This is a genomic window from Herbiconiux solani NBRC 106740 (genome assembly GCF_001571005.1).
GTDB classification, from domain to species: Bacteria; Actinomycetota; Actinomycetes; order Actinomycetales; family Microbacteriaceae; genus Herbiconiux; species Herbiconiux solani.
Genome location: NZ_BCST01000002.1, coordinates 505,550 through 552,074, shown reverse-complemented (window position 1 = coordinate 552,074; position 46,525 = coordinate 505,550). Strand labels below are relative to the sequence as shown.

The following is a 46,525-nucleotide window of genomic DNA, read 5'->3' as shown; positions in this document are numbered from 1 at the left end:
CCGCCCGCCCCTGCTCCACCAGCGCCCGCCCCGGCGCCGGCGGCGAGCTCGAGCTGCCAGACCGCCAGCCCGGCGACCACCGCGAGCACGGCCACCGCCGCGCCGGCGACGACGGTTCCGGCGGTGCGGGGGCGGCCTGAGCGCTCGGCGGCATCCGCTCGCACCCCCGCCACCCCCGAGGCCACGAGCACCGCGACCGTGCCCACGCCGAGCGCCGCGACCGTGATGAGGATGGCGGGCGTCACGAGCACTTCCGGCGCGAGGGCCGCCGGGCCGCCGCGCAGGAGCCACGCGATGCCGAGCCCGAGCGCGGATCCGACGACCCCGGCCGGAACCGTCACGAGCACGCCCTCGACCGCGCTCCACCGGGCGAACTGGGCGGGAGCCGCTCCACGCGCCGAGAGCAGGGCGTCGGCGGAGCGGCGTCGGCCGGCGAGCAGCCCCGCAAGGCGACTGAGCCCGATGAGCGCGAGAACCCCGACGAGCACGGTCGGCACGAGGGCGAGCGACTGGGCCGAGGTCATGCCGGTGCGGGCGCGGGTGGCGGTGGCGGAGAGGTCGCCCGTGACGGTGAGGCCCGCGGAGGTCGTGTCGCCCCGGAGGGCGATCGCGCCGGCGATCCCGGTGCGGTCGGCGGCTCCCGGTAGCGCCTCGACCTCGCTCGCCGTCAGCCCGCCCGCCTGCCCGCCGGCGGCGGGCACGGTCACCGTCCACCGCGTGGTGGCCGAGACGGGGAGGGCGAGCAGGTCTGACTCCGAGACCACGAACGGCCCGGCCGCCCCGGCCTGCGAGCCCGACGCCGGCCCGGGCTCGCCAAGCCAGACGGGGTCGAGGGGGTCGGCGGCCCGCCACGTGCCGACGACCGTGAAGGATGCTCCGCCCGACCCGAGCGCGACCGGCGAACCGACCGCGAGCCCGAGAGCCGCGGCGGCGTCCGCCTGCACGACGACCGAGCCAGCGCCACCCGAGCCACCCGAGCCGGCGCCGCCCGCGCTGCCGTCGAGCCAGCTGCCGCTCACGAGAACGGCGTGGCTCGCGATCGTCTCGTCGGCCAGCAGCACGGCGCTCGTGGGGGACGAGGGAGAACCAGAACCAGAACCAGAACCAGAACCAGACTCCGACGCCGGGAGGGCGAGCGGCGTCGGCTGCGTCTCGACCGTGCGGGTGACGGCGACCGGGATGCCGGCGAAGCGATCTGCGAGGGCCGCGCGCACCGAGCCGTCGAGACCCGGCGCATCCGGAGCAGGCGCACTCACCCGCACGGCCCCCGCCGGGCCGGCCGCCGAAGCCACCACCGCACCAGCCGCCTCGACCGTGGCGGAGGCGACGACCGCCGTCATCCCGCTCAGCACCGCGCACGCGAGAAGCACCACGGCGGCGATCGTGACCAGCAGGCCGGCGTCGGCTCGCGAGCGCGCCGCCCGGAGTCCGCCGGGGCGGCCGCTGATTCGCATTGGACCATTATCAGCGCACGCCGACAGCTGTCGTGTTCACCCCGGGCGGGGCTATGACCGCCCTGATCAGTGGCTCGGCGAATCGTATGCGGACCCTGAGAACGCTCTACGAGGGCACGGGCGAGAGCGAGCCTGACAACGAGGGACCTGGCTGCCCGGATCCCGCTGATCTAGAGCGCCGACGACCCCTCCTGCTCGGCGCGCCACCCCTCCTCCTTCTTCACGAACTCGTTGTCGGCGAAGTCCGTGAAGTCGCTGGCATCCGTGATGCGCCGCACCTCGAGCTTCTGCCCGGGGGTGAGGGGAGCGCGTACGGCCCACGCGAGCGCGTCCTGCTTGGATTCCGCCTCGATGATCCAGTAGCCGTTGAAGAGCTCGCGCACCTCGCCGTACGGGCCGTCGGTCACGACCGGGTCGCCGTCGGTGAACTCGACCACCTGGCCGTCGCCGGCATCCGTCAGCCCGTCACCGCCCCGCAGCACACCGGCCGTGATCATCGACTCGTTGAAGGCGCCCATCGCGTTGATGACCTGCTCGAAATCGAGGCCTTCGACGGCTCGGAGCGACTCGGCGGTGTTGCGCATGATGAGCATGTATCTCATGAGTGTCTCCTGATCGACGGGGGCTGTCGTCTCCCACTATGGCTTACGAGCGCCCGTGCGCCCCAGCACCCCTGCGCCCGTGCGTCCCAGCACCACGAGTCCGCCACCGACTCCGGTGACGACGACCACCATGCCGAGCGCGCCGATGAGCACGAGCAGCAGCATCAGCTCGGTCGCGCTCAGCCCCACGGATGCCGCGGGCGACTCCACGAGCACCACCGAGCCGGCGGCCGCGCTCGCCGACGAGGCGCGGGTCGCACCCGCATCCGCCGTCGCCTCGGCGGGCGCGACCGCCGGCACGGGCGGACGCACCCCCTTGACCTTCAGGGGAACCCGAGTCGGCGGCCGCACGACGGCCGGCACCTTGGCCGGAGCGGCCTCCGGACCGGTCGCCACCGGGGCCGCCGGCACGACGAACGAGGCCGCGTCGTAGCCGACCACGAACGGCTGCGCGGGCTTCGCCCCATCCGCCTGCCCGCCGCTGGAGTACCAGTACGATGCCTGACCGGTGGCGGCCTGGAAGTCGATGAAGCTCTGCGGGAACGACCCCCAGTCGGCCCCGGTGCGCACCTGCGCGGTGCCGCCGCCGGTCTCGACGGCGACGCCGCGATAGTCGGGCGTGACCGTGAACCCCTCGGGGCCGACCTGCACACCGCTGAAGGTGGCGAGCGTGACGGTGCGCTCGGGGATGGCCTGCCACTTCGACAGGTCGTCCATGTCGGTGCCGAAGCCGCCGGCGGTGGCGGTGAGGATGCCGGTGCCGCCTTTCACGGTGAGTACCGGGTCGCTCAGGTACCAGAACGCCATGCCGCCGTAGTAGGCCACGGTGACGTCGCCGTCCCAGCGGATCACCGCGGAGCCGGCGGCCTGTTCGACCTGTCCGGTTCCGCCGGTCATCACGAACTGGCTGCCGCCGTAGGGGGTCGCGGTGCCGGCGCTGAGGGGCGCGCCGGTGCGGTCGAGGCACTTCGTCGACCAGTCGGCGGGCACGTAGCGGCCTGCAGCATCCGGCTTCTGGATGCTCACGGTGTCGGCGGTCGCCGCGTAATCGCCCGGCTCGAAGACGCGTGAGTGGCCCGGATCGGGGGTCTTGCCCGCCGAGAGGAAGTTGCAGCCACCGAAGTAGGCGCCGTTGTTCGCCTCGTCGTTCAGGCCCCAGCGCAGCACGGCGTTCTCGAGCGGGGTGACGCCGGCGGTCGAGGGCACGATCTGGATGCGGACGGCGATGGATGCTCCGCCCGCGGGGGCCGGGTCGCCCTCGAGTTCGGCGTCGGTCACGAAGAGCAGCCAGTGCGTGCCAACGGGGAGACCGCGGGTGGGGAAGGAGTGGGGTTGGGGGGTGGTGGGGGTGCCGTCGGTGCCGATGCCGGTGACGCTGGCCGCGAAGGTGCCGTCGCCGTACCACCAGGCCTCGCCGCTCTGCGCGGTCGTCCAGGGGAGGGTGACCGACGCATCCGAGCCCTGCTCGACGGTGACGACCGACGGGGCCTCGGCCAGGGTGCCGGCCGCGACCGCGGCGGCGAGTGCGGCCCGGTCGGTGAAGGCCGGCCTGCGGCTGCCGGGATCCGAGGCCGCGGGCGTCGTGACGGAGGCCCCGAAGTCGGAGAGCTCGCCGACCCCGTTCGCGTTGATCGCAGCCACCCGCACCGAGTAGCGCGCGCCAGGGGTGAGCCCAGCGAACCGTGCCGTGGGGGCGGTATCGCCGGTCGCATCGGCGGGGATGGTCTGCACGAGACCGACGCCGGCCTGGTGCAGCTCGACGCGGTAGCCCGTGATCGGGGCGCCGCCCGTGTAGCGGCCGGTGGTGGGCGTGCCGGTCCAGGTGAGCACCCGGGCGGAGGTCGCGACCGGAGCCGGCGGGACGTTCGCCCACTCGGTGAGCGGTGCGCGGGATCCGAGCGTCTGGGCCGCGTAGGCCTCCGACCAGGCCGGAACGGCGCTCGCCGCCGAGCTCGCGCGGAACCGCTTCACCCCGTCGACCTCGTCGTAGGCCACGACGGCGGCGAGGTACCGGCTCGATCCCTCGAGGCCGGTGAGGGTGGCGGTGGTGGTGTCGCCGACGTCGAAGGATGCGGTGACGAACGCCGCCGCCGTCGCCGCGAGCTGGTCGTGGCGTCGCTCGAGCACGCGCACGACGTACCCCGCGGGTGCGGGGTCGCTCGCGACGGCTGTGTCAGTGCCCAAGACTGCGCCCGGCGCGGGGGCCGGGCCGTTGGAGGGTGCTGCGGGCCAGGTCGCCGTGAAGCCATCGGCGGTGGGGGAGGACAGGGCGGGGGTGCCGGCGCGCGACGACGAGCGGATGCCCGCACTCGCCTCGGGCAGCGCGAGCGGATCGCTGACGAGGGCGTCGGGGAGAGCGCCCGCGCCGTCGAGCGGCGTCACCCGAGCGGTGACTGTGGCCGAGCCGAAGGCGACGCCCTCGACGCGATGCCGGGTGGCGTTCGCGCCGACTTCGACACGGGCGACCAGGGTGTTCGAGTTCGTAACGCTACGGCCGGCGAACAGCTCGACCCGGTAGCCGAGCGGGGCGGTTCCGTCGCGCGGAGCCCACGCCACCTCGATGCCGAAGTCGATCCCCGCGGGGTCGCCCGCCAGCAGCACCTGCCCGGCGGCGGGAGCGAGTCCCGCCTCCCAGGTCGACGCGGGAAGGGGCGTGGGCGCGATCGGCCCGACGCTGCCGGTGGGGGTGCCGGTAGCCGTGCCGGCGTCGGCGGAGGTGGCAGCGGATGCTGATGCCGCCGACCCAGCCACGTCTTCCGCTCCCGCTCCGGACGCCGACGTGCCGGAGGCAGCGCCGGTTCCGCTCGCAGGCTCACTCGAAACGGATGCGGGCGTCCCGCCCGGGTCGCCCGCGGCGACGCCCGGTGCGGCGGCGGTGGGCGAACCCATGCCACCCGTCTGAGCAGAAACGGAATCGCTTCCGGACGCATCGACGACATCGTCCTTACCGGAAGCGGGCCCAGAACCATCGTCCTCGGCCGGCGCAGGCGAGGGTGTCGCGCCGCTGGCGGCCGCACCCGGATCTGCCGGAGGGACGCCGGTGTCGGAGGTCAGCAAGCCCGCGTCGGGCAGGGTGCTGTCCGCATATGCCGCAGAAGGCATGAGCACTCCACCGCCCACCAGAGCGACGACCAGCGCACCGCTCGCGAGCGCAGTCCCCATCCGAGCTCTCATGTCAGGCCTGGCTCTCAGTGCCGGCGGGACCGGCATCGCCGGCCGGGGCTGCACCCGCCGGGGCGGCGCCCGCCGGCGCGAGGACGCGCCTGCGCGAGCTCAGCACCGCCCAGACCAGGAAGCCGATCGCCGCGATCGCCAGCAGTCCGACGCCGCCGACCGCACCGAGCAGGATGGGCACGAGGTTGCCGTCGGTGGGAGCCGCCGCCGGGGCGGCGATGATCGTCGTCGAGACCGGAGCCGGCGCGGCATCCGCCACCTGGGCATCCGCCGCCTCGGCGGCGGCCTGCGCGTCGGCGTCGGCCTGCGCCTGAGCGGCGGCGGCGGCAGCGGCGGCGGCAGCGGCTCCGGCATCCCCCGCCCCACCGGCAGTCCCGGCACCCGCGGCAGCGCCCGCGCCGCCCGCACCCGAGTACAGATCCTTGAACGTGATCGGCGTGAACGTCTCATTACTCGGGCTCACCACGCCGTGCGCCCCGATCGTGATGATCCCGCACTGCACCGACAGGCAGTCGACCGTGGTCACGTCGCCGTTGCGGCCGTACGACTCGAAGCTCGAGCCCGGGATGCGCATGGTCGCCGACCAGGATCCGTCGGCCGACATCTCCCCGCCGTTCGCCGCGGACTCGGTCGACGATCCGGGAAAGCTCACGAACAGCTGGTACCCGACCGGGTTGGTCTCGTCGTCGTAGACGTAGCGGTAGGTGGATCCGGTGGCGCCGCCCTGACTGGGCGCCCAGGCCCCGCCGTCGACCCAGCCGAAGAACACGTACAGCCCGCCGAACCCGCTCGGCACCGACTGGAACCCGCTGCCCGACACCGCCACCTCGGTCAGGTAGCTCGGGTCGGCCACCCCGACGAGCTCGGGCTGACCCACGACCGAGACGCTCACGCGGCCGGCCGCCTCCGCCGCCGGAGCCGGCGCCGCGGCGACCGATCCGACGACGGCCGCGCCCAGCACGCCGAGCGCCAGCAGCGCGCGCACCCCCGAGCGGCGGGCCGGCCGGGAGGTCATCGAGGCGGGGCGGTTCATGGTGTCTCCTTCGAGGATTCCCCCGGCTCCGCGACGCGCGCGGCGGAGGGCTGTCGGATGGGCAGGATGATGGCGGTCCCGGTGACCGGATGCCGCATGACCTCGACCGGCAGGTCGTAGACGCGGCTCAGCAGCTCGCCTGTGAGCACCGCATCCGGTGCCCCGTCGGCGACGACGCGGCCGTCGTGGATGAGCACGATCCGGTCGGCGTAGGCGGCGGCGAGCGAGAGGTCGTGCAGCACCACGACCACGCAGTCGCCGGCCCGGGCGCGGTTGCGGGCGATGCGCAGCACGTCCTCCTGATGGCGGAGGTCGAGCGCGGCGGTGGGTTCGTCGAGCAGCAGGATGCCGGTCTCCTGCGCCAGGATGCGCGCGAGCGACGCGCGCGCCCGCTCGCCGCCCGAGAGCGAGGGCAGAGGCCGCGACTGGAAGCGGGTGGTCTCGGTGAGCGCGAGCGACTCGTCGACGACCCGGTCGTCGTCGGCGTCGCGGGGTGTGCCCTGCCAGGGCGCCCGCCCCATCTCGACGACCTCGCGCACGCTGAACGGGAAGAACACGCCGTTCTGCTGCAGCAGCACGGCTCGGCGGCGGCCCAGTTCCTTCAGGCTCCAAGCGCCGAGGGGCCGTCCGGCGATTTCGACCTCGCCGCCCGTGGTCGCCTGGTCGCCGGTCACGACCGCGAGCAGCGTCGACTTGCCGGCGCCGTTCGGCCCGATCAGGGCGACGACTTCGCCGGGGGCCGCGTCGAAGGACACGTCCTCGAGGATGCTCGCACCGCCGATCTCGACGCTCGCACCCCGCACGCGCAGCGCCGGCGCGGTCACCGAGGCGACGCCGGCCGACGCCGCATCCGTCGTCTCAGCCGAAGCAGCACCAGGTGAGGCAGCACCCGCTGCGTACCGAGCGCCCGTCATCCCCAGCCCCCCGCCTTCTTGCGCGTGCGCCGCAGCAGCCAGAAGAAGAACGGGCCGCCGATCAGTGAGGTGAGCATCCCGATCGGCAGGTCGGCCATCGGCACGGCCGTGCGCGCGACGAGATCGGCCGAAACGAGCAGCACCGAACCGCCGAGGGTCGAGGCGATCAGCAGGGGAAGGTGCTTCGGGCCGATGATCATGCGCATCAGGTGCGGGATGACCAGACCCACGAACGCGATGATGCCGCAGAACGCGACGGCCGCGCCGGTCAGCAGGGCGACGAGCACGATCGACGCGATCCGCAGCAGCTCGACGTTGACCCCGAGGTGCCGGGCCGCCTTCTCGCCGAGCGAGAGCAGGTCGAACCGCCGCGAGAGCGCGAATGCGACGACCAGGCCCACGACGACGACGGGGAGCACGACCAACACGTCCTGCCAGCGGGAGCCGTTGAGGCTGCCGAGCTGCCAGAACACGATCGCCTCGCGCGACTGCGTGTCGGCCAGGAACATGAACAGCGCCAGCCCGGCCCCCGCGAACGCGTTGACCGCGATGCCGGTGAGCACGAGCGTCACGACCTCGGTGCGTCCGTTCGCGCGGGAGACGAAGTAGACCAGCAGGGTCGCGACGAGCCCGGCCAGGAAGGCGGCGGCCGCGATGGTCCAGTCGCCGAGGAAGTTAAGTCCGAACACGATGCACGCCGAGGCCCCGAGCGCGGCGCCCGAGCTCACGCCCACGACCCCCGGTTCGGCGAGCGGGTTGCCGAAGATCGCCTGCATGATCATGCCCGCGGCGGCCAGTGCGGCGCCGACCAAAATGGCCATGGCGACGCGGGGGAAGCGGATGGTCCAGAGTGCGCTGTCACCGTTCGGGTGCGAGGGCAGCGGCCAGATCGTGATGCCGACCCGGTGCAGGATCGAGCCGAGCACCTCGTCGGGCGCGATCGCGAGCTGCCCGGTGCCGGCTGCGACCAGCGAGACGCCCACAAGCAGCACCGCGAGCACGGCGAAGAGCACGACCTTGCGACCCGGCCCGGATCTCTTCGGCAGTGGATCGACCGCCGCCTCGAGACCGGCGGCAGCGGACGACGACGTCGACGCCACCCCCGCTGCCGGTGCCGATTCCGGTCCTCGCGCCGAGGCCCGCCCCGGTCTCGTCGCCGTCACCCGACGGCGCCCGAGGCGTCGGGGGCGTAGATCGCCCGCGCCAGGGCATCGAGCACGGGAGCCGTGCGCGGGCCGAAGCTCATGATCTCGTAGTCGCTCATGTCGACGATGCGCCGGTTCTGGCCGGCCGGGGTCTCGGCGACCGCCGGGATCCGCTCGAGCAGCCCGTCGACCCCGCCGACCGACTCGAGCCCGTTCGTCATCATCAGCAGGATGTCGGGCTGCGCCTTCACGAGCGCCTCCGCGGTCATCGGCCGCATGCCTTTCCAGCCGATCTCGCCGGCGACATCGATGCCGCCGAGCGCGCGGATCAGGGTGTCGGCTCCCGACTCCTCTCCGAAGATGTAGTACACGCCCGCGTTGCCGCGCACGTAGAGGAAGAGGATGCGCGGGCGATCGGCGGGATCAGCCGGCGTCACCGCGGCGATCGCGGCGACCTCGGCCTGGATCTCGCCGTTCACCCGATCGGTGAGCGCCTGGCCTTCGGCGGGCAGCCCGAGCGCGGAGCCGACCAGGCCGACGATCTCGCCGACGTTGTCGAGGTTGCGCTGGGGGGTCGTGACGACGACCGGGATGCCGGCCTCGCGCATCTGAAGCACGACATCCCACGGCCCGATCGAGGAGTCGGTGATGATGACGCTGGGGTTCAGCTCGAGGATGGCCTCGGCGTTGAGCTCGTGCCCGTTCTGGGTGACGAGCGGCAATTCCTCGGCGCCGGCGAAGCTGGTGGAGGTGTCGCGGCCGACGACGTTGCCGCCGAGACCCAGGCCGTAGACGGTGGCGGCGAGCGATCCGTAGATGTCGAGGGCCAGGATGCGGCTGACGTCGGTCACGGTGACCTCGGTGCCCTGGTTGTCGGTGACGGTCGCCGGCAGCGTGGGCTTCACGGCGTCGGCTATCGGCGCGATCCCGGTGTCCTCCAGGCAGGCCGTGGTCGCACCCGAGTACGACGACGGGTCCGGCGTCAGGGGCAGGTCGGCCAGGGCGACGTCGCTCGAGGCGCACTGGGCGGCGGGGGTGCCGGCGGCGGAACTCGTGCAGGCGCCGAGGCCGGCGGTCACAGCGAGGGCGATCCCGAGGGCGAGCGCGGCGCGGAGGCGGGAGATGGCTGACGAGGTCATGGATCCGAACTGGGCGAGGGCGGTCACGGGCCGTGTCCGGCCGCGCGAGAACGCCTCGATCCTAGTTAGGTAAGGCTAACCTAGTCAATTCTCCGGGAGGGGATGCGGGCCCTCCGCGGCCCTGCTACTGGCCGGTCGGGGCGGTCCCGTCGGTGCTGCCGGCACCGGTTCCGTCGGTGGTGCCGGTTCCGTCAGTGGGAGCCGTGCCGGTTCCGTCCGTCGTGCCGGTCCCGTCGGTCGGAACGGTTCCGTCGGTCGGAGCCGTGCCCGTCCCGTCGTCCGTCGCGCCCGATCCGTCGTCGCCCGTGTCCGCTCCGCCGGAGGCCGCCGTGAACACGTCCGTGATGAACGTCGACAGCGCATCCGCATCGTCGAGCGCGCCGGTGTAGGCCGTGCCGTCGACCACGAGCAGCGGGACGGTCGCGAGAGCCGTGACGTCCGAGTTCGGGATCGACGCCTTCGCACGGTCGGTCGCATCCGTCACCCAGTCCGAGAAGTCGTTGCCGCGGATGCACGACGACACCGCGTCGTTCTTGACCCCCGCGGTCTCGACCAGCCCGACCAGGTCGTCGTTGCTCAGCCCGCCGTCGGGCAGGGTCTTCTGGGCCGTGACCAGGGAGTTGTGCACCGCGAGCACCGCATCCGGCACCGTGTTCGCCACGCAGGCCACGGTGTTCGCCGCGCGGGCGGCGTAGCTGTCGGCGCCCTCGAGCGCCACCGGGTGCAGCTCGAGGCTGGCGTACCCGGCCGAGACGTACGACTGCAGCGAGGCGCCGTTCGTGGTCTCGAAGGTGGCGACGTCGGGGCTGGAGTAGTCGACGTACTCCGTCATCCTGAGCACCGTCGAGGTGTCGAGGTCGTTCGCGACCGGCTGCGCGTCGGGCTGGATCGCGGCCGTCTTGGTCGCCGTCACGTTCGTGCCGTCGCCGGTGAAGAGGATGCCGTCCGAGAGCATGTTGAGCGGGCCCACGAAGGTGGCGCGGATGCTGTTGAACACCACCAGCCCGACGATCGCGACCACGGCGACCGCGGCCACGACGAGGCTCGAGACGAGGATGACGCGGTTGCGCTTCCGGCGCTTCCGGTCCTCTTCGCGCTTGATCCGGTTCAGCTCCCGGTTGAGCGCCTGGCGGTCCTTCTTCGAGAGGCCGTCGTAGATGCTCTTGTCCGAGGTGGCGGGGCTCATACCGGGGATGCTCCTGTCGTGCGGGCGGATCGATCGGGCGATCGATCGAGCGCGATGCTAGCCAGTGCAGCTATGCGCGAGCTAAGAGTAGCGAGCGGGCCCGCTCAGGCGAGCGCGGCGGCCGGCAGGGCCTCGAGGTCGGCGCGCATCCGGATGAGGTCGCGGGCGTGCGCGTCGAGCCGCCGGTCCTCGTCCGAGACCAGCGGCAGCGCCCGCACGGGCAGGGCCCGCACCGCCTCGCTGCGCCCGTCGACGCTGCGCCCGTCGACGCCCCGATCGACGAAGATGCTCATGCACTGCGTGGTCAGCTCGAGCTCGTCCGGCCGGCGCGGCGACCCCGATCGCACGTGCACCGCGATGTGCATGCTGCGGGTGCCCGTGTGGATGAGCCGCGCATCCACCTCGACGATGTTCCCGATGCGGATGGGGCGGTAGAAGTGGATGCCGCCCGAGTACACCGCCACGGCCGCCTCACCGGACCAGCTGGCGGCGCAGGCGAAGGCGGTCTCGTCGATCCAGCGCAGCACCGTGCCGCCGTGCGCGTTGCCGCCGTAGTTCGCGTCGGCGGGCGCGGCGAGGAAGCGGAAGACGGTGCGCGGGGTGGTGCCCTCGGCCGAGTAGACCTGCTGCTGCATGGCGTCGCGGATGGCGCGTCTGGGGGCGAGGCGTTCCTCGGCGCGCTCGTGCAGCATCCGGTCGGTGTCGCTCGTCGGGGCCCACGGCGGGACCGCCACCGGTGTTCCCTCGGCGTCGACCGCGACGAAGACGAGGATGCAGTGGGTCGCGGGCGTGAACCGGCCGCTGCGCACGTCCGCCGCCTCGACCGTGACCAGCACCTGCATGCTCGTGCGCCCGGTCTGGATGATGCGCGCGTTCGCCTCGATCAACTCGCCGGCCGCGATCGGCCGGGTGAACTGCACGTTGCCGACGTAGGCGGTGACGCAGTAGCTCGCGCTCCAGCCGACGGCGCAGGCGAACCCGGCCTTGTCGATCCATTCGAGCACCCGGCCGGCCGCGACCGTGGTGCCGCCGATGGCGGCGTCTTGCGGGGCGGCGAGGAAGCGGAGCGTGATGCGGTCGGCCATGCAGCCAGGATCGCACCGCTCCGCGCCGTATCGGCGGTCTTTCGGCCGATCCCCCCGTCAAGAACTGCGCTTCTTGACGGTGCGCGAAATCAGACGCGGATGACGGCGGGCCCGCCCAGTTCGGCGAAAACGTCGTAGTCGGCATCCTGCGTCACCACCGGCAGTCGGTTCGCGAGAGCGATCGAGGCGATCCAGAGGTCGTTGACGTTCGCGCGACGACCTGTCTCGTGCAGGCGGAAGCGGAGCCTGGCCCACTCGGCGGCGGCCCGGTCGTCGACCGTGAGGGCCTCGAGCTCGGAGACGGCCTCGAGTGTGGCGAGCCGGCGGGCCCGGGTGTCGGTGTCGCGCGCGGCCAGAACGCCGGCCCTCAGCTCGGCGAGCGTGATGACCGAGATGAACGAGCGCGCGGGCAAGGCGTCCGTCGTCAATGGCCGGCCCGTTTCCGTGGCGATGAAGACGCTGGTGTCGAGCAGGCCCGCGGACTCGGCGGGGCTCACGAGAGGGGTTCGAGGTCGTCGGTCGTGTCGCCCGCGAGCAGGGCGAGGTCGTCGCGGAGGCCAGAATCGGCGGGGGACTGCAGAACCGCGATCAGGTCGACCGGCCCGATCCACTGCCGACGGGCACTCCGCGGCGGGACGAGCTCGGCGACGGGCAGACCGTTGGCGGTGATCGTGATGTCCTCACCGCTCTGCACGCGGCGCACCACATCGGCGGTGTGGTTGCGGAGATCTCGGACGGGGACGGCGGACATGCGGCCACTGTAGCAGGCCGTAGCGCGCAATGCTACGTTAAATTCACCCCGGGCCATTCGGTTTTATGGACGGAGCGCAATTAACGGTAGGGTGCGGAGATGACCGAGATCGTCATCGAAGGACTGGGGCAGCGACTCGTGCCCTACGCCGAGGGCCTCGCACTGCAGGCACGGCTCCACGACCGCGTCGTCGCGGGCGACGCCCCCGACACGCTGGTGCTTCTCGAGCACGAGGCCGTCTACACGGCGGGCCGTCGCACCGAGGATTCCGAGCGGCCGGCCGACGGCACCCCCGTGGTCGACGTCGACCGGGGCGGCAAGATCACCTGGCACGGGCCGGGCCAGCTCGTCGGCTACCCGATCGTGCGGCTGCCGCAGCCGGTCGACGTGGTGGCCTACGTGCGGATGCTCGAACAGCTCCTGCTCGACGTGGTCGCCGCGATCCCGGGCGGCGCCGCTCTCGGCGCGCACCGGGTCGAGGGGCGGTCGGGCGTCTGGGTCGACGTCGACGGGCAGACCTCGAAGATCGGGGCGATCGGGATCCGTGTGGCCTCCGGGGTCACCACCCACGGCTTCGCGCTCAACTGCGACAACGACCTCGCGCCGTACGAGCGCATCGTGGCCTGCGGGATCCGGGATGCGGGGGTCACGACGCTGAGCGCGCTGCTGGGTCGTCGCATCCGGCCGGTGGAGGTGGCCACGCTGGTGCGCGAGCGCTTCGAGTCGCCGCTCGAGACGCAGGCGCGGAGGGCGTGGCAGACGGCGGAGTCGCTCTTCGCGCAACCCGCCGCATCCGGAGCCCAGCCCACCGCATCCGGAGTCGCCCGATGACCGCCGACGCCACCGCCGACGCCACCGCCCCCGCCGGCCGCCGCCTGCTGCGGCTCGAGGTGCGCAACGCCGAGACCCCGATCGAGCGCAAGCCCGAGTGGATCAAGACCAAGGCCCGCTTCGGCCCCGAGTACCAGCAGCTCCAGACCCTGGTGAAGACCCAGGACCTGCACACCGTCTGCCAGGAGGCCGGCTGCCCGAACATCTTCGAGTGCTGGGAGGATCGCGAGGCGACCTTCCTGATCGGCGGCTCGCAGTGCACCCGCCGCTGCGACTTCTGCCAAATCGACACCGGAAAGCCCGCCGACTACGACACGGACGAGCCGCGCCGCGTAGCCGAGTCGGTCGTCTCGATGAACCTCCGCTACGCCACCGTCACGGGGGTCGCCCGCGACGACCTGCCCGACGAGGGCGCGTGGTTGCACGCCGAGACGGTGCGGCGCATCCACGAGCTGAACCCCGGCACGGGCGTCGAGATCCTCGCCACCGATTTCTCGGGCAACCCGTCGCTCTTGGCCGAGGTGTTCGACTCGCGCCCCGAGGTCTTCGCGCACAACGTCGAGACGGTGCCGCGCATCTTCAAGCGCATCCGCCCGGCCTTCCGCTACGAGCGCTCGCTCGACGTGCTGACCCAGGCCCGGGATGCGCGGCTGATCACCAAGTCGAACCTCATCCTCGGGATGGGCGAGACCCGCGACGAGATCAGCCGGGCCCTGCACGACCTGCACGACGCCGGCACCGACATCATCACCGTGACCCAGTACCTCCGGCCGTCGCCGCGGCACCTGCCGGTGGCGTCGTGGGTGCGGCCCGAGGAGTTCGTCGAGATCAAGCAGGAGGCCGAGGAGATCGGCTTCCTCGGCGTGCTCGCCGGCCCGCTCGTGCGCTCGTCGTACCGCGCCGGGCGGCTGTGGGCGCAGTCGATGCAGCGCAAGGGCTGGCCCGTGCCGCACGCGCTCGCCGCGCTCGCCGAGGCCGCCGAGACGCCCGGAGCTTTCGCGCAGGCGGTCTGACGAGCGCGCCCTCAGGGGTTTCGCCCGGGCGATCCGACGGGCAGGCTGGGGCCATGGACAAGAAGGTCGACTTCATCACCCTCGCCACTCCCGACCTCGACGCGGCGCGCGCCTTCTATCGCGACGGCCTCGGCTGGCAGCCGCTCGTCGACGTGCCGGGCGAGATCCTCTTCTTCCAGGTCGGGCACGGTCTGGTGCTCGGCCTCTTCGAGGCGCGCGCCTTCGACGCCGACCTCGACGGCGGGGTCTCGCAGTTGCCCGATCCCGAGCCGACGCGGGTCGCGGGGCTCACCCTCTCGCAGAACGCGGGGTCGCCCGCCGAGGTCGACGCGATCGCCGAGCGGATGCTCGAGGCCGGCGGCATCCTGCGCAAGCGACCCCAGGCGGCCGCGTTCGGCGGGTACCACGGGCACGTCGCCGACCCGAACGGGGTCGTCTGGGAGATCGCGTACAACCCCGGCTGGAGCGTCGAGGCCGACGGCACCGTGCGCCTGGAAGCAGTCGACCCGGTCTGACCGCGGCTCCGCCCCCCTCTCAGTACTGCAGTTCGTCGCCCGGGGCGATCACGCGCAACCACTCGAAGCCGTAGCCCTCGAGGGGCACGGTCGTCCGGCCCGCGTCGTCGAGCGAGAGCGGATCGGCGAACGGCTGCCGGCCCGCCTCCGCGCCGAGCAACCGGTTGACGCGGCATCCGGCAAGCTCGCGATCGAGCGCCAGCGGCACGTCGACCGGGGTGGCCGAGAAGTTGTGCACGAGCAGCACCGTCCGCCCGTCCCACGAGAGGGTGTGGGCGAGCACCGACGAGGGCGTTCCCTCGAGCACCGTGAACTCGCCCCAGCCCAGCTCGGGGGCGTTGCGGTAGTGCTGCACGAGCATCCGGATGAAGGAGTACAGCGAGTCGGGGTCGCGCCGCTGCGTCTCCACGTTCACGTGCTCGGGCCCGTACCCGCCCGAGACGAGGGCGTTGCGGAGGCGCGAGGGCCGCGCGGTCGAGAAGCCGCCGTTCGGCCCGGACGTCCACTGCATCGGCGTGCGCACCGCCATCCGCCCCTCGGCGTCGAGGTTCTCGCCCATGCCGATCTCCTCGCCGTAGAAGAGCACCGGGGTGCCCGGCATCGAGAACAGCAGGCTGTAGACCAGCCGGATGCGCCGCGGATCACCGTCGAGCATCGGCGGCAGGCGGCGCACCAGGCCGCGGCCGTAGACCTGCATCCGCTCCTCCGGTCCGAAGGCTGCGAACACCTCCTCGCGTTCGGCGTCGGAGAGCTTGTCCAGGGTGAGCTCATCGTGGTTGCGCACGAAGTTCGCCCACTGCGAGTCGGGTGAGCCGACGGGCCGGGAGAGCAGGGCTTCGACCAACGGCCCCGCATCCTGTCGTGCCAGCGAGAGGTAGAGGTTCTGCATCGAGATGAAGTCGAACTGCATGGTGAGCTCGTCGCCCTCGGCCCCGCCGAAGAACTGCTCCTGCTCGGCGCGCTCGAGATTCACCTCGCCGAGCAGCACCCCGTCGCCCGATCGCCGGCCGAGGAACGACCGCAGCGACCGCAGGTAGGCGTGCGGGTCGGGCAGCAGCTCCGAGCCGCCCACCACGCCGCTCTCGTCGAGCAGGAACGGCACCGCATCCACCCGGAAGCCCGAGAGCCCCAGCTGCAACCAGAACCCCATGATCTTCGCGATCTCGTCGCGCACCAGCGGGTTGGTGATGTTGAGGTCGGGTTGGTGCTTGTAGAACACGTGCTGGTAGTACTGCCCGGTCTTCTCGTCGAGCTCCCAGTTGCTCGACTCCTGGTCGGGGAACACCGGCTCGCCGTCGTCGAGCGGCTCGTCGCGCCACACGTAGTAGTCGCGGTAGGGGCTGTCGCGGCTCGAACGCGCCGCCCTGAACCACGGATGCCGGTCGGACGTGTGGTTGATCACGAGGTCGGCGATCACCCGGATGCCCCGGTCGCGCGCGATGCGGATCACCTCCACCAGGTCGCCGAAGTGCCCGAGCCGCGGGTCGACCCCGTAGAAGTCGAGGATGTCGTAGCCGTCGTCCCGATCGGGAGTCGGATAGAACGGCATCAGCCAGAGGCAGGTCACGCCGAGTTCGGCGAGGTAGTCGATGCGGTTCGCGAGTCCGACGAAGTCGCCCACGCCGTCGCCGTTCCAGTCGAGGTAGGTCTCCACGTCGAGGCAGTACACGACGGCGTTCTTCCACCACAGGTCGCTCGTGTCGGTGATCTTCATTCCCTCAGTCTGCCCACGATGCGCGCAGAGCGAACAGGTATCCGGAACACGGATGCGCCGACCGGAGTTGACTGGCGGTATGACTGATTCAGCGAACGCACTGCCGGCAGCGGCATCCGGAACCTTCCGCCTCGGAGGCGACCTCACCGTCAATCGCCTCGGCTTCGGCACGATGCAGCTCACGGGCAAGGGCGTCTGGGGCTGGCCCGACGATCGTGAGGCTCCCGTGGCCGTGCTGCGCCGGGCCGTCGAGCTCGGTGTGAACCTCATCGACACCGCGGATGCGTATGGCCCGTTCGTGACCGACGCGTTCATCCGCGAGGCGCTGCACCCCTACGCCGACGACCTCGTGATCGCGACGAAGGTGGGCTTCACCCGCCAGGGCCCGAACGAGTGGATCCCGGTCGGCCGCCCCGAGTACCTGCGCCAGCAGACCGAGCTCAACCTGCGCAACCTCGGGGTCGACCGCATCGACCTCCTGCAGCTGCACCGCATCGACCCGAAGGTGCCGCTGGAGGACCAGCTCGGCGAGCTCAAGGCGCTGCAGGACGAGGGCAAGGTGCGACACATCGGCCTCTCCGAGGTGTCGGTCGACGAGGTGAAGGCGGCGCGCGAGATCGCCGAGATCGTGTCGGTGCAGAACCTGTTCAACCTGACGAACCGCAAGTCGTCGGCCCTGCTCGAGTACGCCGAGGCCGAGGGCATCGGGTTCATCCCGTGGTTCCCGCTCGCCACCGGCAAGCTCTCGGGCGAGGGTTCGCCGCTCGCCGAGCTCGCTGCGCGGCACGGGAGCACCCCGAGCCAGCTCGCGCTGGCCTGGCTGCTGCGCAAGTCGCCCGTGCTGCTGCCGATCCCCGGCACCTCCTCGGTCGCGCACCTCGAGGAGAACGTCGCCGGTGCATCGATCGAGCTCACCGACGAGGAGTTCGCCGAGCTCGACGCCCTGAGCTGACGCCGACGCCCTCGCTTCCCCCGACTGTCCGCGATCCGTCACTCGTTGTCGCTAAAACGCGCCGATAGCGACAACAACTGACGGATCGCGGACAGTCGGGCGGGGCGGGCGGGGCCGGCGGGGCCCGGCTAGGCTCACACGTCATGCGACGGACCTCCGTGACCCCCCGCCCGAACTGGCGCGAGCGCGCCGACGCGGTGGGGTTCAGCTTCTACGACCTCGAGTCCGAGGGCGGCCGCCCCTACTGGAGCGAAGCGGCCGCCTACGTCTTCACCCCGCCCGAGATCGCGCTGCTCGAGACCGCCACCGCCGAGCTCTTCGCCCGCTGCATGGATGCGGTCGAGCACATCGTGCGCGCCGGCCGCTTCGCCGAGTTCGGCATCCCGGACCGGTTCCACGAACTGGTCCGTGCATCCTGGGACGACGACGACCCCACCGTCTACGGCCGCTTCGACCTCGCCTACGACGACGGCGCCGGCCCGCCCGACCTCTCCGGCCGCCCCGCCCGTTTCGGCACCGCCCGCACCCCCACGGTCAAGCTGCTCGAGTTCAACGCCGACACCCCCACCTCACTCGTCGAGACCGCCGCCGCCCAATGGCAGTGGCTCGAGGATCAGAAGGCCACCGGCGCGATCCCGCCCACCGCCGACCAGTTCAACGCGGTGCACGAGCTGCTGATCGAGCAGTGGGACCACATCCGCACCGCCCGCTGGGGCCTCGCCCCGGGCGCCCGCCTGCACCTCGCCTCGCTGCATGACACCGGCGAGCCCGGCGCCGAGCTCATCGTCGAGGACTTCGACACCGTCGCCTACATGGCCGAGACCGCCTCGGCCGCCGGCTTCGACCCGAAGCTCGTCTTCATGGAGGAGCTGCGCTACAGCGTCGACCGCCAGGCCTTCCTCGACGCCGACGACGAGGAGATCCGCCACATCTTCAAGCTCTACCCCTGGGAGTGGATGATCACCGAGCAGTTCGGCGGCTTCCTGCCCGGCACCCGCGGCCGCACCGCCTGGGTCGAGCCCGCGTGGAAGCTGCTGCTCAGCAACAAGCAGCTGCTCGTCGTGCTCTGGGAGCTCTTCCCCGGGCATCCGAACCTGCTGCCCGCCTTCGAGGCCCCGGATGCGCTCCGCGGCGGCCGGGCGGGGTACGTCTCGAAGCCCCGGCTCGGCCGCGAGGGCGCCAACGTCACGGTGTTCGACGGGTCGGATGCGCCGGTCGCCGCGAACGAGGGCGGGTACGGCGACGAGGGTTTCGTCTACCAGGAGCGCGCCCGCTTCACGCCGATCTCGACCGAGGCGGGCGAGCCCAAGACCCCGGTGATCGGCAGCTGGATCGTGGGGGAGACCCCGGCGGGCATCGACCTGCGCGAGACCGGCGGCCCGATCACGGGTGACCTGGCCGAGTTCGTGCCGCACTTCATCGAGCGCTGAGTCGGCACTATCGAGGGCTGAGTCGAGCACTGAGTCGAGCACTGAGTCGAGCACTGAATCGGGGCTGAGGAGTCGCTGCACGCCGATCGACACCCGTGCACGAACCGGCGCCGGGTGGGGGATGATGGAATCCTGATGGCTGCGCGATCCTCTTCCCTCGACCTCTCCGGAATCGCCGCGTCCCAGCGCGCACTCCGCAAACCGGCCGTCGCCCGGGGCGTCGCCGTGGTGTCGATCGCCGGCGCGGTGCTCGCCCTCTCGGGCTGTGCCCCGACCGACGAGGGCATCGTGCTCGAGGGCGCCGACGGCCAGAAGTACGTCATCCCCGACAACGCCGAGCGCCCGATGTACGACTCGAAAGAGGCCTGCATCGCCGACGTCACCGCGCAGATCCAGCAGCTCGAGGCCCAGGGCGAGCAGATCGCCGACAACCCGGAGGATCTCTGCGAATCCTCCAACGCCTACCCGCAGGCGCACTACGCGCATCCGTGGCTCGGGCCGATCATCTTCGCCGGGTCGCGGTGGGGTTCGCCCAATGTCGCGGGCTGGTCGAACGTCGCCTCGGGCGGGTTCGCGGCACCCGGCGCCAAGCTGCAGCCCGACGTCGTCAGCCCCGCGCCGACCGGGGCCAAGACCGGTGACCGGGCTCCGCTGAAGAGCGGTTTCGGCTCGTCGGGCAAGTCCGGCTTCGGGTCGACCGCCGGCGGCTGACGGATGTCGGCGGTCGCTGCCATGATCGCACCATGAGCGAAACGGATGCGGGCGACAGCCCCGACGACGGCACCTGCGGCTGGGCCGTCCACACCCCGGCGATGCGCGCCTATCACGACGCCGAGTGGGGCGTGCCGAGCCGCGACGACCACCACCTGTTCGAGATGCTCGTGCTCGAGGGGGCCCAGGCCGGGCTCTCCTGGTCGACGATCCTGAACCGGCGGGCCGGTTACGAGCGCGCCTTCGAGGGCTTCGACGTCGAGGCGGTCGCGCAGCTGTCCGACGAGCGGCTCGAGGAGCTGATGGGGGATGCCGGGATCATCCGCAACCGCCTCAAGATCGTCGGAACGAGGAAGAACGCGATCGCGTTCCAGCGGGTCCAGGCCGAGTTCGGCTCGTTCGCCGACTACCTCTGGGGCTGGGTGGGCGGGGAACGGATCGTGAATCATCCGCAGGGCCTCGGCGACCTCGTGGCGACCACCGAGCTCTCCGACCGGCTCAGCAAAGACCTCAAGAAGCGCGGTTTCACCTTCGTCGGCTCGACCATCGTCTACGCCTACCTCGAGGCGGTCGGCCTGGTCGACGACCACGTCGACTCCTGCCCCCGCAAGGCGGCGATCGCCGAAACAGCCGCGAAACACCCTCCGGCGTAGGCTCGGAGCATGGCCATCTCACCCGAATCCTTCTCCGTTCCTCAGGAGCGCAAGCTCGTCACCGAGCTGCCCGGCCCGAAGTCCCGCGAGATGCACGAGCGCCGCAAGAAGGCCGTCTCGCGCGGCGCCGGCACGCTGGCCGACATCTACATGGACCACGGGTCAGGCGCGATCCTCGTCGACGTCGACGGCAACCAGATCATCGACCTGGGGTGCGGCATCGGCGTCACGACCGTCGGCCACGCGCATCCCGATGTGGTCGCGGCCGCCACCGCCCAGGCGTCGAAGCTCACGCACACGCTGTTCACCGTCACGCCGTACGAGACCTACCTGAAGGTCGCCGAGAAGCTCGCCGAGATCACCCCGGGCGACTTCGAGAAGCGGTCGATCCTGGTCAACTCCGGGGCCGAGGCGGTCGAGAACGCGGTCAAGATCGCCCGCAAGTACACCGGCCGCCGCGTGATCGCGGCGCTCGATCACGCCTTCCACGGCCGCACCAACTTGACGATGGCGATGACCTACCGCCCCTGGCCCGAGCGCGCCGGCATGGGCCCGATGCCGGGCGACATCTTCAGCGTGCCGATCAGCTACCCCTTCCGCGACCCCGAGGGCATGACGGGCGAAGAGGCGGCCGAGCGCACGATCGACTACATCGTCACCCACATCGGCGCCACCGAGCTGGCCGCGCTGTTCGTCGAGCCGATCCAGGGCGACGGCGGCATCGTCATCCCGGCGCCCGGCTACTTCAAGCGTCTCAGCGAGTTCTGCGCCGAGAACGGGATCGTGTTCGTGGCCGACGAGATCCAGGCCGGCATCGCCCGGAGCGGCGCCTGGTACTCGATCGAGCACCACGGCGTCGTGCCCGACCTGATCACCAGCGCCAAGGGCATCGCGGGCGGCTTCCCCCTCGCGGCGGTCACCGGCCGCGCCGAGATCATGGATGCGGTGCAGCCCGGCGGCATCGGCGGCACCTTCGGCGGCAACCCGGTCTCGACCGCGGCGGCGCTGGCGGTGTTCGAGGTGATCGAGCGCGACGGCCTGATCGCCGAGGCCCAGCGCGTCGAGCGCGCCTTCTTCGACCGCATCGGCGACTGGCCCGAGCGCTTCCCGATCGTCGGCGAGGTGCGCGGCAAAGGCGCCATGATCGGTGTCGAGCTCGTGCTCCCCGGCACGAAGAAGCCGAACCCCGAGGCCCTCACCCAGGTGATCCGCCACGCGGCGGCGAACGGCGTGATCGTGCTGGATGCGGGCAGCTGGGACAGCGTGCTCCGCTTCCTCCCCAGCGTGGTCATCTCCGAGGCCCTCATCGACGACGCCGCCACCGTCATCGAGCAGAAGCTCGCCGAGCTCTCCGCCCAGCCCTAGCCGCCCGCCCGGCGACGAACGTCGCCGCGACCCACCCGCTCAGCGGGCTCGGTCGCGGCGACGTTCGTCGTTAGTCCGCAGTTCTGGGCGGGCTAGCCGCCGACGGTGCCGGCGGCGCCGGCCGCGGGGGTGGCCGGCGCGGTGGGGGTGACCGCGGGGTCCGGCGCGACGGGCGCGACCGGCGTGGCCGGCGCATCCTGGGTCGGGGCGGGGGTCGGCGTCGGCGCGGTCGTCGGCGTAGGGCTCGGCGAGCTGGATCCCGATCCCGAGTCGGAGTCCGAGTCGAAGCGGTTCGAGGAGCCGTTGACGAGCGCGCGCTCCGGGTCCGGGAAGTCCCCGCCACCGAGCACGTCGTCGTTCGCCGTCATGACCGACCGCCAGATGCGGTGCCGCACGGTCGAACCGGTGTAGTCGTTCGGGTAGACGTCGTTCATCGAGACGTTGCCGGTGACGTTGCCGACCCAGACCGCCGTGGCGGCCTTGGTCGAGGCGCCGACCATCCAGGTGTCCTTCTCGTTGTCGGTGGTACCGGTCTTGCCGATGTGGGTGATGCCGTCATCCGGGTCGGAGGCCGTGGCCGTGCCGCTCTCGATCGGGCCGAGCATGGCGTAGGCGAGGGTCGCCGCGATGCCCGGGTCGAGGGCCTGCTTGCAGTCGGCGGGCGGCGGCGTCACGTCGTCGCCCTCGGGGTCGAGGATCTTGTCGATCGCGACCGGCTGGCAGTAGAGGCCGTTCGCGGCGATGCCGGCGTAGGCGGCCGCCATCGTCAGCGGCGCGATCTCGTTGATGCCGAGCACCGACGAGGGCAGGGTGTTGAGGTCGGCGCCGTCGGCCCGGTGCACGCCGAGCGACTGGGCGGTGTCCTTGATCTGGCACAGGTCCATCTCCTGCGTCATCGCGACGAAGGCGTTGTTGACCGAGTTGGTGAGGGCGCTCTGCACCGACATCGTGCCCGGCCGAGAGCTGCCGTCGTTCGCCGGATCCCAGGGTCCGCCCATCTCCTCGCAGCTGTTGGTGAACGTGCCGGTGTCCCAGACCCGCTCGTTGCCGCTCACGCGGTCAGAGAGGGAGTGCCCGTCTTTCAGCCACTGCGCCAGAGCGAAGACCTTGTAGGTCGACCCGACCTGGAAGCCCGAGGAGCCGCCGTAGTCGATGTCGGTGTTGTAGTTGATCGCGGTCGCGCCGGGATCGGTCGAGTCGGGGTCGTCGTTGAAGTTCGTGTTCTGCGCCATGGCGAGGATGCGGCCGGTGCCCGGCTCCACGGTGACGATGGTCGAGCCGAGGTCGGCCTCGTCCGAGTTCGACGGGATGTACTTCTTCATCGTCTCGTCGGCGTTGGCCTGCAGCTCGGTGTTGAGGGTGGTGTAGATCTTGTACCCGCCCTGCTTGAAGTGCTGCCAGCGCGCGTCCGAGGTGTCGCCGAAGGTCGGGTCGTTCTTGACGATGTAGGTCACGTAGTCGCAGAAGTACGCGGCACCGTTCTGGGCGGCCTGGCAACCCGTGGTGGGCTGGGTGATCTGCGGGGTCACGGGGGTCGCGACGGCCTCGTCGTGCTGCGCCTGGGTGATCGACTTCTGCTTCAGCATTGAGGCGAGCACGTCCTCGTTGCGGCGGGCCTCGTTGTCGGCGACGTTGTCGGGCTCGTCGATCCGCAGCCCGTTGGGCTCGTTGACGGTCGCCGCCAGGCTCGCGGCCTGGGCGAGCGTCAGGTCTTTCGCGCTGACGCTGTAGTAGTACTGCGCCGCCGCCTCGATGCCGTAGACCGAGCCGCCGAAGTTCGCGATGTTGAGGTAGCCGAGCAGGATGTCGTCTTTGGTGTACTGCTTCTCGAGCGCGATCGCGAGCCGCATCTCGGTGAGCTTGCGATCGACCGACTCGGTGGTCGCGGCCGCGTAGGCGGCGTCGCGCTCCTCCTTGGTGTCCATCATCTCGGCCTGCTGCACGAGGATGTTGCGCACGTACTGCATCGTGATCGTCGACGCGCCGCTCTCCACGCCGCCCGAGGCCACGTTGCCCACGGCGGCTCGGAGGGTGGAGGCGATGTCGACGCCGGAGTGCTCGTAGAAGCGCGGGTCTTCGGTGGAGACCACCGCATCCTTCACGAACTGCGAGATGTCGTCCCAGCCCACCTCCTGGCGGTTCTGGTCGAAGACCGTCGCGAGGAGCGTGTTCGACCCGTCGCTGTTCGTCGCGTAGATCTCGGACTTCTGCGCCAGCGTGGTGGGGCGGATGTAGTCCGGCAGGGTGTTCAGCACATCGACCGAGCGCGAGGCATAGACGCCGGTGACGGCGACGGCGGGCACGGCCATGACGGTGATCAGCAGGCCGGCGGCCACGCTGAGCGCGAGCATCATGCCGACGGGGCGTTTGGTGCCGTCGACGATGCGCTGGAACGCGCTGACGAGACGGTGGGGGCTTTCGGGCATATGCGCCAGGGTAGGGGCAAGATTCGGGAAGACGCTGATAGATGGTCGGGATTTCGCCGGTCGACAGCTGTGCTCCAGCCGGGGGCCGTGCCTAGTCTGGAGGTATGACGACGAGCATCGAGGTTCTCGACGACGCCTTCGGGCGCATCCGGTCCACCGTCCAGAGCACCCTGAAGGGGCTGACGCCCGAGCAGCTGACGGCCAGGGTGGCGCCGCAGGCGAACACCATCGCCTGGCTGGTCTGGCACCTCGCCCGGGTGCAGGACGACCACGTGGCGGATGCCGCCGGCACCGCGCAGGTCTGGCACGAGGCCGGGTGGGAGGCCCGGTTCGGGCTGTCGTTCGCTCCGGATGCGACGGGCTACGGCCAGACGTCGGCCGAGGTCGGGCAGGTGGCCGGCCCCGGCGTCACCGCCGAGTCGCTCGCCGGCTACCTCGACGCCGTGACCGAGGCCACCTCGGCCTACCTCGCGACGCTCACCGACGCCGATCTCGACCGGGTGGTCGACGAGAACTGGGATCCGCCCGTCACCCTCGCGGTGCGGCTGGTCAGCGTCATCTCGGACGACCTGCAGCACGCCGGCCAGGCCGGCTTCGTGCGCGGCATCGTGACCGCAGGGTCGTGAGCCCCGCCGCGCGGTCCCCGATCGCGGCGATCGTGATCGCCACCGTCCTCGGCCTTGCGCTCTACACGGCCCTGTCGACGGCGTCGTCGGGCCTCTGCCCCGGCTCCGGCAGTGGTGCCGGCGGCTGCGTCTCGGTCGTCTTCACCCCGTCGCCGGTCGCGCAGGGACTCATCATCCTCGTCGGCGTCGTCTTCGTGCTGCTCGTGAGACGCGTCGTCGGTGACCGAGCGGATGCCGGCGAACCCGAGACGGCGGGGTCGGCCGACCGGGGTGCGGCGCGCCGGCTGACGACGCGCGCCGTGATCGTGCTGGTGGCGGTGCCGATCGTACTGGTGCTCGTGCAGCACGCGGGCTGGTTCTTCGTCGACGTGTCCGGCTGGCGGCCGGGCGAGACCATCCAGGTGCCGTTCTTCTCGCACGGGACGGTGAGCTACCGCACCCCCTGACCCCGGGCGGTATTGACCCGGGGCGGGATGCAGGGCCGGCCGGTGCGCTCGGCGGGCGCCGCATCCCGTGACCGTGACCCGGGCCGGAGGCCGGGGCCGGCTCGCGGCCGCGCTCAGCGCGCGTCGGGGGTGGCGACGACCTTGCCGTGCACCTCGCCCGCGGCAGCCCGGGAGTGGATGGCCGGGAGCTCGCTCAGCGACACCCGCTGCGCCACGTCGACGGTGAGCTCGCCGCGGTCGACCCGGGCGACCAGCTCGCTCAGCTCGTCGGCCTTCGCCTCGACGAAGACGCCCGCGGTGCGGACGCCCCGCTCCTCATCGCCGGGGGTGGTCATCCACGCCGTCGTGGCCACGACGATGCCGCCGTCGCCCACCAGCGGAACCAGGGCGGCGAACTCCTCGGGGCTGATCGGCGCGAGGTTGAGCAGCACGTCGACGGGTTCGGTGACGGCGTCGAGCACGGCGGTGCTGGTGTGGTCGATGACCTCGTCGGCACCGGCGGCGCTGACGCCCTCGCGGCTCCGCGGGCTCGCGGTGGCGATGACGTACGCGCCGGCCCCCTTGGCGAGCTGCACGGCGTACCCCCCGACCGCTCCGCCGGCGCCGGTGATCAGCACGCGCTGGCCGGACTCGAGGCTGCCGAGGTCGAAGAGCGCCTGCCAGGCGGTCAGCGCCACCGACGGCAGCGCGGCGGCATCGGCGAGGTCGATGCTCGTCGGGGCCTTCACGAGCACCTCCGCCGGGGCGACGACGAACTCGGCGGCCGAGCCGTCGGCCACCATCGGGAGGAAGCCGACGACGGCGTCTCCCACCACGAACGCGGTCACGCCCTCGCCGAGCGACTCGACCGTGCCGGACACGTCATAACCGGGGACGTGGGGGAGGGTGACCGGGAACGGGAGGGTCCCGCCACGGATGCCGGCGTCGGCCGGGTTGAACGCCGATCCGGCGACACGGATCAGCACCTCGCCGGCCCCGGCGACGGGCTGCTCGGCGTCTTCGTAGCGAAGAACCTCGGGGCCGCCGAACTCGTGGAAACGCACTGCCTTCATGATCGTCTTCTTTCTCTGTCTGCTTTTCGCGTAGTGCTTCGAGGTTGAAGCATCTACGGAGAAGCTAACACTGCTTCGATGTGGAAGCAAGTGTTTCGACATCGAATCATCGAGGTGTCATGATCTCCCGTCGGCTCCCCAGCGACTGAGAGCGGCGATGGCCTCGCGCAGGGCGAGACCGCGATCGGTCAGGGCGTAGGCGCGGGTGTTGTGCCGGAGCGGTAGGCGGCGGAGGACGCCCGCCGCCTCCAGTTCGCGGAGGCGGGTGGCGAGCTGGTTCGTGCCCATCCCGAGGTCGCGCTGCAGGTCGCCGTAGCGCTGCGGTCCGCCGAGGAGGCGCTCGACGACGAGGAGGGCCCAGCGGGGGCCGACGACCTCGAGGGCGGCGGCGAGGTCGCTGCTCCCGGCCCCGGCGCCCGCGCTCGTGTCGTCGCTCACGCGACCGGGTCGGCGTCCGGCTTCATCCAGAACGGTGAGTAGTGGTAGCCGTCCGGGTCGTCGAACTGGCGCTGGTACATGAAGGGGTAGTCGTCGGTGTCGCCGACCCTCCCGCCCGCGGCGCCGGCGCGCTCGACGAGCTCGTCGACGGCCTCGCGGCTCGGCAGGTCGAACGAGACCGTCACCTTCGAGGGGGTGTCCGGCCCGCCGATCAGCTCTTCCGTTCCGCCGACGCTCGCGTACATCTCCCGGCTGCTGAGCATCGGGTACTGGTCGGGCGCGATCGCGAAGCATGACACGTTGTGATCGGACATCTCGGCATTGAGTGTCCAGCCGAGGGCGGTGTAGAAGGCCGTCGTGCGTTCGACGCTCGCGACGGGGCAGCTGATGAAAAGGCTCATGCCGTCATGCTTCCAAAATGAAAGTGCGGCGTCAAGGGAGGATCCGGGATCCGAATTCCTCACGGACCTCCCGGGCTGCTCTCAGCTTCTTCCAGGTTCGGGTCTCACACTGAGAACTTCACACACATGAACGAATCGACGCGAATGACCACCATCGTCCCCGGGCCGATCGCTGAATCGGACGAAGAATCACACGGAGTCATCTCGTTCGAGGTGCTCGGCCCGGTTCGTGCCGTCGCGCGAGGGCAGGAGATCGACCTCGGATCCCCCCAGCAACGCGCCGTGCTCGCGGTGCTCCTCCTGGCCGACGGCCTGCCCGTGGCGGTCGACGAGGTCGTCGCGCGGGTCTGGGGCGAGGAGGCGCCGCGCAGTGCGCGCGGCATCCTCCGCACCTACGTCTACCGGCTCCGGCGCGCGCTCGCCACGGTGTGCCCGAGCGGCGAGTTCATCGAGTTCGTCGCCGGGTCGTACCGCGTGAGGAGCGGGTCCTACGAGCTCGACGCCGACGGGTTCACCCGGCTGCTGCGGGAGGCCGAACGGCTGGAGCGAACCGATCCCCGCTCGGCCCGCGACTGCCTGCGGGCGGCGCTCGCCCTCTGGAAGGGCGCCGCGCTGCAGGGGCTCGATGGCGACTGGTTCACGGCCCAGGCGCACTGGCTCGAGAGCCGGCGGGTCGATGCCCTGATCGCTCTGTTCCCACTCGAGCTGTCCGAGGGGGAACCCGGCGACCTCCTCAACCACGTCGCCGAGCTCTGGCGTCGGCAGCCGACGCAGGAGAAGCTGGCCGAGCTGTACATGACCGGCCTGTGGTTCAAGGATCAGCGGTCCGAGGCCCTCGGCGTCTACGAGGGACTGCGGCGGGCTCTCCGGGACGAGCTCGGCATCGACCCGAGTCCGGCCCTGCAGTCCCTGCACGTGCGGATCCTCCGCGCCGAGCCCACGCCGGCCGGCGCCGCGGCGCACGCGGCGCTCCCGACTCCCGGCGATCGAGGTCCGGTGCCCGCGGTGGCACCGGCCGCGCCCGCTCCAGCCGACCTGGCGTCCCTGGTGCAGGCGCCGGCGGCGCTCTACAGCGACGCCGCCCCCTTCGTCGGCCGCTCGACCGAACTCGAGGCGATGATCGAAGCGCTCACCGCCGACACGCCCCGGAGCATCGGCATCGCAGGTCTCGGCGGCATGGGCAAGTCCCGGCTGGCGATCCGCGTCTCGCACGCGGTCCGGTCGCACTTCCCCGACGGTCAGGTCTCGGTGCGGGTCGGCGACCAGCCGGCGTCGGCCGTCGTGCTGAAGCTACTCGGCTCGTTGGGGTTCACGGCGGCACAGCTGCCCGAGACCACGGCCCTCCAGGTGGGCGTGTGGCGCACCCTCACCGCAGAACGACGGATGCTCGTGGTGCTCGACGACGTCAGAGCGAACGACGACCTGCGGATGCTGCTGCCCTCCGGTCCGCAGTCCGCGGTCATCGTCACCTCCGAACGGCGGATCCCCCGGCTCCCCTGGATCTCGTGGACGCGGCTCGGACCGCTGTCGACCGCGGAGTCCGTCGAGCTGATGGGCGAGCTGGCGGGTGCGGGCCGGGTCGGCGCCGAGCCCGAGACATCCGCTCGCGTGGCCGAGGAGTGCTCGAACATCCCGCTCGCCGTCGAAGTCGCCGCCGCGCGGCTGAACGACCGGCCGAACTGGTCGATCGCCCGGATCGAGCAGGAGCTGCTCGCGGATCTCGCGAGCCCCGTGGTGATGCAGGCGGACTGCGCGATCGTCGACGCTCCGCTGGCTCGCGCGGTGTCCTTCCTCGGTGGTCCGGCGCTCGCCGCGTGCCATCGGCTGGCCCTCGAGGCCCCAGATCGATTCGATCCGGCGTGGGCGGCGTGCGCACTGGGCACGGATGAGCGAACGGCCACGGCCCTGCTCGAAGAGCTCGTCGACGCGAACCTCCTGCTGTCGCTCGGCGACCGTTGCTACGCCCATCTCGGGCTCGTGCGGGCGTACCTCCACCGCCAGGCGTCGATGCACCTCGTGCGCGCGTAGACGGATCATCGACGGAGAATGCACAGCGCTCCGTTGAACTGAGTCCTGTCCGTTCCGATCGAGGGAACGGCTCGAGACAGGATCAGGATGTCCATCACGCACGACCCCACGACCGCGCTCACGGATCGGCAGTTCGGCGAACTCGCCGCGTCGATCGGAGGTGCGGTGCTCCGCCCGGGTGACGCCGGTTACGGCCAGGCCCGCACCGGCTACAACCTCGCCGCCATCCGCGACCCCGACGTCGTGGTGCGCGCCGCCGACTCGGACGACGTGGCCGCAGCCGTCGCCTTCGCCGCCCGGGAGGACCTGCCGGTCGCGGTGATCTCGACCGGCCACCACGCGACCCGGCCGATCCACGGCGGGATGCTCATCGTCACCGAGGCGCTCCGCCAGATCGTGATCGACCCGGTGGGCCGCCGTGCCCAGCTCGGAGCGGGAGTGGCCTGGGGCGACGTCCTCGAGGCGTCGCTGCCCTTCGGTCTCGCGCCGCTGCACGGCTCATCGCCGCTCGTGGGCGTGGTCGGGTTCAGCCTCGGGGGCGGGATCAGCCCCACCATGGGGCGCGCGCACGGCTGGGCCGCCGACCACGTCACCGCCCTCCGGGTCGTGGTGGGCGACGGCACCGAGCGCGAGGTCTCCGCGACCGACGATCCCGATCTCTTCTGGGCGATCCGCGGGGGCCGCAGCAACGTGGGCGTCGTCACCGCGATCGAGGTCGAGCTCTTCCCCGTCGCCGACTTCGTGGGCGGCGGCATCTTCTTCGACGGCCAGCACGCTCGTGCGGTGCTCGAGGCCTATCGTGCGCTCACCGACGGTGCTCCGGATGCGCTGACCACGTCGATCGCGCTGCTCCGGATGCCACCGCTCCCGGGGGTGCCCCAGATCCTGGCCGGGGAGTTCCGCATCCACCTCCGTGTCGCGTACCAGGGACCCGCCGCGGAGGCGGACGCCCTGCTCGCGCCGATCCGGGCCGCCGCCCCGGTGCTGTTCGACACGGTGGCGAAGATGCCGTACGCGGACTTCGCGAGCATCCACTCGGATCCGGTCGACCCGGCGCCGTTCACCGAGAGAACGGCGATGCTCGAGACCCTCGACACCGAGGTCATCGACGCCCTGCTCGCCGAGGTCGGGCCGAAGGCCGACCCGGGCGTCGAGATCGTCGAGCTCCGCCAGCTCGGCGGAGCACTGGCCCGGATCCCTGAGAATCCGGGACCGGTCGACAACCGGGACGCCGCCTTCGTGCTCTGGGCCGTCGTCGTGGGGCCTCCGCCCGTCCGCACCGACGGCATCCGCGACGCCGACGCGCTCATCGCGGCGGTCTCCGGCTGGAGCACCGGCCGGCAGTACCTCAACTTCGCCCCCGACGGCGAGGACTCCTCGCCGACGGCGCTGTACCCGGCCGACGCCCTCGCCCGACTCCGCGCGATCAAGGGGCGCGTCGATCCGCAGAACCTCTTCCGCCTCCAGCAGCCCCTCGTCTGACTCAGAAAGACCATCATCATGGATCACACCACCACCCCCTGGCCCGCCGTCTCCGCCACGTCCGCCGTGGATGCGGCGAACGCCACCTCCTCCGTGGATGCGGCCGGCGCCGCTCCGCTCGACTCCTCGACCGAGTCGGCCGCCCTCGACGACTTCGCCCGGCAGGTGCCGCTGGCCTGGGCCCGCGCGCTCGACACGGCCGACCCCGGCATCCTGTCCGACCTGCTCTCGGACGACGTCGTGGTCGACATGACCGCCGCGACCTCGAAGATCGGCCTCGAGTTCCCCGTCCTCTCCGGACGCGACGTCGTGCTGCCGACCATGATGGGCGCCGTCGGACCCTTGGACACCATGCACCTCGTGGGCAACGTGGCCGTGCTGCCGGACGGCGAGGGCCGTCGGGTCGAGGCCTACGCGCTGGCCCAGCACTTCCTGCCCGGGGAGGGGCCGCTCCCGGGCGCCACCCGTCGCGCACTGATGGGGAACCGCTGGACCTTCCTCGTCCAGCCTGAGAAGGAGGGCCCGCGGGTCGTCCGGTTCGAGATGGACTGCATCTGGTTCGAGGGCGACCCCCTCGTGCTGCTCGCGGCGGTGAGCGGAGAGTGACGGCGACACCTGCCGAGTCGTCGGCCCCCGTCCTCGACGACCCGCGCGTGGACGGTGAGTCATCCCTCATCGGCGGGCTCCGCCGGAGCGGTGCTCTGCGCGCGTTCGTGCCCCCGGCCTACGGAGGCCGGGACGAGACCGTCGCCGAGGTGGCCGAGCGGATCTCCGCTCTCTCGGCCCGCGACGCCGACACCGGCTGGCTGGCCGCGATCGCCGCCGTCACCAACCTCGCGGTCTCCGAGTTCCCGCCCGCGGCGCTCGGCGAGATCTGGGGAACCGACCCCGATGTGCTCATCGCGGGCACCCTCGCTCCGGCGGGCACCCTCGTGCGCACCGGCGGCGAGCGTGTCGTTGATGGTGGAGGGGTCGCGGGTGGTGGAGGTGTCGTGGATGGCGGAGGTGTCGTGGATGCGGTGTCGACCCCGGCGAGCGGCCTCCCCTTCGCGCGCTGGGTGATGGCCACGGTGTCGGAGACCGTGCTCCCGGCCGCCGGGTCGCCCGGCGCGAGCTCCACGCGCCTGGTGCGCGTGCTCGTGCCCCGCGACCAGGTGGAGGTCGAGCTGACCTGGAGTGCCACGGGACTCCGGGGGGCCGGCGGGGACACCGCCGTCCTCCGCCGGCTGGCCGTTCCGGAGCATCGCGCCCGGGTGCTGCCTCCGCCGGGCGACGAGGCGCCGCTGACGTTCTTCGCCAGCCTGTTCTTCTCGGCCGCCGTCGTCGGCATGGCGCGCGGGGCGGCGGACGTGGTGCGCGCGGCCGTCGACAGCGCCGTCGGGAGTGCGGTGCTCGGCCCGACGACCGGGACCGGCCCAGCGACCGGGGCCGGCCCAGCGGCCGGGGCCGGCCCGACGACCGGGACCGCCGCCGCGTCCCGTTGGGCTCGCCCCGACGTCCGCGTCACCACCTCGGCCGCGCTGCGCCGGGTCGACCACGTCGAGGCCCTGCTCGCCGGCGCCCTGACCGGGCTCACCACGCGCGACTCGATCGACCGCGCGGGTGCCCGGGAGCGCGCCCGGCGGGCCGATCTCGCCGTGAGCGCCGCGACGGAGGCCGAGGCGGCCGTGCCGGGGCTCCTGGAGAGCATCGGGACGGCATCGCTCGACCCCGCGCATCCACTCGCCCGCGCCCACCGCGATGTCACGACCGGGGCGCGGCACACGGCCCTCTCGGTGGCGAAGGCCGCTCTCGCCTCCGAGTCGGCGCTTTTCGAGGGCATCCGTTGATCGAGGTGGCGCAAGACGTCTTCCTCGGCCGGGGGACGGCCGTGAACTGGGTTGTGCTCCGCGAGGGGAGCGACCTCACGCTCATCGACGCCGGGTACCCGCGGGACGCGGACCGGGTCGTCGCATCGATCGAGGGCATCGGCAACCGGCTGGAGGACGTCGTCGCCGTGCTCGTGACGCATGCGCACATCGACCACATCGGCGGACTCGCCGCGCTGCTCCGCCGGCACCCCGCACCGGTGTTCGCGCATCGCTTCGAGTTGCCGAACCTCACGGGAGTCTCGCACGAGCAGGCGACACCGGCTGCGGTAGTGCGGCACTCCTGGCGAGCGCCGGGGAGGCGCTGGCTGGCGGAGATCATCCGGGCCGGGGGAGCCGGGAAGGTCTCCGTCGACTCGGCCCTGGCGTTCGGGTCGGGCGGCGAGCTCGACCTGCCCGGCCGCCCGACCGCGCTGCTGAGCGGAGGCCACACGAGCGGTCACAGCGCGTTCCTCCTCCGGCGCGAGGGGGTGCTGGTCACGGGCGATGCGCTCGTGACCGGGCATCCGCTCTCGCGCGTGCGCGGACCTCAGCTGCTGCCGGCGTTCTTCTCCCACGACCCGGATGCTGCCGAACGGTCGCTGGATGTCCTCGCGAGCGCCCCGGCCGGCATCCTGGTGCCGGGGCACGGCGACCAGTGGGCCGGCGACCCGGCCGTGGCGGTCGAGCAGGCCCGAGCGGCACTGCGCCGCTGAGCGGCCGGGCCGCCGCCCCGCCGGCTCGCTGAACTGCCGAGCCGCCGGGCCGCCGGGCCGCACTGCCGCCGGGCCGCACTGCCGCCGGGCAGCCGTCCCTGCTCACGGGGTCAGGACGAGTCCCACCGCGAGAGCGCACGCGAAGACCAGCGCCGAGAGCGATGTCAGCTTCAGCGCCGTGATCAGTTCGAGCGAAGTGCTCCTCCGGGTGCCCAGCACGATCGCCCGCACGGTGAGCGGCAGCGAGAGCACGACGAGCAGCACGGCGGGATGCGCCACGGCCACGACCCCCGCCCCCACGTACGGCACCACCAGGAACACGGCGTACGCGACGCGCGCACGCGGCGCCCCGAGCCGCACCGCCAAGGTCCGCTTGCCCGCCTGCGTGTCCGGGGCGATGTCGCGGATGTTGTTCACCATCAGCACCCCGCACGCGAAGCTCCCGGCGGCGACGGCCCCGATCAGCCCGGGCACCGAGACGTCGCCGGCCTGGATGAACTCCGTCCCGAGCGTCGCGACCACGCCGAAGAACACGAAGACGGCCACCTCGCCGAGCCCGGCGTAGCCGTACGGCCGCCGCCCGCCGGTGTAGGTCCAGGCCGCCGCGATCGCCGCCACGCCGACCAGGAGCATCCACCACTGCTGGGTGAGGACGACGATCACGGCACCGGCGACGGCGCCCAAGGCGAAGAAGGCGAGCGCGACCGCGAGCACGGAGCGCGGCCGGATGATCCCGGATCCCGTGAGCCGGGCCGGCCCCAGGCGGAACTTGTCGGTGCCGCGCACCCCGTCGCTGTAGTCGTTGCTGTAGTTCACCCCCACCTGGAGGAGCAGGGCCGTGAGCAGGGCCAGCACGGCGAGCAGCGCGTCGCCGTCGCCGCGGGCGGAGGCCGCCGCCGTGCCGATCACGACGGGCACCGCGGCGAGCGTGAGGGTGCGGGGCCGGGCGCCGCTGATCCAGTCGGCGGCGGAGACGGGCCGACGATCGCCCCGGCCGGGGGATCCGTCGTGCTCGAGGGAGGGGTCGTCAGTGGTCATCAGTGGTTCCTTGTCCGATCTCGTCGACGAGCTGGTCCGCCACGGCCCGAGCCGTGGGGAGAGTGCGGATGCGGTCCGCGACCTGCCGTGCGCGATCGCGGAAGGCGGGATCCGAGACGATCAGGTCCCCCGCCGCGCCGACGTCGGCGGGCGCGTGCACGACGACCGCGACCCCGGCCGCCTCCGCCCGGGCGGCGTTGATCCCGTGGTCGGCGCCGAGCGGCATGATCACCATGGGCAGCCCCGCCGCGAGGGCCGAGAGCACCGTGCCCGCGCCGCCGGCCGTGACCACCAGGTCGACCCCGGGCAGCAATTCGTCGAGCGGGACGAAGGGCACGTAGGAGCGCGTCGACTCCTGCCGGGGGAGTTCGGCGTTCCCGTCGGCCCCGGTCGTGACGATCACGTCCCACCGCGCCGGGTCGAAGGATCCGACGACCGACTCGCGCACGGCCGGATCGGTGAAGACCGTGCCGAAGGTCACGAGCACGGTCTGCCGCGCGTGCTCACGCGACGCCTCCGGCTCGCCCGCGACGACGGCGGGCGACAGGTCCCGTCGACCTTCTCGGTCTCCCCGGTCTCTGCGGTCTCCGCGGTCTCCGCGGTCTCTTCGGTCCGTGCGGTCTCCGCGGTCGTCGCGGTGATGGATCTCCGGACGGAGCGGGAGGCGGCGGGGCTGGGGGTCGTCCGTCGGTGCCTGCAGGAAGGCCGGGAAGATGTCGATCACGGCCTGCGTGCCCGCGAGGGGGACCCCGAGCTTCTCGGCGCGGCGCACGGCCACGGCCTGCAGCTCCTCGGTGAGACGCCGCGGGCGGGTCGGGCCGAAGGTGTGACGGTAGAACGGGATCCCGAGGGAGCCGGCGACGAGCGGGCCGATGAAGTCCATCGACTCCCCGATGACCACCGACGGCGCCCACCCGGTCGCCGCGGCCAGCGCGCTCGAGAATCCCGCGTCGACCTGACGGCCGGCGAAGAACTCGGCGATGATCGGCGGCACCGGATCCGTGGCCGGGCTCGAGCCGGTCTCCGTCGCCATCCGCGCCATCGTGACCGCCGCGAGCGGGCCCGCGGGCAGCACGACGAGTCGATCGGATGCCTCGCGGTGCAGGAACCCGGCCAGGTCGCTGCTGGTGAGCACGGCGACCTCGTGCCCTGCGGCCACGAACGCCCTCATGAGCGGGAACATCGGCACGAGGTGCCCGATGAAGCCGTTTCCACTGAATGCCACGCGCATCCCGTACCTCCTCCGTCAGTGTGGACCACCCGGTCCACGAGGGCATCCTGCCTCCGCCGGGATGCGGCGCACATCGGTGGGATCACGCAGATCGGCCGCGCCGGCATCGGCGATCGCCCGGCTTCGGGCGGTCCACTCATCGTCCACTCACCGTGGACACCGATGCACTGGACTCTGATCATGACCACATCCTCGAAGGCCGCCTGATCATGCGCATCTCGATCTTCTCCGTCGGCAGCCGGGGCGACGTCCAGCCCGCCTCGCTGCTCGCTCGCGAACTCCTCGACCGGGGCGACGACGTCGTGCTCGGAACACCCGACGACCTCGTCGGTCTCCCCGGGAGCCTCGGTGTCCCGACCAGGCCCCTCGGCTTCAGCGCGCGCGCCCTGCTCGATTCGGAGGAGGGTGCGAAGTGGCTCGCGGCCGGCGACATGCGGGCCTTCGCCCGGGGCGTGATGCGGTTCAAGACCGAGCGGCGCGCCGGGTTCGTCGAGGCCCTCACCGAAGCGGCGGAGGGAAGCGACCTGATCGTGTCCGGGGTGAACACGATGGAGGAGGCGAGCGGCCTCGCCCAGGTCGGCCGAATCCCGCTGGCGGGGCTGTACTACGCACCCCGGCGCGCGAACCCGTACTTCCCCGCCTACCCGGTGACGACCCGCGATCTGGGACGCACGCTGAACCGCCTCACCTACCGGCTCGTCGATCGCTCGGAGTGGAGGATCTCGGCCCGGTACGTGAACCTGTTCCGCGCGGAGCTGGGGCTCAGGCCGGTGTCGACGAGCCTCACCTCGCGGCTGCGCCGCATCCCTCCGCTCGAGGTGCAGGCCTACAGCAGCGTGCTGGTGCCGCAGCTCGCCGACTGGTCGGAGCGGCGCCCCCTGACCGGGTTCATCACGCCCACGCCGGTGCAGCGGCGGCTGTGGGGCGAGTCGGGCCACGACGCCGAGCTCCTCGACTGGCTCGGTTCGGGCGCGCCGACGGTCTACTTCGGCTTCGGCAGCATGCCCGTGAAGGATCCGCAGCGGGTGATCGAGCTGGTCTCGCGTGTCGCCGCCCGGTTGGGCGTGCGGGCGTTGATCGCGGCGGGGTGGTCGCAGTACGGGGCGGCGGATGAACGGACGGGCGGGGCGGGCACGGACCGGGTGCGCGTGGTCGGCGAGGTCGATCACGGAGCCGTGCTGCCCCTCTGCGTCGCCGCCGTGCACCACGGGGGAGCGGGCACCACGGCGGCATCCGTCTCGGCGGGCCTGCCGACGGTCGTCGCCTCGATGAACTTCGACCAGCCGTTCTGGGGCCGGCGGCTGGAGGAGCTCGGGATCGGCGCGCTGCTGCCGTATGCCGAGCTGACCGAGCGGTCGCTCGCCGCGGCTCTCGCACCGCTCCTGGGTCCGGCCGTGGTCGAACGCGCCCGCGCGGTGGGCCGGGCGCTGAGCGCCGAGTCGGGCGTGAGCCGTGCGGCCGACGTACTCGAGCGCTACGCCTCCGAGGCGGCCGAGAGCCGGCGGCTCGGGCTCTGAGCCCGGCCGCCAGCGTCCGGGCGCCGGGTTCAGCACCCCCGGGTCAGCGCGCCCGGTTCAGCACGCCCGGGTCAGCACGCCCTGGGCAGCGCGCCCGGGTCAGCGCGGCCGCCTCAGGGCGCCTGCTGCAGCCAGCCCGGCACCACGAACCCGGATTCGTAGGCGAACACCGCCGATGCGGCGGCCCGGCTCGCTCGGGCGGGCTCCGGGCGCACCTCGTCGCGCGGACCCGCCTCGCCGGGTCGCGGTTCACTCGCCGTCGACTCCCCGTCCACGGCGCCGAGGTGACATGACTGTCATGACCCACCTCGAGAACCTCGACCACCGGCTGCGCGGCGGGGAACACCTGGCCGAGATCAACGGCTTCGACCTGCACTACACGGTGCGGGGGAGCGGGCCGGTGCTCCTGCTGCCGGCCCCGGGCTCGGGGCCGTCCGTCGGCTACCTGATCCCGCTGACCGCACTCGAGAGCCACTGCACGGTCGTCTACTTCGACACGCGGCACAGCGGATCGTCGTCGGGGCCGGACGATCCGGCCCAGTACACGCTCGACCACTTCGTCGCCGATCTCGAAGCCCTGCGGGTGTACCTGGGGGTCGACCGGGTGTTCGTGGCGGGGCACTCCGGCGGGGGCCACCAGGCCCTCGCCTACGGGATCGCGCACGGCGTGCACCTGCTCGGCCTCATCGCCATCGACGCGATCATCGCGCCTGACGCGCTCCGGATGGTGGAGTTGCTGCGGCGGATCGAGGCGAAGCGGCATGAGCCGTTCTACCGGGCCCACCCCACGTACGTGGACGACGCCATGGCGCTGATGACCGGCTCTGAGGCACCCTCGCTCGGGCGGCTCCTGGAGGCGACGGGTGCGCTCTACTTCCACTCGCCCGAGCGTGCCGCCGCAGTGTTCGCGACGATGGAGTTCGACGACCAGGTGCTCGAGTACACGCAGGCCTCGGCATTCCAGAACAAGAACCTCCTGCCCGAGCTCGCTCAGATCACAGCCCCGACCCTCCTCGTCTACGGCGAGGACGACTTCCACTGCGACCCGATCACGCAGGGCGCCCGGGCGCACGCGGTCATGCCCTCCTCACGGCTTGAGGTCATCCCCGAGGCCGGTCACCTCCCCTGGCTCGAGCAACCCGCCCCCTTCGCAACCGCCTGCGCCCGCTGGTTCGCCTCCCTCCCCGCCTAGTCCCGTCCGGCCTAGCTCGGGGCCGTCGCGTCAGCCGGCGCGCCGACGGGTGCGGCGCAGGAGCACGAAACCGGCGCCGGCGGCGACGAGCAGCAGGGCGATCGAGATCGGCAGGCCGGTCGACATCCCGGTGCTGGACAGGCTGCCCGCTCCGGATGCGGTGCCGAGGGAGGTGGCTGCGTCGGCGCCGTCGGCCGGGACGGGTGCCACAGGGGCGGTCCCGGAGGGATCGCCCGGGTCGCCGGGGCCACCGGGGTTGCCGGGACCGCCCGGCTCGCCGGGCGCATCCGGCCCGCCCGGCACGACGGGAGCGAGGTCGGCGACGGTCAGCGCCGGGACGATCACCACTCGCTGCTTCTGGAGTTCCGCCCAGTCGAAGTGCTGACCGTACTGCGCGACGGCCCAGTAGGGGGTGCCCTCCGAAGCCGGGATCGAGCGGTCGATGACGAGCCCCGGCGTCTCGAGGTAGGGCGTCGGGATCTTCTCGAAGAACACCGGATCGGTCTCGAACAGAGTGGAGCCGGTTCCCATCGACAGGTCGAACCCGCCGCTGTGGATGTCGACCCGGTTGCTCACTGTGAGGGTGAGCGGGGCAGCGGCGGCTGCCGCATCCGCACCGTCCGCCGCCGGGGCCGCGCTCCCCGCTGCCACCGTCGCCCAGAAGTCCTGAGAGATGGTCGCCGTGCCCTCGCAGGCCGTGGCGCTCGGGTTCTCGTACCCGGCGATCACCCGACCATCGAGCCAGACGTCGACCCGCGCGATCCCTGAGAGGTTCCAGGTCTCGGTCGTCGCTCCAGGGGTGTAGAACTCCTCCGCGAAAGCCTGCGGTCCGGAGCACAGCTTGTACTGCACCCGGGGCGTCATCGGTTCGTCGGTCGAGTTGAGCAGCGTGAAGTCGACGGCGTTCGGGTCGGCAGCGTCGGGGGTGAACGTGGCGGTGCTCGCCGGCACCTGCTCGACCGTGAACTCGGATCTCTTCTGCTGGGTGAGGGCGCCGTCGGGGGTCACGACCCAGAGCGTCGCGATGTAGTCGCCCGGCTTCACGTCGAACGGCCCTTCCCGGAACGTGAAGTTCGGCGCGTCCACGGGTGCCTCGCTGCGACCGGTCTCGTCCAGGTAGACGGTCCCGTCGGACGACTCGAGCCGCGTACGGAGGTCTCCTTTGCCCACGAAGGTGATGTTGAGGTCGACCACCGGCGAGCCGTCGAAGCGGTGGCTGATGAACGGGTCGATCGCCTGGGTGAGGATGTCGACCACGTCGAATGCCGCGGAGGCCGAGCCGTGAGCGGTGCGCACCTCGAACCGATGCGCGCCGAGCGGTGTCGACGCGGCGATGCCGACGTAGCGCCAGAATCCTCCGTCTGCATCGACGACTCCGGCGAAACCGACGCTGCCGGAGCCGTCCTGGAACACCTCGTACTCGTCACCGGGTGTGAGGCCGGACGCGCGGACGGTCGTCCCCTCGCCGGGTCGCACCGACGACGGTGCCACGGTCAGTGAGGGGTCACCCGGCACGGGCGGCTCGGGCGTGCCCGGATCGCTCGTGACCGTGAGCGTGGTGGCGTGCCCGGTGTCGCCGTACACGACCCGGCCGAGGTAGCTGCCGCCGGGGGCGAGACCCGTCCAGTTCGCCGTGACGGTCGAGGTGCGGCCGATGGTGGTCGAGACCGTGGCGGGGGTGACCGTGAGGGATCCGACGCTCGTGGCGGGGTCGATCACGTAGCTCGTCAGTGTGAAGTCGATGTCCCCGACGCCGGCGAAGAAGTCCACCCCGAGCAGGTATCGACCGGGCTGGAGCATGTCGGCATCGAGATCGACCCGCTCGTCGGCCGAACCCGTGGCGGACTGCCCGACGAGCCAGGTGTGTTCGAGTCCGTCGATGCTGTACACCGTGAGGTCGAGGTCCGCGGTGTCGTCGGACGCGTCGAGGTCGAAGCGGGCGAAGGTGCTGCCCTCCGGGACGTCGACGATGAAGCCCTGGGTGGCGCCTCCGGCCGTGCCGGAGCCGTGCTCCGCGCGGCCTTCGGCGAGACCCGAGGAGGTGACGGGGTATTCGGCGACGTCCCCGCCGAGCACGTCGATCGGGGTCGAGCCGGCGCTGCCGGAGCCCTCTGCCTCGGCGGGCGCGTCGAGCGAGATGGGGCGCACTGCCAAGGCGCTGCGCACCGATCGCTCGCCGTCGGTCCAGTCGAGGTAGCCGGTCGTGAACTCGTCGAGCGGGGCATCCGTGCGGGTGAAGGTCACCGTGTAGCTCTGGCTCTCGCCCGCCGCGGTGAACGTGAGGTCGCTGGGGGACACGGCCACGTCGACGCCTGCCATCGACACCGGCCGAGCGGTGTAGTGCCCCGGCGCGGTGGCGGTGACGGTCCGCGTCACGGTCTGCGTTCCCGGCAGGGCGCCGATCGCGATCGAGGGGAGGTTGAGGTCGGAGGGATCGATGACGGGCGACCCGAAGCCGGAGTAGCCCAGGCTGTCGGTGTACGACATCCAGTCCTCGACGCCGTTCAGGTAGAGCAGGCCCGGGTCGAAGTAGTGCGTCGGGTCGACGTGTCCGGCTCCCTGGGCGAACGGATCCTCGGCGGGCGCACCCGTGCTGTCGACGGTGTCGTAGGCGGTCGTCATCATGGCCGACTTGATCTCGGCCGGTGCAGCGGTCGGATGCTGTCCGAGGTAGAGCGCGGCGAGACCGGCGATGTGCGGCGAGGCCATCGACGTGCCGGACATGAACAGCCAGGATCCGGCGGCACCCTCGGGATTCGCCCCTGCGGCGAGGATGGCGACACCGGGAGCGGTGATGTCGGGTTTCAGGATGTCGCTGCCGTCGGCGAGGATCGGGCCGCGCGAGGAGAAACCGGCCACCTGAGGGCTCGGTGCGGAGGGCTTGTCCGTCGTGTTGCCGCGTTGGAGGGTCACGGTCGCGCCCGCGGTCGCGGCGTAGGCCGTGAGAGCCGGCATCGCATCCGCGTCGAGGTGGACGGTGGGGATGCTGTGGCCGTCGAGATCGAGAGAGCTCGGAGTCGGGTTCACGAGCACCATTCCGATTCCTCCCGCGCGGGCGACCTCGGCCGACTTGAGCGTCCGGTCGATGACACCACGCTCGCAGAGCACGATCGCGCCGGCCGCTTTCGCGGGGTCGAGGGTGTCGGGTCCGCAGAGCTGAGGGTCGGCGGCACCGGTGGCGGCGACGGCGGTCGCGGAGACCAGCGGGCCGGAGAAGTCGGAGTCGGGCAGGCTGATCGACGCGCCGACGAAGGCCTCTCCGTCGCCGAGGCGCACCGTGGCGTCGTGGGTCGGGATCGAGCCCGCGGCGACGGTCGTGATCCACGGGGCGGCGTTGTCGGCGGTGGACGCGGTCGGTCCGGCATTCCCGGCCGCCGCCGCGACGAAGATGCCCGCCGCAGCCGCGCTGAAGAACGCCTGGTCGGTGAGGGACACCGTGGTCTGGGCCGCCCCGCCGCCGATCGAGAAGTTGATGACGTCGACCCCGTCGGCCACGGCCGCGTCGATGGCGGCGAGCAGGTCGCCGGTGGCGCATCCGTCGTCGTCCTCGCTCACGGCGTTCTTGCCCGACCAGCAGACCTTGTACGCGGCGATCTTGGCCGCCGGAGCGACACCCGAGATCTCGCCGAACTCCTGACCGTCGACCTGGGCGTCGACGGCGTTGTCGCCGGCCGCCGTGCTCGCGGTGTGCGACCCGTGGTCGGCGCCGTCCCGGGGTGAGAGGTACTCGCCGATCGACGGGTCGCCGATGTTGCCTTCACCGTAGTTGTCGACGAAGTAGCGGGCGCCGACGATCTTGGTGCTGCAGTCGTCGGCGGTGAATTGCACGCCGGTCACGCAGACACCGTGGAACTGGGAGCCGTCGCTCTTGTCGAAGACGATCTGATCGCCGTCGCGGTAAGGCGCTTCGCCGGGCTCGGTGCCGAGCGGGTCCCCCGCGAACGACGGGTTCTCGGGGGCGATGCCGGTGTCGATGATGCCGACGACCACACCCTTGCCGGCGTTCCCGGGCCCGCCGATCGACGCCCAGACGCCCTGGTCGCCCTGGAGCCCGAGGAAGCCGGTCGACGTCTCGGGCTCCGGGTCATCGAGATGAACGATCTCGTTCGGCACCACCGAGGCCACGCGCGGGTCGTCCGCGAGCTTCTTCGCCTGTGCGGCCGTCAGGCTGCTCGAGAAGCCGTTGGTGGCGAGCGTGTACGAGCTCACGATGGCCGCATCGACGGAGGCGGCGATCTCGTCCTGGGCGCTGGTGAGGTGCTCGGTGTAGGTGGCGACGCGACGGGAGCCCGTGTCGAGCGAGTCCCCTTCCGGTGCCCGGGTCGCGGCGAGCCCGCCGATGCCGCCGGTGTAGGTCGCGACGGCCGGGTCTCGCAACGTGACGATGTACTGGCCGTCCCGGTAGCTGTCGAGGGCGCCTGCCGGTGCCTTCGGCGTGCTGGCCGAAGCATCCGGGGAGGAGGCGGCAGTCACTGACGACGGGGCGGCTGCGCCCGGGGCGGTGGCCGCGCCCGCGGCGGAGACCGGCAAGAGGCAGCCGAGAGCGACGACGGTCGTGCCCGTCAGGAGCGCGAGAGCGCGCGCGAGCGGGCGACGGGTGGGCGTGGAATCGGAGCAGAGTCGTGAATGCACGGAGTCGGTCCTCGAGACAGGGAAACGGTGATCGCGCGGTGCGATGCGATCATTCTGGAGTCCCGGACGACTGGTGATCTGGCCGCAGGTGGCCTGTGGCCAGAAGTGGCCGCCGCGCGAAACGCAACTGTTACACGGCCGTCATTCCCGAGTCATACCCAGCCGCGGCGCGCCGCCTCTGCACCGGCCTGGAAGCGGTTGGTCGCCCCCAGCTCGACGAAGAGCTCGTGGCTGCGGCGCCGGAGCGATCGCGGCGACATCCCCAGCTGCCGGGCGATCGACTCGTCCTTGAGGCCGGACGCGATGAGGGCGAGGATGGCCTTCTCCTCGCCGGTCGCGGATCGCATCCTCTCGTCCTCGAGCGAGGTCACTGCCGCTGAGCTTCCGGCCGCCGAAGGGCCACCGGAGGAGGGGCGCCCGATCTCGGCGGGATCGGCAGCCGCCGGTGCCAGTTCCTCGGCCCGGTCGCGGGAGTCGGGGATCGCGTGGCCGCGCGCCCAGTAGAACTCGAACAGATCGTGGAGGGCGGCGATCAGCGGCTGGGACTCGGTCACGATGGCGTCACTCCGCACGCCGTCGAGACTCAGCGAGACGAGCGCCGTCGACCGGTCGGCGATGACCAGTTTCACCGGGAGAGCGGGCACGATTCGCGCTTGCTCGCCCTGGATGGCCAGCCGGTTGGCCTCCTCCCAGCTGCCCTCGGGCTCGAAACTCCCGGCCGTGTAGAGCGCCCGCCACGAGACGCCGCGATCGAGTACGACGGCTTCGAGGGGCTCGAGACGCGAGGTGACATAAGGTGGCCGGTCGAAGACCAGGAACTCACGCGTGGCCTGGTGCTGAAGCCGCACGTACCAGTTCGCCACCGCGTCGGGGTCGCTGACCACGCGTGTCTCGGGAGTCTCGGTGTCCGGCGCGGTGGACCGGTCGAACTGGTCGGCCAGGGCGGGGATGCGCTCACGGATGCGCGTGATCCGGTCGCTCAGCCGGTCGGTCACCGCGCTCAGCGCGTACCGGGGGTCGACCGGGGCGTAGTCGGCGTCGTCGCTCAGCCCACGGGAGAGCAGTCCGAGGTCGCGCATGGCCTCGAGGCGCGAGTGGGCGTCGGCGAACTCGAGCTCGAAACGCTCGGCCGCGTCGACGACGCTCGTGGCACCGCGGTGCACGACGAAGAGGTAGATGCGTTCGCTGACACCGTCGAGGCCGGCCAGGTCGAGCAGGGGAGGAGCGTCGGTCATGCCGAATACGCTAGCCGCCCGTGCGGTGTCGACCGTTCGCGTGACGGAGGAGCCGGGTCAGAACTCGAAGCGGGCCTCGGGGACGCCGTCGAGGGCGTGGTGGAGGCGGGCACTCATCTCGTCGGACATCGGAGGCAGCGCATCCGGAGCGAACCAGGCCGCCTCGGTGTTCTCGCCATCGGCCGGGAAGGGCTCGCCCGAGACGTACCGGAACAGGAAGCAGATGTCGATGTACTGCGACCGGTCGCCGTTCGGGTAGACGATCTCGGGGATCGTGTGCACCCAGACCAGGCGCACCGGCTCGGCGACGATCGAGGCCTCCTCGAGCACCTCGCGCGCGGCGGCCACGGCCGGCTCCTCGCCGGGGTCGATGATGCCTGTGACGGGCGTCCACGCGCCGTTGTCACTGCGGCGGACGAGCAGCACGTCACCGTTCTCGCGCACGACCACGGCCGAGACCCCGGACAACCACAGGGTCAGGTGCCCGATCTTCTCGCGGAGGGCCAGAACGAAGTCGGGGGTCGCCATGGGACGAGCCTACCGAGCCGGTGGGCAGCGAAAAGCCCAGCAGCGACAAGCCCAGCAGCGAGAGAACGCCTCAGCTCAGCTGATTCGCCTCGACCCACGCCAGGTACTCCGGCGTCACCGTCCCCGTCACGTAATCACCCGTGAAGCAGCTCATCTCGAGATCGGTGACCGTGGAACCCATCGTGATGGCCTTCCGCATGTCCTCCACCTCCTGGTAGATCAGGTGGTCGGCACCTATGGCCGCCGCGATCTCGGGGATCTTGCGGTCGTGCGCCACGAGCTCGTGCCGCGACGGCATGTTGATGCCGTAGACGTGCGGGTAGCGCACGGGCGGCGCGGCCGAGGCGAAGGTGACCTTGTTGGCGCCGGCCTGGCGGGCCATGTCGACGATCTCCTTCGAGGTCGTGCCGCGCACGATCGAGTCGTCGACGATCAGGATGTTCTTGCCCTTGAACTCGCTCGACATCGCGTTGAGCTTCTGCCGCACCGACTTCTTGCGCTCCGCCTGCCCCGGCATGATGAACGTGCGGCCGACGTAGCGGTTCTTGTAGAAGCCCTCGCGGTACTCGACGCCCAGCTTCTGGGCCACCTGCATCGCGGCGGGCCGCGACGAGTCCGGGATCGGCATGACCACGTCGATGTCACCCATCGGCGTGTAGCGCGCGACCGTGTCGGCCAGCGAGTTGCCGAGCCGCAGCCGGGCCTCGTACACCGAGATGCCCGAGAGCACCGAGTCGGGGCGCGCCAGGTAGACGTACTCGAACGAGCAGGGGATGAGCACCGGATTCGGGGCGCACTGCTTCGAGATCAGCTCGCCGTCGAGCGTGATGAAGACCGCCTCGCCGGGCTCGACATCCCGCACCACGGTGTAGCCGAGGCTCTCCATGACGAGCGACTCGGATGCCACGACGTACTCGGTCTGGCCGCTCTCGAGCAGCCGGCTGCCGATGGTGAGCGGGCGGATGCCGAAGGGGTCGCGGAACGCCAGCAGCCCGTGCCCGGCGATCATCGAGATGACGGCGTAGGAGCCCTCTACCCGCTCGTGCACGCGGGAGACCGCGGTGAAGATCTGGTCGGGGTCGAGCGAGAGGCCGGTGATCTGCGACTGCAGCTCGTTGGCGAAGACGTTGAGCAGCACCTCGGTGTCCGAGCTGGTGTTCAGGTGCCGGCGGTCGATGCTGTAGAGCTCGTTCGTCAGCTCGCGGGTGTTCGTGAGGTTGCCGTTGTGCACGAGGATGATGCCGTACGGCGCGTTCACGTAGAACGGCTGCGCCTCCTGCTCCTGCGAGGCGCGCCCCTGGGTCGCGTACCGCACGTGCCCGAGCCCCATCGTGCCGAGCAGCGACCGCATGTCGCGGGTGCGGAACGCCTCGCGCACCTGGCCCTTGGCCTTCACGATGTGGAAGATGCTGCCCTCGGCCGTGGCGATGCCCGTCGAGTCCTGGCCCCGGTGCTGCAACAGCAGAAGCGAGTCGTACACGAGTTGGTTGACGGGGTCAGACGAGACGATACCCACGATGCCGCACATTGCAACGATTCTACCTGCCGCGAAGGCATGCTCGGCCGTCGATCCGCCCCCGGCGAAACGGATGCGCAACATCTGTGGCCTAGTATGAACCCGATCCGAGTCGGGGGGCTCGTGACAGCACGCGGAACCCCGTCAGCGAGGTGCGCTCTCGGTCAGACGAGAGGTCCCGATGTCCCGCCGTTCACGCCGTTCCCCACGCGTCGCCCTGACCGCATGCATCGCCGCCGTCGCTCTCGCGGCGTCCGCCCTCCTGGGCACCTCGGCGGCCGTCGCGGAGACCGCCCCGCCCGTGGCCGAGACCACCGATGCGGCGACGCCCGTTGCGACGATGGGCGAGTACTCCCTCGATGACTACGCGGAGCTCGCAGCGCAGATGCCTTCGGAGCTGGTGTCGGCCATCTCGGACGGCCTCGACGACTCACCCGCGGACTACCTGGCCCGCGCCGATGCAGCCGCCGATGCGGTCATCGTCGTCGATGACCTGCGGGCGCAGGG

The 46,525-nt window shown here is 71.7% G+C and carries 41 protein-coding genes (1 of these 41 only partly in view); 18 read left to right on the top strand and 23 right to left on the bottom strand.

Annotated elements, in window-relative coordinates:
• From HSO01S_RS05730 to HSO01S_RS05680, 11 genes are all read right to left on the bottom strand, one after another.
• Positions 1-1,454: ABC transporter permease family protein (locus tag HSO01S_RS05730; RefSeq protein WP_157078931.1), on the bottom strand; the 1,454-nt coding region annotated here is incomplete at its 3' end.
• A gap of 170 nt (positions 1,455-1,624) precedes the next feature.
• Entirely contained in the window at positions 1,625-2,056 is a 432-nt protein-coding gene (locus tag HSO01S_RS05725; protein ID WP_066039586.1) for a YciI family protein, read from the bottom strand.
• Positions 2,057-2,092: 36 nt separating this feature from the next.
• A complete protein-coding gene (locus HSO01S_RS05720; RefSeq protein WP_066039585.1) occupies positions 2,093-4,945 on the bottom strand; it encodes a fibronectin type III domain-containing protein in 2,853 nt (950 codons plus the stop codon).
• 286 nt (positions 4,946-5,231) lie between these two features.
• Positions 5,232-6,263, bottom strand: a complete 1,032-nt coding sequence (locus HSO01S_RS05715; RefSeq protein WP_066039584.1) for a hypothetical protein — start codon at positions 6,261-6,263, stop codon at positions 5,232-5,234.
• Positions 6,260-7,177: a heme ABC transporter ATP-binding protein gene (locus HSO01S_RS05710; protein WP_084361339.1), complete on the bottom strand. Its 918-nt coding sequence runs from the start codon at positions 7,175-7,177 to the stop codon at positions 6,260-6,262. Before HSO01S_RS05710 ends, HSO01S_RS05715 begins: the two co-directional genes overlap by 4 nt.
• Entirely contained in the window at positions 7,174-8,223 is a 1,050-nt protein-coding gene (locus HSO01S_RS05705) for a FecCD family ABC transporter permease (protein ID WP_066039634.1), read from the bottom strand. The genes HSO01S_RS05710 and HSO01S_RS05705 overlap by 4 nt, the downstream gene beginning before the upstream one ends.
• 113 nt (positions 8,224-8,336) lie before the next feature.
• Entirely contained in the window at positions 8,337-9,461 is a 1,125-nt protein-coding gene (locus HSO01S_RS05700; RefSeq protein WP_066039635.1) for a heme/hemin ABC transporter substrate-binding protein, read from the bottom strand.
• 124 nt (positions 9,462-9,585) lie between these two features.
• Positions 9,586-10,647, bottom strand: coding sequence for a DsbA family protein (locus HSO01S_RS05695; RefSeq protein ID WP_066039583.1), 1,062 nt, complete (start codon positions 10,645-10,647; stop codon positions 9,586-9,588).
• 104 nt (positions 10,648-10,751) lie between these two features.
• A complete protein-coding gene (locus HSO01S_RS05690) occupies positions 10,752-11,732 on the bottom strand; it encodes an acyl-CoA thioesterase (protein ID WP_066039582.1) in 981 nt (326 codons plus the stop codon).
• A gap of 89 nt (positions 11,733-11,821) precedes the next feature.
• Entirely contained in the window at positions 11,822-12,229 is a 408-nt protein-coding gene (locus tag HSO01S_RS05685; protein WP_066039581.1) for a type II toxin-antitoxin system VapC family toxin, read from the bottom strand.
• A complete protein-coding gene (locus HSO01S_RS05680; protein ID WP_066039580.1) occupies positions 12,226-12,483 on the bottom strand; it encodes a type II toxin-antitoxin system Phd/YefM family antitoxin in 258 nt (85 codons plus the stop codon). Before HSO01S_RS05680 ends, HSO01S_RS05685 begins: the two co-directional genes overlap by 4 nt.
• Before the next feature lie 99 nt (positions 12,484-12,582).
• On the opposite strand from HSO01S_RS05680, the gene lipB reads away from it, so the two are divergent.
• The 3 genes from lipB to HSO01S_RS05665 are packed head-to-tail and all read left to right on the top strand — an operon-like array spanning position 12,583 to position 14,842.
• Positions 12,583-13,314 (top strand): lipoyl(octanoyl) transferase LipB, encoded by a 732-nt coding sequence (gene lipB, locus HSO01S_RS05675; protein ID WP_084361338.1) that lies wholly within the window; start codon positions 12,583-12,585, stop codon positions 13,312-13,314.
• Entirely contained in the window at positions 13,311-14,327 is a 1,017-nt protein-coding gene (gene lipA, locus HSO01S_RS05670; RefSeq protein ID WP_066039579.1) for a lipoyl synthase, read from the top strand. The genes lipB and lipA overlap by 4 nt, the downstream gene beginning before the upstream one ends.
• Positions 14,328-14,380: 53 nt before the next feature.
• A complete protein-coding gene (locus HSO01S_RS05665; RefSeq protein WP_066039578.1) occupies positions 14,381-14,842 on the top strand; it encodes a VOC family protein in 462 nt (153 codons plus the stop codon).
• A 19-nt stretch (positions 14,843-14,861) separates the two neighbouring features.
• Here the strand turns inward: HSO01S_RS05665 and HSO01S_RS05660 are convergent, their stop codons facing one another.
• Positions 14,862-16,556 (bottom strand): alpha-amylase family protein, encoded by a 1,695-nt coding sequence (locus HSO01S_RS05660; RefSeq protein ID WP_066039577.1) that lies wholly within the window; start codon positions 16,554-16,556, stop codon positions 14,862-14,864.
• 79 nt (positions 16,557-16,635) lie between these two features.
• On the opposite strand from HSO01S_RS05660, the gene HSO01S_RS05655 reads away from it, so the two are divergent.
• The 5 genes from HSO01S_RS05655 (at position 16,636) to HSO01S_RS05635 (ending at position 21,667) form a co-directional block, all read left to right on the top strand.
• Positions 16,636-17,508 carry an aldo/keto reductase gene (locus tag HSO01S_RS05655; RefSeq protein WP_066039576.1) on the top strand — a complete coding sequence of 291 codons (873 nt, stop codon included), beginning with the start codon at positions 16,636-16,638 and terminating at the stop codon, positions 17,506-17,508.
• A gap of 143 nt (positions 17,509-17,651) precedes the next feature.
• Positions 17,652-18,938 carry a glutathionylspermidine synthase family protein gene (locus HSO01S_RS05650; RefSeq protein ID WP_066039575.1) on the top strand — a complete coding sequence of 429 codons (1,287 nt, stop codon included), beginning with the start codon at positions 17,652-17,654 and terminating at the stop codon, positions 18,936-18,938.
• Positions 18,939-19,073: 135 nt separating this feature from the next.
• Positions 19,074-19,649 carry a hypothetical protein gene (locus HSO01S_RS05645; RefSeq protein ID WP_066039574.1) on the top strand — a complete coding sequence of 192 codons (576 nt, stop codon included), beginning with the start codon at positions 19,074-19,076 and terminating at the stop codon, positions 19,647-19,649.
• Positions 19,650-19,681: 32 nt separating this feature from the next.
• On the top strand, positions 19,682-20,302 hold the full coding sequence (locus tag HSO01S_RS18665; protein ID WP_066039573.1) for a DNA-3-methyladenine glycosylase I: 621 nt from the start codon (positions 19,682-19,684) through the stop codon (positions 20,300-20,302).
• 9 nt (positions 20,303-20,311) lie between these two features.
• Entirely contained in the window at positions 20,312-21,667 is a 1,356-nt protein-coding gene (locus HSO01S_RS05635) for an aminotransferase class III-fold pyridoxal phosphate-dependent enzyme (RefSeq protein WP_157078929.1), read from the top strand.
• Positions 21,668-21,759: 92 nt separating this feature from the next.
• Here the strand turns inward: HSO01S_RS05635 and HSO01S_RS05630 are convergent, their stop codons facing one another.
• Positions 21,760-24,093: a transglycosylase domain-containing protein gene (locus tag HSO01S_RS05630; protein WP_066039572.1), complete on the bottom strand. Its 2,334-nt coding sequence runs from the start codon at positions 24,091-24,093 to the stop codon at positions 21,760-21,762.
• A gap of 104 nt (positions 24,094-24,197) precedes the next feature.
• On the opposite strand from HSO01S_RS05630, the gene HSO01S_RS05625 reads away from it, so the two are divergent.
• Together HSO01S_RS05625 and HSO01S_RS05620 are read left to right on the top strand one after the other, a co-directional pair.
• Positions 24,198-24,719 carry a mycothiol transferase gene (locus tag HSO01S_RS05625; protein WP_066039571.1) on the top strand — a complete coding sequence of 174 codons (522 nt, stop codon included), beginning with the start codon at positions 24,198-24,200 and terminating at the stop codon, positions 24,717-24,719.
• Positions 24,716-25,165, top strand: a complete 450-nt coding sequence (locus tag HSO01S_RS05620) for a hypothetical protein (RefSeq protein WP_066039570.1) — start codon at positions 24,716-24,718, stop codon at positions 25,163-25,165. Before HSO01S_RS05625 ends, HSO01S_RS05620 begins: the two co-directional genes overlap by 4 nt.
• Positions 25,166-25,278: 113 nt before the next feature.
• On the opposite strand, the gene HSO01S_RS05615 is transcribed toward HSO01S_RS05620, so the two are convergent.
• From HSO01S_RS05615 to HSO01S_RS05605, 3 genes are all read right to left on the bottom strand, one after another.
• Positions 25,279-26,217, bottom strand: a complete 939-nt coding sequence (locus tag HSO01S_RS05615; protein WP_066039569.1) for an NADP-dependent oxidoreductase — start codon at positions 26,215-26,217, stop codon at positions 25,279-25,281.
• A gap of 117 nt (positions 26,218-26,334) precedes the next feature.
• Positions 26,335-26,655, bottom strand: a complete 321-nt coding sequence (locus HSO01S_RS05610) for a winged helix-turn-helix transcriptional regulator (protein ID WP_066039568.1) — start codon at positions 26,653-26,655, stop codon at positions 26,335-26,337.
• Positions 26,652-27,056 (bottom strand): VOC family protein, encoded by a 405-nt coding sequence (locus HSO01S_RS05605; RefSeq protein ID WP_066039567.1) that lies wholly within the window; start codon positions 27,054-27,056, stop codon positions 26,652-26,654. Before HSO01S_RS05605 ends, HSO01S_RS05610 begins: the two co-directional genes overlap by 4 nt.
• Before the next feature lie 144 nt (positions 27,057-27,200).
• Between HSO01S_RS05605 and HSO01S_RS05600 the strand changes: the two genes are divergently transcribed.
• The 5 genes from HSO01S_RS05600 to HSO01S_RS05580 all read left to right on the top strand — a co-directional run bounded on the left by HSO01S_RS05600 (position 27,201) and on the right by HSO01S_RS05580 (position 33,129).
• Complete coding sequence (locus HSO01S_RS05600; protein ID WP_066039566.1) at positions 27,201-29,084, top strand: AfsR/SARP family transcriptional regulator; 1,884 nt, start codon at positions 27,201-27,203, stop codon at positions 29,082-29,084.
• Between the two features lie 87 nt (positions 29,085-29,171).
• On the top strand, positions 29,172-30,566 hold the full coding sequence (locus HSO01S_RS05595; protein ID WP_066039565.1) for an FAD-binding oxidoreductase: 1,395 nt from the start codon (positions 29,172-29,174) through the stop codon (positions 30,564-30,566).
• An 18-nt stretch (positions 30,567-30,584) separates the two neighbouring features.
• Complete coding sequence (locus HSO01S_RS05590; RefSeq protein ID WP_066039564.1) at positions 30,585-31,172, top strand: nuclear transport factor 2 family protein; 588 nt, start codon at positions 30,585-30,587, stop codon at positions 31,170-31,172.
• Positions 31,169-32,395, top strand: a complete 1,227-nt coding sequence (locus HSO01S_RS05585) for an acyl-CoA dehydrogenase family protein (protein WP_066039563.1) — start codon at positions 31,169-31,171, stop codon at positions 32,393-32,395. The genes HSO01S_RS05590 and HSO01S_RS05585 overlap by 4 nt, the downstream gene beginning before the upstream one ends.
• Before the next feature lie 5 nt (positions 32,396-32,400).
• Entirely contained in the window at positions 32,401-33,129 is a 729-nt protein-coding gene (locus HSO01S_RS05580) for an MBL fold metallo-hydrolase (protein WP_218003774.1), read from the top strand.
• Between the two features lie 102 nt (positions 33,130-33,231).
• On the opposite strand, the gene HSO01S_RS05575 is transcribed toward HSO01S_RS05580, so the two are convergent.
• Together HSO01S_RS05575 and HSO01S_RS05570 are read right to left on the bottom strand one after the other, a co-directional pair.
• Positions 33,232-34,167: a 1,4-dihydroxy-2-naphthoate polyprenyltransferase gene (locus HSO01S_RS05575; RefSeq protein WP_084361336.1), complete on the bottom strand. Its 936-nt coding sequence runs from the start codon at positions 34,165-34,167 to the stop codon at positions 33,232-33,234.
• Complete coding sequence (locus HSO01S_RS05570) at positions 34,157-35,392, bottom strand: glycosyltransferase (protein ID WP_157078928.1); 1,236 nt, start codon at positions 35,390-35,392, stop codon at positions 34,157-34,159. The genes HSO01S_RS05575 and HSO01S_RS05570 overlap by 11 nt, the downstream gene beginning before the upstream one ends.
• Before the next feature lie 158 nt (positions 35,393-35,550).
• Here HSO01S_RS05570 and HSO01S_RS05560 point away from each other — a divergent pair, with 158 nt between their 5' ends.
• Complete coding sequence (locus HSO01S_RS05560) at positions 35,551-36,915, top strand: glycosyltransferase (protein ID WP_157078927.1); 1,365 nt, start codon at positions 35,551-35,553, stop codon at positions 36,913-36,915.
• 113 nt (positions 36,916-37,028) lie between these two features.
• Here the strand turns inward: HSO01S_RS05560 and HSO01S_RS19015 are convergent, their stop codons facing one another.
• Positions 37,029-37,190, bottom strand: a complete 162-nt coding sequence (locus HSO01S_RS19015; RefSeq protein ID WP_169799945.1) for a hypothetical protein — start codon at positions 37,188-37,190, stop codon at positions 37,029-37,031.
• Positions 37,191-37,204: 14 nt separating this feature from the next.
• Between HSO01S_RS19015 and HSO01S_RS05555 the strand changes: the two genes are divergently transcribed.
• Positions 37,205-38,107: an alpha/beta fold hydrolase gene (locus HSO01S_RS05555; RefSeq protein ID WP_169799944.1), complete on the top strand. Its 903-nt coding sequence runs from the start codon at positions 37,205-37,207 to the stop codon at positions 38,105-38,107.
• 30 nt (positions 38,108-38,137) lie between these two features.
• Here HSO01S_RS05555 and HSO01S_RS19595 read toward each other — a convergent pair whose 3' ends face one another.
• The 4 genes from HSO01S_RS19595 to purF form a co-directional block, all read right to left on the bottom strand.
• Positions 38,138-42,739, bottom strand: coding sequence for a S8 family serine peptidase (locus tag HSO01S_RS19595; RefSeq protein WP_066039557.1), 4,602 nt, complete (start codon positions 42,737-42,739; stop codon positions 38,138-38,140).
• A gap of 152 nt (positions 42,740-42,891) precedes the next feature.
• Complete coding sequence (locus tag HSO01S_RS19300; protein ID WP_066039556.1) at positions 42,892-43,974, bottom strand: helix-turn-helix domain-containing protein; 1,083 nt, start codon at positions 43,972-43,974, stop codon at positions 42,892-42,894.
• Positions 43,975-44,031: 57 nt separating this feature from the next.
• A complete protein-coding gene (locus tag HSO01S_RS05540) occupies positions 44,032-44,502 on the bottom strand; it encodes an NUDIX hydrolase (RefSeq protein WP_066039555.1) in 471 nt (156 codons plus the stop codon).
• A gap of 70 nt (positions 44,503-44,572) precedes the next feature.
• Positions 44,573-46,030 carry an amidophosphoribosyltransferase gene (purF, locus tag HSO01S_RS05535; protein WP_066039554.1) on the bottom strand — a complete coding sequence of 486 codons (1,458 nt, stop codon included), beginning with the start codon at positions 46,028-46,030 and terminating at the stop codon, positions 44,573-44,575.
• 169 nt (positions 46,031-46,199) lie between these two features.
• Here purF and HSO01S_RS05530 point away from each other — a divergent pair, with 169 nt between their 5' ends.
• Positions 46,200-46,525, top strand: partial view of a cell wall-binding repeat-containing protein gene (locus HSO01S_RS05530; protein WP_066039553.1) — the 5' portion only. It continues 2,092 nt past the right edge of the window; 326 of the gene's 2,418 nt are visible here — the first part of the coding sequence; it begins with the start codon at positions 46,200-46,202; its stop codon lies beyond the right edge, outside the window.

Bases quoted from the DNA above. Each gene is read 5' to 3' on its own strand.
- HSO01S_RS05725 (WP_066039586.1), bottom strand. From the start codon at position 2,056: ATGAGATACATGCTCATCATGCGCAACACCGCCGAGTCGCTCCGAGCC.
- HSO01S_RS05720 (WP_066039585.1), bottom strand. From the start codon at position 4,945: ATGGGTTCGCCCACCGCCGCCGCACCGGGCGTCGCCGCGGGCGACCCG.
- HSO01S_RS05715 (WP_066039584.1), bottom strand. From the start codon at position 6,263: ATGAACCGCCCCGCCTCGATGACCTCCCGGCCGGCCCGCCGCTCGGGG.
- HSO01S_RS05710 (WP_084361339.1), bottom strand. From the start codon at position 7,177: ATGACGGGCGCTCGGTACGCAGCGGGTGCTGCCTCACCTGGTGCTGCT.
- HSO01S_RS05700 (WP_066039635.1), bottom strand. From the start codon at position 9,461: ATGACCTCGTCAGCCATCTCCCGCCTCCGCGCCGCGCTCGCCCTCGGG.
- HSO01S_RS05695 (WP_066039583.1), bottom strand. From the start codon at position 10,647: ATGAGCCCCGCCACCTCGGACAAGAGCATCTACGACGGCCTCTCGAAG.
- HSO01S_RS05690 (WP_066039582.1), bottom strand. From the start codon at position 11,732: ATGGCCGACCGCATCACGCTCCGCTTCCTCGCCGCCCCGCAAGACGCC.
- HSO01S_RS05680 (WP_066039580.1), bottom strand. From the start codon at position 12,483: ATGTCCGCCGTCCCCGTCCGAGATCTCCGCAACCACACCGCCGATGTG.
- lipB (WP_084361338.1), top strand. From the start codon at position 12,583: ATGACCGAGATCGTCATCGAAGGACTGGGGCAGCGACTCGTGCCCTAC.
- lipA (WP_066039579.1), top strand. From the start codon at position 13,311: ATGACCGCCGACGCCACCGCCGACGCCACCGCCCCCGCCGGCCGCCGC.
- HSO01S_RS05665 (WP_066039578.1), top strand. From the start codon at position 14,381: ATGGACAAGAAGGTCGACTTCATCACCCTCGCCACTCCCGACCTCGAC.
- HSO01S_RS05660 (WP_066039577.1), bottom strand. From the start codon at position 16,556: ATGAAGATCACCGACACGAGCGACCTGTGGTGGAAGAACGCCGTCGTG.
- HSO01S_RS05655 (WP_066039576.1), top strand. From the start codon at position 16,636: ATGACTGATTCAGCGAACGCACTGCCGGCAGCGGCATCCGGAACCTTC.
- HSO01S_RS05650 (WP_066039575.1), top strand. From the start codon at position 17,652: ATGCGACGGACCTCCGTGACCCCCCGCCCGAACTGGCGCGAGCGCGCC.
- HSO01S_RS05645 (WP_066039574.1), top strand. From the start codon at position 19,074: ATGGCTGCGCGATCCTCTTCCCTCGACCTCTCCGGAATCGCCGCGTCC.
- HSO01S_RS18665 (WP_066039573.1), top strand. From the start codon at position 19,682: ATGAGCGAAACGGATGCGGGCGACAGCCCCGACGACGGCACCTGCGGC.
- HSO01S_RS05635 (WP_157078929.1), top strand. From the start codon at position 20,312: ATGGCCATCTCACCCGAATCCTTCTCCGTTCCTCAGGAGCGCAAGCTC.
- HSO01S_RS05630 (WP_066039572.1), bottom strand. From the start codon at position 24,093: ATGCCCGAAAGCCCCCACCGTCTCGTCAGCGCGTTCCAGCGCATCGTC.
- HSO01S_RS05625 (WP_066039571.1), top strand. From the start codon at position 24,198: ATGACGACGAGCATCGAGGTTCTCGACGACGCCTTCGGGCGCATCCGG.
- HSO01S_RS05615 (WP_066039569.1), bottom strand. From the start codon at position 26,217: ATGAAGGCAGTGCGTTTCCACGAGTTCGGCGGCCCCGAGGTTCTTCGC.
- HSO01S_RS05605 (WP_066039567.1), bottom strand. From the start codon at position 27,056: ATGAGCCTTTTCATCAGCTGCCCCGTCGCGAGCGTCGAACGCACGACG.
- HSO01S_RS05600 (WP_066039566.1), top strand. From the start codon at position 27,201: ATGACCACCATCGTCCCCGGGCCGATCGCTGAATCGGACGAAGAATCA.
- HSO01S_RS05595 (WP_066039565.1), top strand. From the start codon at position 29,172: ATGTCCATCACGCACGACCCCACGACCGCGCTCACGGATCGGCAGTTC.
- HSO01S_RS05590 (WP_066039564.1), top strand. From the start codon at position 30,585: ATGGATCACACCACCACCCCCTGGCCCGCCGTCTCCGCCACGTCCGCC.
- HSO01S_RS05575 (WP_084361336.1), bottom strand. From the start codon at position 34,167: ATGACCACTGACGACCCCTCCCTCGAGCACGACGGATCCCCCGGCCGG.
- HSO01S_RS05555 (WP_169799944.1), top strand. From the start codon at position 37,205: ATGACTGTCATGACCCACCTCGAGAACCTCGACCACCGGCTGCGCGGC.
- HSO01S_RS19300 (WP_066039556.1), bottom strand. From the start codon at position 43,974: ATGACCGACGCTCCTCCCCTGCTCGACCTGGCCGGCCTCGACGGTGTC.
- HSO01S_RS05540 (WP_066039555.1), bottom strand. From the start codon at position 44,502: ATGGCGACCCCCGACTTCGTTCTGGCCCTCCGCGAGAAGATCGGGCAC.
- purF (WP_066039554.1), bottom strand. From the start codon at position 46,030: ATGTGCGGCATCGTGGGTATCGTCTCGTCTGACCCCGTCAACCAACTC.